Here is a 57,671-nt window from a genome sequence, read left to right as displayed (position 1 = left end):
AGATCGCGGACGACGGCGCACAGCACGTCACCGTGACCGGCCCGACCGGACAGTCATACGAGATGACTGTCCCGATGCCGGGCCGCTACAACGTGGCGAATGCGCTGACCGCCGTTGCCCTCGCGGCCGGTGCGGGGGTGCCGGTCGAGACGGCGATCGCCTCGGTCGGTGATGTTGCGGTACCGGGGCGGGTGGAGCGGGTCGTTCGCGGTCAGTCCTTCCTCGCCGTGGTCGACTACGCCCACAAACCCGCCGCGCTCGAGGCCGTCATCGCCACGCTTCGCGGCCAGACACAGGGCCGGATCGCGGTGGTTGTCGGCGCCGGTGGTGATCGAGACACCGGCAAACGTCCCGTGATGGGCGATGCCGCCGCACGCGGCGCCGAGTTCGTTGTTGTCACAGACGACAATCCACGTACCGAGGTACCGGCCGACATCCGGGCGCAGGTGGTTGCCGGCGCGAGCGCGGTCCCGCTCGCCGAACGGCCTGCCGGAGCCGAGACAGTTCAGGAGATCGGCGACCGAGCCGAGGCCATCGCCGCCGCCGTCCGCTGGGCGCGGGCCGGTGATGTGGTGCTGGTGGCCGGCAAAGGGCATGAGGCCGGGCAAGAGATCCACGGCATCAAGCATCCGTTCGACGATCGGGTGGTCTTGGCGCAGGCGATCGATGAACTCGGGACGCAACAGCATTCAACCGACACGGAGTCATCGCAGTGAGCAATACCGATAGTGACAGGGTCGAGGGGGTCGACCTCGTCGACACCCGCGCGGTACGCGCCGCCTTGCGAGACCTCGCCGACGCGGTGCACGCCGCGCCGCCGCGCCGCAGTTGGGCGGTGCTGGGGGAGATGGACGTCCCGGCAGAGCTCGACGCCGAGGATCGGGCTGCGATGACGGGCTGGGTGGTGTCCCATGACGAGCTCGGAAGACTGGCCGTGCGCCTGGACATCGGGCAGGTCATCTGTGTGGGTACCTCGCGCGCCGTTCACGGACTGCACCAAGGTGCGGTGATGGAGGGCTCATGGGGGTCGGAGGCGGTCCTGGTGCCGACCCCGCAGGCGGCTGCAGAGATACTGGACGCGCAACTCGGCGAGCACGATGTGGTGCTGGTGATGGGTGGGCGCGAGCTCGGCTTGACCGACTTCTTGAACAGCAGGGTCGGTCGCCGGTCTCCGGGGGCCGAGTCTGCGTGAGCGCCATCGATCACTGCTTTGATACTCGACAGATAGGGATGTTCAGGTGAGGCAGATCCTGATTGCGGGCGTGCTCTCGCTGGCGGTGGCGATCCTGCTGACGCCGGTGCTGATCAAGGTCTTTTCGCGTCAAGGTTTCGGTCAGGAGATCAGGGTCGAGGGGCCGGCGAGCCATCAGACCAAGCGCGGCACCCCCTCGATGGGTGGCGTGGCGATCGTGGCCGCCCTGTGGGCCGGCTATTGGGGTTCACACCTGTTCGGTCTGATGACCGACGGCAGCGGACCGACCGCCTCGGGCATCCTGGTGCTGTCGCTGGCGACCACACTGGCCCTGGTCGGTTTCCTCGATGACTTCATCAAGATCCGCAAGCAGCGCAACCTCGGTCTGAACAAGACCGCGAAATCGGTGGGCCAGCTGATCGCGGCGCTGTTGTTCGGCTTCCTGGTCCTGCAATTCCGCAATGAGGCCGGCTACCGGCCCGCCAGCTCGCAGTTGTCCTATGTCCGCGAGATCGACGCCATCGCGATGGGTTCGGTGGTGTTCATCATCTTCGTCTGGCTCGTTGTGTCGGCCTGGTCCAACGCGGTCAACTTCACCGACGGACTCGACGGACTGGCCGCCGGATCGATGGCGATGGTGCTCGGTTCGTATGTGCTGATCACCTTTTGGCAATACCGCAACGCCTGCGTCGGCGGACCCAAGGCCGCCGAGCCCGGCTGCTACACCGTCCGGGATCCACTCGACCTGGCGCTGATCGCCGTCGCCGGTGGCGGTGCCTGCCTGGGATTCCTGTGGTGGAATGCCGCGCCGGCGAAGATATTCATGGGCGACACCGGATCGCTGGCCCTCGGCGGACTGCTCGCCGGGCTGTCGATCACCACCAGCACCGAGTTGCTCGCCGTGGTGGTCGGTGCGCTGTTCGTCGCGGAGATCATCTCGGTGGTCATCCAGATCGCGGTCTTCCGGACCACGGGCCGACGGGTGTTCCGGATGGCGCCGTTCCATCACCACTTCGAACTGTCCGGGTGGGCGGAGACAACGGTGATCATCAGGTTCTGGCTGCTCACCGCCATTGCCTGTGCGCTGGGATTGTCGCTGTTCTACAGCGAGTTCCTCAGCGCCAGTGGGGGATAGGCCAGTGGAGGATAGGCCAGTGGGGAATTGGCGAGTGGACAGCCGATGACGGATCGGGCATGGCCGTGGGGTGAGCGGGTTCTGGTGGCCGGTGCCGGTGTGGCCGGTGCCTCGGCGGCCCGATTCCTGCTGGATCACGGTGTCGCGGTCACGGTCTGCGACAACCGCGCCCAGGCGCTCGAACCGCTTGTCGCCGCCGGTGCATCGGCGGTGTCACCCGAGACGCTGATGGCCACACCCGCGTGGACCGCAGCCTACGACCTCGTGGTCGCATCACCGGGTTTCCGGCCCGACAACGCACTGATGGTCGCGGCCGCTGACGCCGGCCTGCCGGTGTGGGGCGAGGTCGAACTGGCCTGGCAGGTGGATCGCTCCGGCGTGACCGGCGCTCCCCGCCAATGGTTGGTGGTCACCGGAACCAACGGCAAGACCACCACCACCGGGATGGTCGAGTCGATCATGACCGCTGCCGGAGTATCGGTTCTGGCCTGCGGCAACATCGGTCTGCCGGTGCTCGACGCCCTGATCGCCGAGCCTCGCATCGACGTCCTGGCCGTGGAATTGTCGTCATTCCAACTCTTCTGGGCACCGTCGGTACGTCCCACGGCGGGCGTGGTGCTCAACATCGCCGAAGATCACCTCGACTGGCACGGCTCGATGGATGCCTATGTCGAGGCGAAGGCGATCGCACTGTCCGGGGCGGTTGCCGTGATCGGCCTCGACGATCCCGTGGCCGCGAGCCTGCGCGGATCCGACCCCGACGGCCGAACCATCGGCTTTCGGCTCGACGCGCCCGGGCCGGATGAGCTCGGTGTGGTCGACGGTCGGCTGGTCGATGGGGTCGACTGGGACGCCCCTGATGAATCGCCGGGCCCCGTTCCCCTGTTCGAGGCAGACCGGGTGCGGCCGCAGGGGCCTGCCGGTGTGCTCGATGCGCTGGCTGCCGCCGCCCTGTGCCGGGCGGTGGGCGCGAGCCCGCAGGCCGTGGCCGAGGGCCTCGAGACGTTCACCGTCGGTGGGCATCGCAATGCTCCGGTTGCGGTTGTCGGGACCACCACCTTCATCAACGACTCGAAGGCGACCAACCCCCATGCCGCACAGGCCTCGATCCTGGGACACCGCCGGGTCGTCTGGGTGGCGGGCGGATTGCTGAAGGGCGCCTCGGTCGACGAACTCATCATCGCCATCCGCGATCGGCTCGCCGGGGTGGTGATCATCGGAGCCGATCGCGACATCATCAGAGATGCAATGGCACGACACGCCCCTTTGGTCCCAACAGTCACACGAGTAACAGGGGAAGATGGGTCGGTGAACATCGCTTCGGCTTCTGCAGATCCGGCTTCGGCCGACGCGGTCATGGACAGCGCGGTGCGGGCCGCCTGGGATCTGTGCGCTGCCGACCCAGACACCCCTGACGCAGTCGTGTTGGCGCCGGCCGCCGCGTCACTGGACATGTTCTCCGGTTACGGAGCCCGCGGCGACAGCTTCGCCGCAAGCGCCCGCGCCCTTCCGGGCGCGCGGGTGCCGGGGGCGTCCTGATGGGCAGGAAACAGACCGACGACGCCGCCGACGCTGTATCCGATATCGACCTCGAGGACGACGCCGACCTTGCGGGCGTTGACATCGACGATGACTCCGAGGCCACCGCCGATGCCGACGATTCCGACCCGGTGGGCTCCCGCGCCCGCGGTAAGACCAAACCAGTCCCCGAACGTCGGGTCATCACGCTCGGGGAGGGGATCGGATCGATACTCGCCCGGATCGCGGGTGTCCTGAGCCGTCCGCTGGCGTCGTTCCACCTGATCGCGACCCTCGCCGTCATGCTCACCGCGTTCGGACTGGTGATGGTGCTCTCGGCCTCGTCGGTCGAGGGATATTCGAAGACCGGCTCGTCGTACGGCATGTTCACCACACAGTTGGTGTTCGCCGCACTCGGCGTGGTGCTGTTCTATTTCGCCGTACGGATGCCGGTGCGGATCATGCGCCGGCTCGCCGCACCGGCGATCATCGTGACCACGATCATGCTCATGCTGGTCCTCGTACCCGGGATCGGCACGATGGCCCAGGGTGCCCGGCGTTGGTTCACCGTTGCCGGCTTCTCGGTGCAGCCCTCGGAGCTGACGAAGGTGGCTCTCTGCGTCTGGGGCGCCCACCTGCTCGCCTCCCGCCGCCGCGACAACGCACAACTGCGTGAACTGCTCATCCCACTGATTCCGGTGAGCTTCCTGATCTGTCTGCTCATCGTGCTCGAACCGAACCTGAGTACCACCGTCACGATCGCGATCATCGTCGGGGCGTTGCTCTGGTTCGCGGGTCTGCCGATGAAGGTGTTCGGATTCTTCACCCTCACCGGCGTGGCGCTGGCAGCCGTGCTCGCGATGACGGCCGGATACCGAAGCCAGCGTGTGCTCAGCTTCTTCGGCCAGGTCGATGATCCCCAGGGTGCCGGCTACCAGGCCCGGCAGGCCCGATACGCGCTCGCCAACGGCGGTCCGTTCGGCGAGGGCCTCGGGCAGAGCCGTGCCAAGTGGAACTACCTGCCCAACGCCCACAACGACTTCATCTTCGCCATCATCGGCGAAGAACTCGGACTGGTCGGCGGCATCATCGTGCTCCTGCTGTTCGGCCTGTTCGCCTACGTCGGACTGCGGATTGCGGCCCGATCGGTGGACCCCTTCCTGCGGCTTCTCACCGCGACGATCACCATCCTGGTGACCGCGCAGGCACTGATCAACATCAGCTACGTGGTCGGACTGCTGCCGGTGACCGGTATCCAGCTGCCGTTGCTGTCGGCCGGTGGCACCTCGACGCTGACCACACTGGTCATGTTCGGGCTGTTGGCCAACGCCGCGCGCCACGAACCGGAAGCGGTGGCGGCACTGGCCTCCGGCGGCGACGGACGCTTCGGTCGGCTGCTCCGGCTCCCTCACCCGGTCCCGTATTCACAGACACGTGCCGAGGTCCTGCGCGATCGCCTGGACCGGAGGCGGGTACATCGCGCTCCGAGTCCGGTGGGCCGGGCGCGGCGTGCGGCCGCCACCGAACCGGCGCGCGCACCGGCACAGAAACGGCAGCCACCCCGCAGTTACGCACCGCGCGAGGACATCCGCCGGGTTCGGGCGGCGCGGCCCCAGGATTGGGGATATGGCGGCACCGCGAGCCCACCGCAGCGGCGATCGCAGCCACTGCGTAACAATGACAGCTATGCCCACGATCGTCAGCCGCGAGATATCCGTCGCGGCAGCAACCCCTCTGCCCGGCCGGTCCACGGCGAGGACAACCGATACCGCGATCAGCGGCCGCGTCGGTGACCGTCCCGCCCGATGGGAATCCGGACGGGGCGCACACGGACGGGGTACGGAGCAATGAGTGATGCGACGCGACCGCTGTCGATCGTGGTGGCCGGCGGCGGCACTGCCGGACACATCGAGCCGGCGATGGCCGTTGCGGATGCATTGACCGAGATCGATCCGACGATCGAGGTGACCGCGTTGGGCACGGCCCGCGGCCTCGAAACCACGCTGGTGCCCGAACGCGGTTATCGGCTGGAACTGATCCCACCGGTGCCGTTGCCCCGTAAACCCAATGCCGACCTCGCGAAACTTCCTCTGCGGCTGCGTAAGTCGGTGGCGGCCACCCGCCGGGTCCTCGACGAGGTCGACGCCGACGTCGTCATCGGATTCGGCGGCTACGTGGCGCTGCCCGCCTATCTGGCGGCGCGCCTGCGTCGGCGTTCCAGTATCCGAATCCCGGTGGTCATCCACGAGGCCAACGCCCGTGCCGGCGTGGCCAACAAGGTCGGCGCCCGGTTGGCGCAGCGTGTGCTCGCCGCGGTTCCCGGCTCCGGACTCGACGCCGAGGTTGTCGGAATCCCGGTGCGCGCGGCCATCTCCGATCTCGATCGCGGCGCGTTGCGCGCCGAGGCCCGCGAGTTCTTCGGACTCGATCCCGACGCACCGACGTTGTTGGTCTTTGGCGGATCGCAGGGTGCGCAGAGCCTGAACACCGCCGTCCGTGGTGCAGCACAAGCGTTGTCGGACAGCGGAATCGGTGTCCTGCACGCCTACGGCAAGAAGAACTCCCTGGAGCCGTTCGATGCGACCCCGGCGTACGTCGGTGTGCCATACGTCTCGCGGATGGATCTGGCGTATGCGGCCGCCGATCTGGCCATCTGCCGCTCGGGTGCGATGACGGTGGCCGAGGTCTCGGCCACCGGCCTGCCCGCGGTCTACGTCCCGCTTCCACACGGCAACGGCGAGCAGCGCCTCAACGCCGCACCGCTGGTCGACGCCGGGGGCGGGTTGATGGTCGACGACGCAGAACTGACGCCGGGCTATGTGGCACAGACCATCCCACCTCTGCTGACCGATCCGGAAAGGCTGGCGACGATGGCGAAGGCCGCCGCCGGATCCGGGGCCAGGGGAGCAGCGCAGGCTGTGGCCACAGCGGGAATCGAACTCGCGCGGGCTCGTCGAAAGGCGGCGGGCCGATGAGCGAGCAGAGTGCAAGTGGCATGAAACAGCAATTGCCGCAGCAACTCTCACGCGTACACATGGTCGGGATCGGCGGCGCCGGTATGTCCGGCCTCGCCCGAATCCTCTTGGCGCGGGGAGGCCAGGTCTCCGGAAGCGATGCGAAGGAGTCGCGCGGCGTTGTCGACCTGCGCACCCGCGGTGCCCAGATCCACATCGGACACGACAGTGCTGCGCTCGACCTGCTCGACGGCGGCCCGACGGTCGTTGTCACCACCCTGGCCGCCATCCCGAAGACCAACCCCGAACTGGTCGCCGCCCGCGAGCGCGGCATCCCGATCCTGCTGCGCCCGGGCGTCCTGGCGACGCTGATGCAGGGCCATCGCAATGTCCTGATCGCGGGGACCCACGGCAAGACGTCCACCACCTCGATGACCGTTGTCGCGCTGCAGCACTGCGGTCTGAACCCGTCGTTTGCCGTCGGTGGGCAGTTGAACGAATCCGGCACCAACGCACACCACGGCTCGGGTGAACTGTTTGTGGCCGAGGCCGACGAGAGCGACGGATCGCTCCTGGAATACACGCCGGACGTGGCCGTGGTGACCAACGTCGAATCCGATCACCTCGATTTCTTCGGAACCGAAGCGGCCTACGTGCGGGTCTTCGACCACTTCGCCGACCGCATCGTCGACGGTGGATCCCTGGTGGTCTGCCTTGATGATCCGGGTTCGGCGGCGTTCGCCGGCCGGGTGGCCGACCGGCTGACCGCGCGGGGGATCTCGGTTCTGGGCTACGGCGAGGGCCTGCACCGCGACCTGGCGCAGGGCCTCGCACCGGCCGCCGAGCTGGTGTCCTGGCAGAGCCGGGCCGGCGGCGGGCTGGCCCAGGTGCGGTTCACCGATCGCGGCGGTGTCGTCACCGATCGCGAGATGAAGTTGCCCGTCCCCGGAAAACACATGGCGCTCAACGCGATGGCGGCGGTGCTCGCGGGTGTGGCCGCCGGGGCGGAGATCTCCGGCCTGATCGCAGGGGTCGAGGGTTTTGCGGGCGTGCACCGCAGATTCCAGCTGCGCGGCAATGTCGGTGGCATCCGGGTGTTCGACGACTACGCCCACCATCCCACCGAGGTCCGGGCCGTGCTGACGGCGGCGCGCGACATGGTCACCGCCGACGGCGGCCGCGTCGTGGCGATCTTCCAACCTCATCTGTACTCACGCACCGAGACCTTTGCGACCGAGTTCGCCGGCGCGCTCGATCTCGCCGATCAGGTCATCGTCCTCGATGTCTACGGCGCCCGAGAGGAACCGATACCGGGGATCAGCGGCGTGACGATCGCCGAACAGATCACCAAACCCGTTGCCTTCCAGCCTGATGTCTCGGCGCTGCCACGCCAGGTGATCGAGATGGCCCGGCCACAGGACGTGATCCTGACCATCGGTGCCGGCGATGTCACCATGCAGGCCGGAGAAATCGTCGACGCACTGCGTGAACTCGGTCGGGTGAGTCAGGTCGATCGCACCCCACGGGGCGAGAAGTGAGCGACAACCGCGACTCACCCGGGGACGACCGCGAGGTCGACGACCGTCACTTCGACCAGGGCGAATACGACGACGGCGAGCTGGATACCCCTGAGTTCGACGACCCAGAGTTCGACGACCCAGAGTCCGACAACCCTGAGTTCGGCGAGAATGAGCGAGACGCCGGCGGCTCCGACGCCGGGAAGGCCAAAGGCGAGAGCCGAGGAAAAAGGTTCGCCCGGCGGCGCGGTCGTCGAAAGCCGGCCCGTCCGGCGATCAGCGGAATGCGCGTCCTGATCGGGACTGTCGTGACCATCGTTGTCGTCGTGGCGCTGTTCGGTGTCGCCTACTTCACGCCACTGATGTCGGTCCGCACGGTGGATGTGACGGGGAACGGGGCGGTGACGGCGGAGGAGATCACCTCCGCGGCAGCGATTCCCAAGGGTGAGCCTCTCCTTCAGGTTGATGCTGCGGCAGCGGCACAGCGGGTGTCGCTGATCCCGCGTGTGGCATCGGCGCGGGTCAAGCGCGAGTACCCGTCGACCATCAGTATCGCCGTGGAGGAGCGGATCGCGGTCGTGTTCACCGAACGTGACGGGCAGAAGTATCTGATGGACAAGCTGGGATTCGAGTTCGCGCAACAGGATCCACCTCCCGGACTGGCCCAGTTGCGGACACCGAACCCGGGTTCGGGTGACCCGTCGACGCGGGCCGCGCTGACCGTGATGGCCGACGTGCCGCCGTATGTGCGAGATCAGATCGCCGTGATCGAGGTCAGTTCTCCGGTCAATATCGTGTTGGTGCTCAAGGACAACCGCACTGTCGTGTGGGGCGACGACAGTCGAAACGCGGAGAAATCGGAAACCCTGCGCCATGTGCTGACGCAGGAGGGGACTGAATACAATGTGTCCAGTCCGTCGAATCCGACGTTCAAATAGCCGTTCTGGTGCCAATTCACAGAGTTCTTTCCGACACGCCGCACCGCTTGCTGGCTCCGGTGTCCGAAGGTGCTTAGCGTTTCCATCAGCACACAGCTACTTGACATAACTCTAAGCCTATGGTTTAGGTTGAGGGTTTTCGCGACGGTGGCCGTGCACTAGAACCAACCTGGTTCGAAACAGACCAAAAGGAAGGCGAGCGCTATGACGCCCCCGCACAACTACCTTGCCGTGATCAAGGTCGTCGGTATTGGCGGCGGCGGAGTAAATGCCGTCAACCGCATGATCGAACAAGGCCTCAAAGGCGTCGAGTTCATCGCCATCAACACCGATGCCCAGGCATTGCTGATGAGCGATGCCGACGTCAAGCTCGACGTCGGACGCGATTCGACCCGCGGTCTCGGCGCCGGTGCCGACCCCGAGGTCGGCCGTCGCGCCGCCGAAGACGCCAAGGACGAGATCGAAGAGCTCATCAAGGGCGCCGACATGGTCTTCGTCACCGCGGGCGAGGGCGGCGGCACGGGCACCGGTGGTGCCCCCGTCGTCGCGAGCATCGCGCGCAAGCTCGGTGCGTTGACCGTCGGTGTGGTCACCCGTCCGTTCTCGTTCGAGGGCAAGCGTCGCGGCGGTCAGGCCGAAACCGGCATCACCGCGCTTCGCGAGTCGTGCGACACCCTGATCGTCATACCCAACGACCGGTTGCTGCAGATGGGCGATGCCGCGGTCAGCCTGATGGATGCGTTCCGCAGTGCAGATGAGGTCCTGCTCAACGGTGTCCAGGGCATCACCGACCTGATCACCACCCCAGGCCTGATCAACGTCGACTTCGCCGACGTCAAAGGCGTGATGAGCAACGCCGGCAGTGCGCTGATGGGCATCGGATCCTCGCGCGGTGAGAACCGGGCGACAAAGGCAGCCGAGTCGGCGATCAACTCGCCGCTCCTCGAGGCCTCGATGGAGGGCGCCCACGGCGTACTCATCTCGATCGCCGGTGGCAGCGACCTCGGGCTGTTCGAGATCAACGAAGCGGCCACACTCGTGCAGGAAGCCGCTCACATCGATGCCAACATCATCTTCGGCACCGTCATCGACGACAACCTCGGTGACGAGGTCCGTGTCACGGTGATCGCGGCCGGCTTCGACAGCGGGTCTCCGGCACGCAAGCCGGTCGAGTCCGCCGCCACGGTCGCGGCTCGCAGCGCCACTGTTGGAGCAGGGCGGGCGGGTGCGGTGTCGAACGGCGCCGCCACCGAACGTCGCGACCCGCTGTTCGCGCAGACGCCCGCCGGCGACCCGTTCGCCGATGACCGTCAGGCACGGCCGTCGTCGCGTCCCGCACACGGTATGGATGAGGCCGACGACGACGAGGTGGACGTTCCGCCGTTCATGAAGCGCTGAGCGTCGCGGTGGGTTTTCGCGTCCGGCGGGTCACCACGTCCCGCGCCGGTGGGTTCTCGACCGGCCCTTACAGCTCCTTCAATCTCGGTGACCATGTCGGCGACGATCCGGAGGCGGTGTCGCGCAATCGGATCCGGCTCGGTGACGAGATCGGTGTCGGCGCATCGCGGGTGGTGTGGATGGAACAGATCCACAGTCGCAACGTGGTCACCGTCGACGGTCCGGTGTCCGCGCCGGTTCCGGCCACCGACGCGCTCGTCACCACCACACCCGATCTTGCGCTCGCGGTGTTGTCGGCCGATTGTGTTCCGTTGCTGCTCAGTGATGAGACCGCCGGTGTGATCGCCGCAGTCCACGCCGGCCGGGTGGGGGCGCGGATCGGGATCGTGCCCCGCGTGCTGGCCGAGATGGAGAAGGCCGGTGCGGTGGTGAGCCGTATCGGTGCGTTCATGGGTCCGGCGGCCAGCGGTCGTCAGTACGAGGTCCCGGCTCACATGCAGGCCGATGTGGAGGCGCACCTTCCCGGAAGCGCCACCAAGACGCTCACGGGCACCCCTGGACTCGATCTGCGAGCCGGTATCCGGCGTCAGCTGCTCGAGGCGGGGGTCAGCGCGGTCGCCGAGGATCCTCGCTGCACGATCGAGGACCAGACCCTGTTCAGCCATCGACGCGGCGCGCCGACGGGACGGATCGCGTCGGTCATCTGGATGGACAGCGGCGGTGCGTGACGTCTCGGACCGGTCATCCGATCGCGGCGAAGAGCTCGCCGCGAATCTCGCCCGTGTTCGAGGTCGTGTCGACGCGGCCTGCCTCGCGGCGAATCGCTCGCCGGCCGATGTGCAGTTGCTACCCGTCACCAAGTTCTTTCCCGCCTCCGACGTCCGGTTGCTCATCGATGCCGGTGCCACCGAGTTCGGGGAGTCCCGCGAGCCGGAGGCCGGAAACAAGGCGGCCGAGGTTCGTGAGACGACCGGTCGCGGCGATCTCCGGTTCCACATGATCGGGCAATTGCAACGCAACAAGGCCAAGACGGTCGCCCGCTGGGCGGACCGGGTTCATTCCGTGGACAGTCACAAGCTCGCCCAGGCTCTCGATCGGGCTGTCGGTACCGCACGTGACGAGGATGCCCGCGCCGGAGCGCTGGAGATACTCATCCAGATCGGTCTGGACGACGACGAAGCCAAGGGTCGCGGTGGTGTGCCCGCCGACGAACTGCCGGCCCTGGCCGACAGCATCGCCGCATCGGACAATCTCGAATTGTGTGGGCTGATGGTGATCGCCCCGCTCGGTGGTTCGCCGGAGCAGTGGCTCGACCAGGCCGCCCGCATCCACCAGGGATTTGTTGCGCGGTACCCATCGGCAACCGAATTGTCGGCGGGGATGTCAGACGATCTGGAGGTCGCTGTCAAGTACGGATCGACGTGCGTGCGTGTCGGTACCGCGATCATGGGGCCGCGGCCAGTAATCTCGCCCTAACGGTTAGTCACACGAGTAACACAAGCACCACGGCTAACAGGTTGTCGAGTACAGGCTGAGACTGAAAGAGGAACTGCGATGAGCACAATCCACAAGTTCAAGGCGTACTTCGGCATGGTTCCGCCCGGAGACTACGAGGACGACTACCTCGAGGATCCGGCGCCGTCTCGCGCCCGCCGGTACGAACGCAACTACCGTGACGGCGAGCAGTTCTACGGCGATGAGGAGCCGGCCCGGCCGTTTTACGCCGAAGAAGCTCGTCCGTACCGCGATGAGGTCGACGACCGCGACTACCGCGAGGCCGAATACGCCGCCGAGTACGAGCGGGCTCCGGAGTACGCCTACGCCGGAGGGCGGCGCCCCCAGTTCGAATCCGCAGAGCGCTACCCCGCGCCGGTGGCCCGCGTCCCCAGCCGTCTCGAGCCCCTGAGCAGCGCCCGGCCCGCAGCTTCGCGTCCACCCACCGTCGGTGGCGGCGCGAGCACCCGTGGCGCCTTGGCCCTCGATTCCCGGGCCGAAATGGATCGGGTTTTCGAAGAGGGCAATCCGCTCGGCAAGATCACCACCTTGCGGCCCAGCAGCTACGCCGAGGCGCGCACGATCGGTGAGCGGTTCCGCGATGGGAGCCCGGTCATCATGGACCTCGTCGACATGAGCAACGCCGACGCCAAGCGCCTCGTCGATTTCGCGGCCGGCCTCGCCTTCGCGCTGCACGGATCGTTCGACAAGGTCGCGACCAAAGTCTTCCTGTTGGCCCCCGCGGACATCGACGTGTCGCCCGAGGATCGCAAGAAGATCGCCGAGACCGGCTTCTACAACCACCAATAGGGTTCGCAACAGGCCGTTCGACCTGCGGTTTTCCCAAACCGTGGTGAATTCGGGCAGAGTTATGGCGTGACGATTGCGCGCGAGATAATTTACTACTTCCTCTTCATCTACTGGTTGCTGCTCCTGGGCCGACTGGTGATCGAGTTGGTCCGAACATTTGCCCGGGAGTGGCGCCCGACCGGCGCCTCGGTGGTGGTCATCGAAGGTGTCTTCACCTCCACCGATCCGCCGATCAAGACGTTGCGGCGCATCCTCCCGCCGATTCCACTCGGTCCGGTCCGCCTGGACCTGTCTCTGATGATCACCATGATCCTGGTGCTGATCCTCATGACCGTGGTCGCCGGATAGTTCTGGCGCTGCCCGATGCCTGCCCGATCACGCGTGCCACCACTGCGGATCCGATTAGATCTGCGCCGGATGGCCTCGGAGACACTCCGCGTGAGCAGGACGATGACCCTCCGGATCACATCGCCTGAAGATGGCCCACTAGTATCGAGTAGGTTGATAACAAACGGGTCACGGATTCACGGCGCGCCGTTTCAAATGGTTCGTTTTGACCGCTGTTTGATTTCGACATAGCAACCATGGGGTGCAACGAACGGTTCTAGTGTGACAGGATGGACGCCAGTTACAGTCTGTATGTCTATCGTGAATAATATGAACACCACTCACTCTGTGGTGCACACATCAGGACCTGCACCTGCCCTGTAAGTAGACCGAAGCTCGACACACGTATAAGGGGACCGACCAATGCGGCTGACACCAGCTGATGTGCACAACGTCGCGTTCAGCAAACCGCCGATCGGCAAGCGCGGCTACAACGAGGACGAGGTCGATCAGTTCCTCGACTTCGTCGAAGCCGAGTTGGCGCGTTTGATCGAAGAGAACACCGACCTGAAACAACGGGTTGAAGAGCTCGAGGGCGAGGTCACTTCGGCCAAGAACGCGCCGGCATCGACTCCAGAACCTGCGACGCAGGCGTTCGCGGCGCAACCGGCGGCTCCCGCTCCGGAGCCCGCACCCGCGGCACCGCAGAGCGACGATCACAGCGTCCGGGCCGCCCGCGTGCTGGGTCTGGCGCAGGAGACTGCCGATCGACTCACCAACAATGCTCGCAGCGAGTCCGAGTCGATGGTGGCCGACGCCCGCGCCCGCGCTGATGCGCTGGTCGGCGACGCCCGCTCGAAGTCGGAGGCGATGCTCAGCGACGCACGTCAGCGATCCGAGGCCATCCTCGCCGATTCGCAGACCCGCGCCGAGACGCAGACGCGCCAGGCTCAGGAAAAGGCAACTGCCCTGCAGGCAGATGCCGAGCGTAAGCACACCGAGATCATGGGCACGATCAACCAGCAGCGCTCGGTGCTGGAAGGCCGGATCGAGCAGCTCAAGACCTTCGAGCGCGAGTACCGGACCCGGCTCAAGACCTACCTGGAGTCGCAGCTCGAAGAGTTGCAGCAGCGGGGTAGTGCGGCACCGGTGGACAACGCACGCGGTGGTGATGCCTTCTCGTCCGATCCGGGCAACGGTGGCTTCACCAACACGGGCGGATTCTCCAAGCCGAGCAACTGACGCGGCCGGGTAACTAGGGCGCATTCGTGTTGGTTTTGGCTCTGGCGGCCACCCTGGTGGGATTCGTCCTGCTGGTGGCGGCCCTGCTGAGTGGTGTTCTCTGGTTGGCCATCGCGTGTGTGGTCGTCTGTGTCGTGGGGGTCGGATTCTTGATCGCCGACCTACTCGGATTGGGGCGGAGGTCTTCTGCCGCAACCGAATCCGATACGAGCAGCGATGACGCGACCGGTGGTGGACCCGGTGATGACGAGGTCGGGACCTCGGATCAGGAGCAGGATCGGGATTGGTCCGCTGCGGCGGAACACGAGGAAGATCCCGTATCCGGTGACTCGTCCGAGGACCACTCGCATACCGGGGAAGCCCGGTACGACGCGGGAGCGGACGCCGAGACCGGCGAGATCCCGCGAATCTCGGAACATGATCGGCGGGACGATCCGCCGACCGAGGAAATGTTCCTGAACAAGCCACGTTAGACTTGTAAGTGCGTCGATCCGGCCATCACCGGGGAGCACCCGGAAGAACGGGACCGCGAGGTCCTCAGTAGAACCGGGCGGATGAGGTCCGTCAAAGCCTCGGCGATTGCCAACGCACAGTGGTTGGTCAATCGATGGAGTGGCGCCGATCGTGGCGCAAGCGGGGTGGTACCGCGGCCGATGACACCATCGGTTCGTCCCCGTGCCGGCTGTTACGCCAGAGCACGAGGAGACGGTAGTGAGTTCACAGGAATCGGCAGCGCAGGAACCGACGGGGCAGCAGGTGGACGGACGGGTATACCCGCTCGTTGATCTGCCCGGCGGCATCCGGAGCGGTGCGCCCTCGTTCCCGGACGTCGAGCAGCGCGTGCTCGATTACTGGAAGTCCGATGACACCTTCAAGGCGTCGATCGCGAACCGCGCCGACGCACCGGAGTTCGTCTTCTACGACGGTCCTCCGTTTGCCAATGGCCTGCCGCACTACGGTCACCTGCTGACCGGTTACGTCAAAGACCTCGTCCCGCGCTTCCAGACCATGCGCGGCAAGAAGGTCGACCGCCGCTTCGGTTGGGATACACACGGTTTGCCCGCCGAGCTGGAGGCAGAGCGACAGCTCGGCATCACCGACAAAGCCCAGATCGAGACGATGGGCGTCGCCAAGTTCAACGACTACTGCCACTCGTCTGTGCTCCGGTACACCGATGAATGGCGTGAATACGTCACCCGCCAGGCGCGCTGGGTCGACTTCGACAACGACTACAAGACCCTCGACATCGACTTCATGGAGTCGGTCATGTGGGCATTCAAGACGCTTTTCGACAAGGGCCTGGTGTACCAGGGTTACCGCGTGCTGCCGTACTCCTGGTACGAGCAGACGCCGTTGTCGAACCAGGAGAGCAAGCTCGACGACGCCTATCGGATGCGTCAGGATCCAGCCCTCACGGTGCGGATGACACTCAACACCAAGGACGCCGGTCCGGCCGAGCTCGACGGCACCCATGCGCTGATCTGGACCACCACGCCGTGGACGCTGCCGTCGAACCTGGCGATCGCGGTTCATCCCGACACCGAATACAGCCACGTTCGCGGTGAGGACGGGCAGCAGTACCTGCTGGCGACCGCTCTGCTGGGAAGCTATACCCGCGAATTGGGTGAGGACGCAGAGGTTCTCGGCACCTACACCGGTTCGCAGCTGGAGAACCTGAACTACACACCGCCTTTCGACTTCTTCGTGGGCCACGAAGGTGCACACCGGATCTTGCTGGGTACCTACGTCACCACCGAGAGCGGAACCGGAATCGTGCACCTGGCACCGGCATTCGGTGAAGAGGACATGGAGCTCGCGACCGCTTACGGCATCGAGGTGGTCCAGCCGCTCGATCCGGGTGGCCGTTTCACGTCGATGGTTCCGCCCTACGAGGGGCAGATGGTCTTCGACGCCAACCCGGTGATCATCAAGGACCTCAAGGCAGCGGGCAAGATCGTGCGTCACGACACGATCGAACACTCCTACCCGCATTCGTGGCGGTCCGGAAAGCCGTTGATCTACATGGCAGTTCCGTCGTGGTTTGTTGCCGTGACCACCTTCCGGGATCGGATGGTGGAGCTCAACAAGCAGATCGAGTGGTCACCGGAACACATCCGGGACGGCCAGTTCGGCAAGTGGCTCGAAGGTGCGCGGGACTGGAACATCAGCCGCAACCGTTACTGGGGCGCGCCGATCCCGGTGTGGATCTCCGACGACCCCGACCATCCACGCGTGGACGTCTACGGCAGCCTCGACGAACTCGAGCGCGACTTCGGCGTGCGCCCGGACAACCTGCATCGGCCGTTCATCGACGACCTCACGCGCGCCAATCCCGACGACCCGACCGGGAAGTCGACGATGCGTCGCGTGCCCGAGGTCCTCGACTGCTGGTTCGAATCCGGTTCCATGCCGTTCGCCCAGGTGCACTACCCGTTCGAGAACACCGACTGGTTCGAGGGCACGGACACCGAACCCGGCCACAGCCCAGGCGATTTCATCGTCGAGTACAACGGACAGTCACGTGGCTGGTTCTACAACCTGCATGTCCTGTCGACGGCACTCTTCGATCGTCCGGCGTTCCGGACGGTGGCCGCCCACGGCATCGTGCTGGGCGACGACGGCCAGAAGATGTCGAAGTCCAAGCGCAACTACCCGGATGTGAACGAGGTCTTCGACCGTGATGGCAGTGACGCCATGCGGTGGTTCCTGATGGCCTCTCCGATCCTGCGGGGCGGCAACCTGGTGGTCACCGAGCGCGGTATCCGCGAAGGTGTCCGGCAGGCGCTGTTGCCGTTGTGGAATGCCTACAGCTTCTTGCAGCTGTACGCGGAGCGGCCGGCGCAGTGGAGTACCGAGTCCACAAACGTCCTGGACCGGTACATCCTGGCGAAGGCCGCGGCCACCCGCGATGCGATGACCGAGCAGATGGAGACCTACGACGTCGCCGGTGCTTGCGACGAGTTCCGGAATTTCTGTGAAGCCCTGACCAATTGGTATGTGCGCCGGTCGCGTTCGCGGTTCTGGGCGGGTCAGGACGAAGCTCCCGAGGCTTTCAACACGCTGTACACCGCGCTGGAGGTGGCCTGTCGACTGGCCGCGCCGCTCCTGCCGCTGACGACCGAGGCGATCTGGCGGGGACTGACCGGCGAGCGGTCGGTGCACTTGACCGATTGGCCCGCCGACGGCGAATTGCCGGCCGATTCCGAGTTGGTTGCCGCGATGGATGACGTGCAGGCGGTCTGTTCGGTGGCATCGAGTCTGCGCAAGGCGAACAAGCTGCGCGTGCGACTGCCCTTGCCGGCGTTGACGATCGCGTCGCCCGACGCCAGTCGACTGGCTCCGTACTCCGACCTCATCGCTGATGAGATGAACGTCAAGTCGGTGAACCTGACCGAGGACGCGGATCAGTACGGACGAGTTGAACTGTCGGTGAATGCCCGTGTGGCCGGGCCCCGTTTGGGCAAGGATGTCCAGCGGGTCATCAAGGCGGTCAAGTCGGGGAACGTGACCATCACCGAGCGTGACGGTGCGGAGGTCGTCAGTGCTGACGGCATCGAACTGCTCGAGGGTGAGTTCAACCGCAAACTTGTTGCGGTGAAGCCGGAATCGACTGCGGAACTGCCGTCGGGCGCCGGACTTGTGGTGCTCGACACCGCGGTCACCGAAGAACTCGAAGCCGAGGGCTGGGCCAAGGACCGGATCCGCGAACTGCAGGAAGCGCGCCGAAGCGCCGGACTGGACGTCTCGGACCGGATCGTGGTGGTCCTGGCCGTACCGGCCGAATACCTCGAGTGGGCTCAGCGGCATGCCGACCTCATCGCCGGCGAGATCCTGGCTGTGGACCTGACAGTGACCGACGCCCGGGCCGAACCCGCATCGGGTGAGTGGGTCGAACTCGGCGACGGTGTGCAGGCGACCGTCACCAAGACTCTCCACCCCTAAATTGGTGGGTTTTGGTGAGCATTTCCGCAGGTCAGGCTCACCAAAACCCACCATTTTTGGAGCCAGGTCCGATCCGGTCGAGGAGGCCGTCTATCTGCAGGGTGAATAGTGTCTGTAGATCGAGACCCGGTTCCGCACCGAATTGGCCGAAAACCTCCAGGCTTGTCAGACCGACCACGGTCGCCCACAGGGAGATGGCGAAGTGGAAGTGCTGATCGTCGATGTCGAGGTCGAATTCGGTTCTGATGGAATCGAAGTCGAGGCCGTCGATCGTGTCGGGGACTGCACTCTCCGAGGCCGGCCGGCCGACCGAAGCGGCGTCGGCAATGGTGCGCATCAGCAGTGCGACAACCCGCGTGCCGGGTTCGGTGGTCTGCTCGGCCGGTGCCTGGTATCCGGGCACGGGGCTGCCGTACAACAGCGCATAGCGTGACGGCTCGGATACTGCCCAGTCGTGAAAGGCATTGCAGCTGCGGCGAATTTGTTCCCGGTGGTCGTTCGCGGGCGCGGAATCGTGGGCGGCGGTCACCTCATCGGCGAGCTCGGTGTATGCGTCGACCACCAGCATGGTCAGTAGTTCATCGCGGCTGGCGACATATCGGTACACCGCCGACGACACCAGGTCGAGATCGCGGGCGATCGCTCGCAGTGACAGGGCCGCCGCGCCGTATTTCGCGAGGTGGTCGCGTCCCACCGCGAGAATGCGCTGATTGGTCCTGATCCGGGCCTGCGCGCGCGGTGACAGTTGTTCGGTCATGTCCCCATCCTGCCACAAACGAGAGCAGTGCTCTTGATTTTGGTGCGGCGATGGTGCACACTCGAATCAAGCGAGAGCAGTGCTCTCTAAATCGAAGAGGAGCAGGTCATGACCGCAACCGTCCACTACAACCGGCCCGGCAAGGGCACGCACGTCTTCAACGGCATCGTCGCCTGGCTGGCGGACCGTGGAATCACACTGGCCGGGGCGCGCACACTCGAAGTGCGCGGCCGGGTCTCGGGAAACATCCAGCGGATTCCGGTGAATCCCTTGAAGATCGACGGCCGCACCTACCTGGTCGGCGCGCGCGGCCAGACGCAGTGGTCACGCAATGTGCGCGCGGCCGGCAGTTGCGTCCTGCGTGGTGGGCGGACCTCGATCACATACGCGGTGTCGGAGGTCGCGGTTGCTGACAAGCCCGCGGTCCTGCGACCGTATCTGAAGCGCTGGGGCTGGGAAGTCGCGTCGTTGATGCCTGTGGAGATCAGTGCGGACTCCACCGACGCCGAACTCCTGGCAGCGGGCGAGATCATCCCGGTCTTCGAGCTGACGCCAGAGCCGGGGCGCTGACGAATGGTCTGCGCCCGCCGCCGGGGCATACGATTGCCGATGTGCAACAACGTGGCGGGAGCAGTAGTTCCCGGTGGGTGATGCATCTCGACATGGACGCGTTTTTCGCTTCGGTGGAACAGCTCACCAGGCCGACATTGCGTGGCCGACCGGTGATGGTCGGCGGTCTCGGGGGCCGCGGGGTGGTGGCCGGCGCGAGCTACGAGGCAAGGGTGTTCGGGGCGCGGTCGGCGATGCCGATGCACCAGGCCCGCCGTCTGGTCGGCGCCGGCGGGGTGGTGTTGCCTCCGCGTGGATCGGTGTACGGCGCGGTGAGCCGGCGGGTGTTCGGCCTGATCCGCGAGATGATCCCGGTGATCGAGATGCTCTCGTTCGACGAGGCATTCGGGGAACCCGCCGAACTGGCGGGCGCCACGGCCGATGACGCCGAGGAGTTCGCTCAGCGGCTCCGGAAGCGGATCAGCGACGAGGTGGGTCTGGCGGCATCCGTCGGTTTCGGCGCCGGTAAGCAGATCGCGAAGATCGCGTCCGGGATGGCGAAGCCGGACGGTGTGGTGGTGGTGAAGCCCGACGAGCAGCAGGAATTCCTGGCCCGGCTACCCGTGCGCAAACTGTGGGGGATCGGTCCGGTTGCCGGAGAACGGTTGCAGCGCTTGGGTGTCGACACCATCGGTGATCTGGCGAGCATGTCGCCGTTGGAGGTTTCGTCGGTGCTCGGTGCCACCGTGGGTCCGGGCTTGCATCTGCTGGCGCAGGGTGTCGACGACCGGCCCGTCGCCGAGCGGGCGTCGGCAAAACAGATCAGTGCCGAATCGACGTTTGCCGAGGACATCACCGATCTGATCACGCTACGTGGGGCGGTGGAACGGGCTGCGGCGTCAGCGCATCGCCGGTTGATGGCCGATGGGCGGGGATCGCGCACGGTGGTGGTCAAGCTGAAGAAATCCGACATGTCGGTGCTCACCCGGTCGAGCACCTTGCCGGCGGCCACCACCGAGTTGCCTGTCCTGGCTGCGGCGGCCCAACGTCTGGTGCTCGACCCGCAGGAGATCGGCCCGATCCGTCTGGTCGGTGTCGGGTATTCGGGTCTGAGTGCGGTGCAACAGTTTTCGATGTTCCCCGAACTGGACGAGTTCTCCGGGCCCGAGCCTGCCGAAGACGGTGAGACCGCGGCCGAGGAGTTCTATCCCGGCGGACGCACCCCCGAAGTCGGCCGGCTGCGCTGGACCACCGGCGACGACGTCCGTCATTCCGAACACGGCTACGGATGGGTACAGGGCAGCGGCCACGGCCGGGTGTCGATCCGATTCGAAACCCGCGGCAGCGGTCCGGGTTTTGCCCGGACCTTCTCGCTCGACGATCCAGATCTGGACAGTGCTGATCCGCTTCTCAGTCTGGACTGGCCGGAAGAGTACCTCCGCCCGGCAGCCGACGAAGATTAGCCCACCCACCCATCCGCCGAGCGTGCCGAAAGAACCGCCGAGCGGGCCGAAATCGCAACTGAGCGTGCCGAAGTCGTCGAGACACCGACGGCGCGCGTGCAACGTCGGCACGGTCGACGGTTCTTTCGGCACGCTCGGCGGAGGGGGTGGGGGGCTCGGGGTGGGGCGTGCTCGGGAGGGAGGGTGGTGCGCGTCTATTCGGGGGCGAAGAAGGCGGTGATGTCGGTGGGGCCGCCACCGCCGGCGAGTATCGCCTGGACCGCGATGCGGGCCTGCGACGCGCGAAGCCACGGCGAGATGATGGCGCCGCGTTTGATGAGATCGATCGCGCCTCCGCCGCCGCCGTAGAGCGGCACCACTTCGCCGTGTGCCACCCGCGAACACACGACAACCGGTAGACCGCGGTCGACAACTCGGCCGACCGCCGCGACGACATCGGGATGGGTGTTTCCGGAACCACTCGCCGACAACACGATTGCGGCGGCACCGGCATCTGCCACCCAGTCGATGATGTGGGCATCGACGCCCGGGTACAGCGCCACCAGATCAACCCGGACATGTGCGATCGGCGCCGGTGGCACCAGGCGCTGGGGCAGGTCAGGGTGAACCAGGCGAAATGGCATCGCCGTACTCGTGTCGGATTTGCAGGCTCCGCGGGCCGGGATCAGCTCACCGCCCATCGCGATGAAGACACCGCGCCCGCGCATGGCCGGATCGGCGGCCAGGGCGATGGCCGCGTCGAGATTCGCGGGTCCGTCGGCGTCGGGGGAGTCGGCGGGCAGGCGCGCCCCGGTCATCACCACCGGCCTGGGATCGTGGTACATGAGGTCGAGCAGCATCGCCGTCTCTTCCATCGTGTCGGTGCCGTGTGTCACAACAACACCGGACACAGCCGGATCGGCGAGCTCGGAGGCCACTGCCAACCGGATCGCATCCTGATCGGCGGGGAGCAGTGCCCCGGAATCGACCTGCAGAACTTCGCGGACCCGTAGCTGCACCCCGTCGGCCGCGGCGGCCGCGGTGAGTTCGGCCCCACCGACATCGGGCCGTGCCCCGTCGGCGAACCGGCGGCTCGCAATGGTCCCGCCGGTGGTGAGAATCGACACCAGTGCCTGCTGTTTCACCATGCCGGTCAGCTTCGACTGCCTGAGCTTGCGGGTCAAGTTCTGAGGTTTTTGGCATAGTGGGTCGGGACCCAGGCCGATATGGCCCCACCGATCAGATTCACCTGTCACTTCCGGTGACCGGTTGTGAAATGAGAAGGACGGATTTTGAAGCTTCGTAAGTTCGTGACCGCCGGAGTCGCAGTATGCGCCTTCCTGTCCATCGCTGCCTGCTCTGACGACGGCGACAGCCCCTCGACCACCACGGCGGCCAGTTCTGCGGCCACCAGTTCGGCCACGAGCGGTGGCGGGGGTGGGCTCACCGATTCCAGCAAGCCGCCGACCGCCGCTCAGCTCAACACCATGCTGCAGACCGCGCTGGACCCGAACGTCCCGGCCTCGGAGAAGACCGAGCTGGTGCAGAACTCGGAAAAGGACCCGGTGATCTTTGACAAGCTGGTCGAGGCAGCAGCTGCCAACCCCGATCTCGAGTACGAGATCGTCGCCCCGGTCCGGCCTGCCGGCACCGATCAGGCCAAGGCCAACGTCAAGGTCAAGTTCCCGGACACCCCGGAGCAGCAGGTCGAGGCGTTGATCGTCTTCGACAACGGCACGTGGAAGCTGTCGTCGACCACGGTCTGCCTGCTCTTGTCGGCCGCCAACGAGACCAGCCCGATGTGCCCGGCCACCAGCTAGGCACCGGCCCGGTCTGACCCCAGAGGTCGATCAGAGCCAGAACCTGAATCGGCGCCGACCGCGAACTGTTCGCGATCGGCGCCGATTTGTCGTATCTGGGGATCAGATCCTCTCAGGCCCAATTCGATTCGAAGCCGAGGAGCTGCTGGAACTGGGTGCCGTCGCCGCCGACGAGCGTGCGCCCGCCGGAGATCTTCATCTGGCCGGCGACGGGTACCCCACGGGTCAGGTCGACGACAACCGAGCCGCTGCCGGTCATCGAGTAGCTGTCGATGGTCAGGGTGCCGCCGTCGGGGAGCCGGAACACCGAGTTGATCGGTGACTCGTCGATGGTGAAATCGATTGTCAGTTGGTCGCCCTCCCGTGCGGTCAGGGTGGCGTTGATCGTCTGACGGACGTTGGCGCCCGCATTGACCGTGCGGACGGCGTCCCAGGTGGCCCCGACGCCGATCGGTTCGGTGGGCAGGGTGACCGACCGCTGGAAGGTGGACACCAGCGACTCCTCGACGGCCTGGCGTGCGTTGTCGTCCGCATCTTCGCCCGGCAGGATTCGCAGGGAGATGGGCGCCACACCTGGACCGATGCTCATTCCGGCCCGCGACCCGTTCTGGGCCTTGAGGGCTTCGTTCAGCGCGGTGTCCGGGGATCCGGCGGTGCCGATCTGCAGATCGATGTCGGTGGCGTCGGTGCAGTTGACGCGGGCGGTCATCGGCAGGTCAACAGTTGTTGCCGACTGTGTGGCGCCCTCGCCGTCCGGAGAGGCGAAGGTTGACGTCGTCACCAGCTTGGCGCTCTGGGCGCTGGCCCGGTCGAATGCACTCAAGGCCACGGCACCTGGCTCGGCGCCGGCGGTCAGCAGTGTCACCTTCGCCGGCGGCACGGGCAGAAGAGCCGCTTTGGTGTCCCCGGCAGTGGTGTCGGTGGCACATCCGGTCGGCGTCGGTGGCGGTGTGTTGTCGTCGTCGGATCCACATGCGGCCAGGCCGAGGATCAGGACCATCGCAGCGGCGAGGGCGCCGACGGGTCGCGCCAGGCGCGGGAGTCGGGCTGTCGGCAGAATTCGGACGCGGGTCGATGACCGCAGGGGAGCAGGAGAGGACACGGCCGCCAGCGTATCGAGTCACTCATGGATGATGGACAGGTGACAAGTGAGCCCACCCCCCACTCAGCCGGCGATTCCACCGCTGACGTAGCTCAGCAACCGGCCCGGCCCAAGGTCTGGGTGACCCTGGTTGCGGTCGCCGCTGCGATCATCATCGCCGACCTGGTCACCAAGATCATCGCGGTCGCTGTGATCAAGCCGGGCGAACCGATCGAGATCATCGGCGACACGATCACCTTCAAACTGGTCCGCAACAGCGGCGCGGCATTCTCCATGGCCACCGGGTACACCTGGGTCCTGACGATCGTCGCCCTCGCGGTGGTGGTCGGGATCGTCCGGTACAGCAGCCGGCTCGGCTCGATCTGGTGGGCGATCGGTCTCGGGCTCGTCCTCGGCGGCGCCGTCGGCAACCTGATCGACCGGCTCTTCCGCTCGCCCGGCGTGCTGCGTGGACACGTGGTCGACTTCGTGTCGGTCGGATGGTGGCCGGTGTTCAACATCGCCGACTCGGCAGTGGTCTGCGGCGCGATCCTCCTCGTGGGCCTGACCCTGTTCGGGTTCGAGTTCGACGGCACCCGTGCCGGCGATCACCGCGACGCAGCGGACGACGTGACCCCTGACAAGTCCGTCACACCCGACGGCACCGGGACCGCTGACGCCCCCGCGGACACCCCGACAACAACAAAGGCAGTGACAGAGAACGTGACCAAAGACGACTCGACAGACAACGGCCGCGACGCATGACCCGCGAATCACGGTCGATGCCGATCCCGGACGGCCTCGACGGCATGCGGGTGGATGCCGGGGTCGCCAGGATGCTCGGTCTGTCCCGGACGGTGGCGGCCACACTCGCCGACGATGGTGACATCAGCGTCGATGGCGCACCGGTCGGAAAATCCCACAAGCTCGTCGGCGGTCAGTGGCTCGAAGTGATCCTGCCGGAGCCGCCGCGGGTCCTGACGATCGAGGCCAAGCCGGTCGAGGGCATGGAGATCATCTACTCCGACGACGACATCGTGGTGGTCGACAAGCCGGTGGGTGTCGCCGCGCACGCATCGGTGGGCTGGACCGGCCCGACGGTCATCGGTGGTCTGGCGGCGGCCGGGTTCCGCATCTCGACCTCGGGCGCGCATGAACGCCAGGGCATCGTGCACCGGCTGGACGTGGGTACCTCCGGCGTGATGGTGGTCGCCACATCCGAACGCGCGTACACGTTGCTCAAGCGGGCGTTCAAACAGCGGACCGTCGACAAGCGCTATCACGCCGTGGTCCAGGGACATCCGGATCCTCGCAGCGGGACGATCGACGCCCCGATCGGTCGCAGCCGTGGGAACGACTGGAAGTTCACGGTCTCGGCGTCGGGCAAACACAGCATCACCCACTACGACACCGTCGAGATGTTCCGGGCGGCAAGTCTTCTCGATGTGCACCTGGAGACCGGGCGCACACACCAGATCCGCGTCCACTTCTCGGCCCTGCACCATCCCTGCTGCGGCGACCTCACCTACGGCGCCGATCCGGTGCTCGCCGGGAAACTGGGGCTGGAGCGGCAGTGGCTGCACGCCCGGGCGTTGTCGTTCGCTCATCCGGCTGACGGTCGACAGGTGGAGTTCACCAGTCCGTACCCGCCGGATCTGCAGCATGCGCTGGACGTACTCCGGGCCGGTTAGCCCATGAGTTCTGCCGTCCGGTTCGCCCTCACGCTGTTGGCAGCGGTGGTGGTGCTGGTGGGCGGGCTGTACGTGGTCGGTGTGGTCAATCCGGTTCCGGCACCGCCGGTGGGCGGGGATGTCCTCGGGCCCGACAACGGTGAACCCGTCGACGACTACCTCGCGCGCGCCGAACAGTCGTTGTCCGGGCCCGACACCGTCCGGTGGGCGCTGATCTCGCTGACGCAGGTACAATCGCTCGGCCGCGGTTGGGAGCTGACCACCACGCAACCGTCGATGTTGCTGTCGCAGAACATCTTCAACGTGCCGATCGAACGGGTACAGACGCCCACGGTCCGCCCGGCGACGGGCAATACCGAGGAGTCGTTCCACTGGTCGCAGCAGATCGCCGCGCAGCAGGTGATCAGCCGTTCGGACGGAACCGAGCGGGCACAGAGGGTCGGTGAGGTGGCCGCCGCGCGACTGCGGGCGGGGTGCGATTGCCTGATCGGACTGGTGGTCCGGGATCGGCTGTCGGTCTTGCGTCAGGTCGCGGCCGAGCCCGGGGTCCGGGCGGTCGAAGCGTTGCCCGACGATGCCGAAGCGGGGCTGTTCACGGTGGTCCCGTTGCAGCCGTCGATGGTCACGATTGTCGAACCGCTGCCCGATGACGGACCCGTTCCGGCGGTCTAGGGCGTTATATGGTGTGCGCTAGACATTCGTGAGTTGCGGAGGGGGTCAGCATGTTGCAGCCGGGGTCCTGGATTGCCGGGTACCGGGTGGAGCGTGCCCTCGGTAGCGGCGGTATGGGCGCGGTCTACCTGGCCAAGCATCCCGAACTGCCCCGCAGCGACGCCATCAAGGTGCTCGGCGAGCAGGTCGGTGAGGACGAGCAGTTCCGCAAGCGCTTCCTGCGGGAAGCGGAGGTCGCCGCCGGTCTCGACCACCCCAACATCGTGACCATCTACAACCGGGGCAGCAGCGACGGCATGCTCTGGATCTCGATGCAGTACGTCGCCGGTACCGACTGCGCACAGGAACTGCAGCGTGCGCAGGAGAAAGCCGGCGCGCAGGCCGGGTTGCCGCCGGAACGGGTGGTCCGGATCTCGGGGGAGATCGCCCGCGGCCTCGACTACGCGCACCGGCGAGGTCTCCTGCACCGCGACATCAAACCGGCGAACATCCTGTTGTCCGACTACGAGTCGAGTGAGTTCGGCGACGGGATCGACCGTGGATACTCCACCGATGCCGACGAGCAACGGGTGTTGCTGACCGACTTCGGTGTGGCGAAGGCAGCCAACGAGACGGAGTCGCTGACGGTGGTCGGGACGGTGCTGGCAACGCTGTCGTATGCCTCACCCGAGCAGCTCAAAGGCCAGCCGGTCGATGCTCGGACAGATCAGTACTCCTTGGCGGCCACCACTTTTCACCTGCTGGCCGGGCGGGTTCCGTTCAAGGGCGACGGCACGGCCGACGTGATCGCGGGACATCTGAGCAAGCCGGTGCCGCGGTTGTCGGAGATGGTGCCCACGGTGCCGCCCGCCGTCGACTCGGTGATCGCCAAGGCCATGGCCAAAGAGGCCGACGACAGGTTTGCGAACTGCCGGCAATTCACCGATGCACTGCGATCGGCGCTGCACCAGGGCGGCATGACCGCCTACACGCCTCCGGTCGCCGCCAGGCCCCAGATGAATCCCCGTTCGGCCGGACCGGCGACCCCGCAGCCGGGCCGCCACATCTCGGCACCCACCCAGCACGGCGGTCCGCAGTCCTTCGGGCACCAGCCGATGGGACAGCCACCGGCCGGGCAGACTCCGAATCCGCAGCGGTATCAGCAGTCGACACCGCCGCCGGCGCATCTCGCCTCGGCGCAGTACTCGCAGTCGCGGCCGCCGGCGCAGAACACGCCCGCGGGCCCGTCGGGTTCCAACGCGGTGATGCTCGCCGTGCTGATCGGGTTGATCGTGGTGGCGATCGCGATCGTGGTGGCGATCTTCCTGGTGGCGTGACGGCGACGTGCGAAGTCGCGTCGCGTCACTCGAGGCACATGCGTCACCACATCCGGAGGCGGTCGCCGCGCCTGCCAGAGCTCGTCGGTACTCCCGCCTAGACTGAAGACCTTGCGCCCGCGGCCCGCTCTCGGCGGTGGTGTCCGGGAGCGTTCGAGAGTTCGAATTGAGAGGTAGCGCGTGTCGGATTCGTTTGTCCATCTGCACAACCACACTGAGTACTCGATGCTCGACGGGGCGGCCAAGGTCAAACCGATGATCAGTGAGGCCGCCCGGTTGGAGATGTCCGCGATCGGCATGACCGACCACGGAAACATGTTCGGCGGCAGCGAGTTCTACAACGTTGCCACCGACATGGGCGTCAAGCCCATCATCGGTATCGAGGCGTACATCGCACCCGAGTCGCGCTTCAACACCAAGCGTGTCCTGTGGGGCAACCGGGACCAGAAGGGCGACGACGTCTCGGGCAGCGGTGCCTACACGCACATGACGATGGTTGCCGAGAACGCGACCGGCCTGCGCAACCTCTTCAAGCTCTCGTCGCTGGCTTCCATCGAAGGTCAGCTGGGCAAGTGGTCCCGCATGGACGCCGAGGTCATCGCGGCTCACGCCGAAGGCATCATCGCCACCACCGGGTGTCCGTCCGGAGAGGTCCAGACCCGTCTGCGGCTCGGTCACGAGCGCGAAGCACTCGAGGCCGCCGCCAAGTGGCAGGACATCTTCGGCAAAGAGAACTTCTTCCTGGAGTTGATGGAGCACGGCCTGGAGATCGAGGGCCGGGTGCGCGAGGGGCTTCTCGAGGTGGGCCGCAAACTGGGGATTCCGCCCCTGGTCACCAACGACTGCCACTACGTCACCAAGGGTCATGCCGCCAGCCACGAGGCCCTGCTCTGTGTGCAGACCGGCAAGACCCTGTCCGACCCGACGCGATTCAAGTTCGACGGCGACGGCTACTACCTCAAATCGGCCGCGGAGATGCGCGAACTCTGGGACAAAGAGGTTCCCGGCGGCTGCGACAACACACTGCTCATCGGCGAGCGCGTCCAGAGCTACGCCGAGGTCTTCGAACATCGCGACCGGATGCCGATCTTCCCGGTGCCCGAGGGTGAGACGCAGCCGAGCTTTCTGCGCAAAGAGGTCGAGAACGGGCTGAAGACCCGCCGGTTCCCGAACCGTGAGGTACCCCAGGAATACCTCGATCGCGCGAGCTACGAACTCGACGTGATCATCCAGATGGGTTTCCCCGCTTACTTTCTGGTGGTCGGCGACCTCATCCGGCACGCCAACGAGGTCGGGATTCGCGTTGGCCCGGGCCGTGGTTCGGCGGCCGGATCACTGGTGGCCTGGGCGCTGGGCATCACCAACATCGACCCGATCCCGTACGGCCTGCTGTTCGAGCGATTCCTCAATCCCGAGCGTGTGTCGATGCCCGATATCGACATCGACTTCGACGACCGCCGCCGCGGTGACATGGTGCGGTATGCCACCGAGCGGTGGGGCAGCGACAAGGTCGCACAGGTCATCACGTTCGGAACCATCAAGACGAAGGCCGCGATCAAGGATTCGGCCCGCGTCCAGTTCGGCCAGCCCGGCTACGCCATCGCCGACCGCATCACCAAGGCGCTGCCGCCGCCGATCATGGCCAAGGACATCACGATTGCCGGTATCACCGATACCAGCCATGAGCGGTACAAGGAGGCCAGCGAGGTCCGCGCGCTCATCGAGACCGATCCGGATGTCAAGAAGATCTACGACACCGCACTCGGACTCGAGGGCCTGATCCGCAACGCCGGCGTCCACGCCTGCGCGGTGATCATGTCGTCCGAGCCGCTGACCGAGGCGATCCCGGTGTGGAAGCGCGCACAGGACGGCGCCATCATCACCGGCTGGGACTATCCGTCGTGTGAGGCGATCGGCCTGCTGAAGATGGACTTCCTGGGGTTGCGCAACCTCACGGTCATCGGCGACACGATCGACAACATCAAGCTCAATCGCGGCATCGACCTCGACCTCGATTCGTTGCCGCTCGATGACCCGGCCACCTACGAGCTGGTGGCCCGCGGCGACACGCTCGGCGTCTTCCAGCTCGACGGCGGGCCCATGCGCGAGCTCCTCAAACGTATGCAGCCCACCGGCTTCGGTGACATCGTCGCTGTCCTGGCGCTCTACCGCCCGGGTCCGATGGGCATGAACGCCCACAACGACTACGCCGACCGTAAGAACAATCGGCAGCCGGTCAGCCCGATCCACCCCGAACTCGAAGAGCCGCTCAAGGAGATCCTGGCCGACACCTACGGTCTGATCGTCTACCAAGAGCAGATCATGCAGATCGCGCAGAAGGTCGCCGGATATTCGCTCGGTCAGGCCGATATCCTGCGTCGCGCCATGGGTAAGAAGAAGTTGTCGGTGCTGGAGGAGGCCTACGCCGGCTTCCGTCAGGGCATGTTGGACAACGACTTCTCAGACGCCGCGATCAAGGCACTGTGGGACACGATTCTTCCGTTCGCCGGATACGCGTTCAACAAGTCGCATGCCGCCGGCTACGGCCTGGTCTCGTTCTGGACCGCGTACCTCAAGGCCAACTACCCGGCCGAGTACATGGCCGGGCTGCTCACCTCGGTGGCCGACGACAAGGACAAAGCTGCGATCTATCTGGCCGACTGCCGTCGTCTCGGGATCACGGTGCTGCCGCCCGACGTGAACGAGTCGCAGCAGAACTTCGCCGCCGTCGGTGAGGACATCCGCTTCGGCCTGGCCGCGGTGCGTAACGTCGGAACCGGCGTTGTCGCCTCGATTCTCGATGCGCGCGAAGAGAAGTCGAAGTTCACGAGTTTCTCTGACTACTTGGCGAAGATCAATGTGACGGCGTGCAACAAGAAGGTCACCGAATCGCTGATCAAGGCCGGTGCCTTCGACTCGCTCGACCATCCGCGCAAGGGTCTGTTCCTGGTGCATGCCGATGCGGTCGACGCCGTGCTCGGTACCAAGAAGGCCGAGGCGCTCGGACAGTTCGACCTCTTCGGCGACGCGGGCGGAGACGGCGGCGGCGGCGTTGCCGACGACGCATTCGCGGTGAAGGTGCCCGACGAGGAGTGGGATTCCAAACACAAACTGGCGCTCGAACGAGAGATGTTGGGACTCTACGTGTCCGGGCATCCGCTCAACGGTGTCGAGCACGTCATCTCGGCCCAGACGGACACGTCGATCTCGTCGCTGCTCGAAGGCAACGCCAAAGACGGTGCTCAGATCGTGATCGGTGGCATCATCTCGGCGGTCACCCGGCGGGTGAACAAGAAGGGCGAGTCGTACGCCGTCGTCCAGATCGAGGACATGGTCGGTGGTGTCGAGGTCTACTTCTTCCCGAGGGCCTACCAGGCATTCGGCATGGACATCGCGGCCGACGCGGTGGTGCTGGTGAAGGCGCGGGTCAACCTGCGGGACGACAGCATGATGATCTCCGCGAATGATCTTGCCGTGCCCGACCTTTCGCACGTCGGCGTCGCCAAGCCGGTGTCGCTGATCATGCCGACGAGGTTGTGCACCGCCGACCGGGTCAGCGCGCTCAAGCAGGTGCTCGTCCGCCATCCCGGAACGTCCGACGTCCATGTCCGGTTGACCAGCGGGTCCAAGGAGACCACGCTGAAACTCGACGATCAGCTCCGTGTCAATCCGACGTCGGCGCTGATGGGCGACCTGAAGGCGCTGTTGGGACCCTCGTGTCTGAGTGTCTGAGGTGTGTCTGAGGGGAATAGTGCGGGGTACCCGCGGAGTTGAATCCGCGCGTATGACCAACCAGGAAAGAGGATCAGTCGATGCCATTGCAGGGTGAATACGAACCGAGTCCCACCGACTGGGCACGCAAGCAGGCGGACCAGATCGTCGAGACTGGCGGCACCAAGGGAACCGAGCTGAACGGCATGCCGGTCGTGGTGCTCACCACGCTGGGCAACAAGTCCGGCAAGCTCCGCAAGTCCCCGCTGATGCGTGTGGAACACGAAGGCAACTACGCGGTTGTCGCGTCGCTGGGCGGCGCCCCGAAGAATCCGGTCTGGTACTACAACGTAGTGGCACATCCGCAGGTCGAACTCCAGGACGGCCCGAAGGTGCAGGACATGGTCGCCCGCGAGGTGTTCGGCGACGAAAAGGCGACCTGGTGGGAGCGTGCGGTGGCGGCGTATCCGCCGTACGCCGACTACCAGCAGAAAACCGATCGTCAGATCCCATTGTTTGTGCTCGAACCCGCACGATAGCGGGCAGGTGTGGCGGCGGCACCGGGGTTTGGGTGAAGTGAGACGATTGCTCCCGTGACTAGTGGAGCTTCGACCGACAACAGCATCGCTCAACCCCTGGATGCGGCCGCCATCGACGCAGCGGCGTCGCGCATCAGTGATGTGGTCGTCGCCACGCCGCTGCAGCTCTGCGAGCGGTTGTCGGGGCGCACCGGCGCAACGGTCTACCTCAAGCGGGAAGACCTGCAGTTGGTGCGCTCGTACAAGATTCGTGGTGCCTACAACGTGATGGCGCAGCTCACCGACGCCGAACGCGCCGCCGGTGTGGTCGCGGCCAGTGCCGGCAATCACGCCCAGGGTGTGGCGTACGCGGCCCGCACCATGGAAATCCGGGCCCGGATCTATGTCCCGACCAACACCCCCAAGCAGAAGCGTGACCGGATTCGCTGGCACGGTGGCAAATTCGTCGAACTGATCGCGATCGGCGACACCTACGATGCGGCGGCCGCCGCGGCGCTGACCGATGTCGCGGCAACCGGGGCCACCTGGATTCATGCGTTCGACGACGCCCGTACCGCTGCCGGCCAGGGCACCATCGCCAAGGAGATCATCGCCCAGCTCGGTGTGGTGCCGGATCTGGTGGTCGTACCGGTGGGCGGCGGAGGTGCCTTGGCCGGGATCACCACCTATCTGAGGGCGCACAGCAGCAAGGTGCGCATCGTCGGCGTGGAACCGACCGGTGCGATCTCGCTCGGCGCGGCTCTGGTCGACGGCGGGCCGGTGACCTTGGACCAGATCGATTCGTTTGTCGATGGTGCCGCCGTCAGGCGCATCGGCAAGATCGGCTACGACGTGATGGTGGCCGCCGGCGCGACCGTGGCCCCACATCCGGATCTGCCGCCGTCGAGCACGGTCCACCATGACATCGACAGGTTGCCGGTCGGAGGCTCGCACATCACACACGTCGACGAGGGCGCGATCTGTTCGGCGATGTTGGAGCTCTATCAGAACGAGGGCATCATCGCCGAGCCCGCCGGTGCGCTGGCGGCGACGTCCCTCGATGACTTGCCGATCGAGCCGGGCTGGAACGTGGTCTGTCTGCTCTCCGGCGGCAACAACGACGTCTCGCGGTACGGCGAGGTCATCGAGCGGTCCCTGGTGCACCGTGGGCTCAAGCACTACTTCCTCGTGGATTTCCCGCAGGAACCCGGTGCGCTGCGTCGATTCCTCGACGACGTTTTGGGCCCCGACGACGACATCACACTGTTCGAGTACATGAAGCGCAACAACCGGGAGACCGGCGCGGCGCTGGTGGGCATCGAACTCGGATCGCCGGACGGTCTCGGGCCGCTGCTCGACCGCATCGACAAATCGCGGCTGACCTGCGAGCGCCTCAAACCGGGTTCGCCGGCGTACCGCTACCTCACCTGACCACCCGACCCCAAACGCTCCAGATTTACGAAGACGCTCCACAAATAGGTGGAGCGTCTTCGTAAATCTGGAGCGTTTGCGGCTGCGGGGTGGCGGTCAGTCGCGGCGGATGATGACGGTGTTGTGCCCGGACATCGTGTTGTCTGGGGCCGGGGGCTGCCATGCCAGCAGGACGGTGCCGGTGAACGGAAGCGCTATCGGTGTCTCGGTCAGCGTCACAACAGTGGTGATCGTGCCGCGGTGCATCGCAAACCACGTCCCGTCGGCGGCCCAGTCGGTGCCCACCGAATCGAAGGTGTCCGCGGTGAGCTCGGGTTCGCGTGCCCGCAGGGCGATCAGCTCCCGGTAGAAGTCGAGGACCTGGGCGTGCTCGCCCATGTCGATCTCCTCCCACCGCAGCTTGGACCTCTCGAAGGTCTCCGGATCCTGGGGATCGGGGACCTCGGCGGCATCCCAGCCGTGTTCGGCGAACTCCGCTTTGCGACCCCTGGCGGTGGCCTCACCGAGTTCGGGCTCGGGATGGGAGGTGAAGAACTGGAAAGGCGAACTTGCCGCCCACTCCTCACCCATGAACAGCATGGGGGTGAACGCCGAGGTGAAGACCAGCGCCGCCTTCACCGCCAGCTGCCCTGAACTCAGGTACTCGCCGGGCCGGTCACCGATCGCGCGGTTGCCGATCTGATCGTGGTTGCAGGTATAGGCGACCAGCGAGGTGGTCGCGATCTTCGCCGGATCGATCGCCGCGCCGTGTCGCCGGCGCCGGAACGACGAGTACGTACCGGCGTGGAAGAAGCCTTCCCGCAGCACCTTTGACAGACTCTCGAGGCTTCCGAAGTCGGCGTAGTAGCCCTGGCGCTCACCGGAGACCGCCGTGTGGATCGCGTGATGGACGTCGTCACTCCATTGCGCCGCCAGTCCGTATCCGCCGAACTCACGCGGGGCGATCAGCGTGGGGTCGTTGAGGTCGCTCTCGGCGATCAGGGACAGCGGCCGGCCCACCCGGGCCGAGAGTTCGTCGGTGCGGATCTGCATTTCGTCGAGCAGATGCAGGGCGGTCCGGTCGACGAGGGCATGCACGGCGTCCAGGCGCAGACCGTCGACTCCGAAGACGTCCAACCAACGCAGCGCAGAGCCGATGATGAACTCCCGGACCTCGTCGGAGTCGGCTTCGTCCAGATTCACCGACTGCCCCCAGGAGTTGGCGCCGGAGGTCAGGTACGGGCCGAAGTTCGGCAGGTAGTTCCCCGACGGGCCCAGGTGGTTGTAGACGGCGTCGACGATGACGCCGAGTCCACGCAGGTGCGCGGCGTTGACGAACCGCGCCAACGCGTCCGGACCGCCGTAGGGTTCGTGGACCGCGTACCAGCCGACGCCGTCGTAGCCCCAGTTGTGGATGCCGTTGACCGCGTTGACCGGCATGAGTTCGACGAACTCCACTCCGAGACGCACGAGGTGGTCGAGTTTGTCGATCGCCGAATCGAGGGTCCCGCCAGGGGTGAACGTGCCGACATGCAGTTCGTAGATCACCGACCCGGCAACGCGCCGGCCGGCCCAGTCTGTGTCGGTCCAGATCTCGGGCGCGACCTCGTGGACCTGGCTGAGTCCGTGGACGCCGTCTGGCTGCCTCGGCGACCTCGGATCGGGGAGCGGTTCGGTGGCGTCGTCGATCAGGTAGCCGTACCGGGCACCGGAGGCCGCATCGACGGGTGATACCCACCATCCGCCTGGCCGCGGCGTCATCTGATGTCTGGTGCCGTCGATCAGCACGTGCATCTGCTGTGCGGCGGGGGCCCACACCGGGAGAAGTGTCACTCCCAAACCGTATGTCCTCGAAGCGCAGATCGCTGTTCGGCCGATTGCTGGCTTCGGATTGGGCCGATGCGCTAAGTTAACGGGGAATCGCACCAACTGACGATCCGGTCGAAGGTTTGGACTAGTGTGACTACGCGCACTTGCAATTTTCGGGGAGGTCGCCGGAGGCGCGTATTGCATAACTTGCATTACGCGTGCGGCTTTCCTGAGAGGAAAGCGTGTTCGTTGGTTGGTTTGATATCGATGTGGCAGTATGAGCGAACTCACATGATGCGGGTACGTGTGGCGGGGACAACGAAGGCAGGGTGTGACTACACAAATCGTGACGGCAAGCTCAGGGGGCGCTGCCGCGACGCGCAATAGAACGGCACCGCTGAGTCGGTGGTTTCGCGAGCACATCGTTGCCTCGTTCGAAACCTTCGGCCGGCAGATGACGCTGTTCCTCGAAGTCTTCAAGGTGCTCTTCGTCGACATCGTCAAGCGGCGGTTCCCGTTCGGCGAGTTCATCCGCCAATGTGCGTTCATGGCGAACACTTCCGTGATCCCCACCTTGCTGGTGGCGATCCCGGTCGGTGTGATCGTCTCGATCCAGGTCGGCAACATCGCCAATCAGATTGGTGCCACATCGTTTTCGGGTGCGGCCACCGGTCTCGGCGTGATCCGGCAGGGTGCTCCGCTGGTGACCTCGTTGTTGCTGGCCGGCGCAGTCGGCTCTGCCATCGCCGCCGACCTCGGCTCCCGGACCATCCGGGACGAGATCGACGCCATGAGGGTGATGGGTGTCAACCCGACGCAGCGGCTCATCTCTCCGAGGCTGCTGGCAACGATGGTGGTCAGTTTCCTTCTCTGCGGCTTCGTCTGCTTCATCGGCTTCGTCACCGGGTACGTGTTCAACGTCTATGCGCAGGGTGGTACGCCGGGTAGCTATACCGGCACATTTGCGTCATTCGCCAGTCCGGCGGACCTCGCATTCGCAATTCTCAAAGCGGTGATATTCGGGGCCATCGTCGCCGTTGTTTCGTGCGATCGCGGCCTCAACACGAAAGGCGGGCCCTCCGGTGTGGCGAACTCGGTGAACGCCGCGGTGGTCAATTCGGTCATCCTGTTGTTCACCGTCAACGTCATCCTGACCCAGATCTTCGCCGTGATCGTCCCGACGAGGGTGGTCTGATGGTTGCGTCCAAGTACACGCCCCCGATCCTCAAGCCGATCGAAATGGGCAAGAAGGTCTACTCCGGACCCCGTGACGTCCTGGTTCTGATGGGCCACCAGGTCACGTTCCTGGTTCGCTCTGTCGGGGCGGTCCCGATCGCGTTCAAGCACTACAGCAAAGAGATCTGGCGTCTGCTGTCCGATGTCACCTGGGGCAACGGCGCGATCGTGGTCGGCGGAGGCACGATTGGTGTGATCATCCTGCTCGGCATCATGGGTGGCGCGACGGTCGGTATCGAGGGCTACACGGCGCTGAACCTGCTCGGTATGTCGCCGGTGACCGGTGCCGTGTCGGCGTTCGCCACCACCCGCGAACTCGGACCGCTGCTCGCTGCGGTGGCATTCACCGCGCAATCCGGTTGCCGGTTCACCGCACAGTTGGGATCCATGCGCATCAGCGAGGAGATCGACGCACTCGAATCGATCGCGATCCGTCCGATGCCGTACCTCGTCACCACCCGGATGATTGCCGCCGTCATCTGCATCATCCCGCTGTACTCGGTCTCGCTCGCCGCGAATTACATTGCCTGCCAAGTGATGTTCCAGGTGCAGAGCGGCCAGGGCAGCGGTGTGTATCTGTCGTACTTCTCGCAGTTCATCCTGTCCCGCGACATGGTCTATTCGGTCATCAAGGTCGTCATCTTCGTCATGTTGACCACCTTCATCCAGTGCTACTACGGCTTCTTCGCCTCGGGAGGTCCCGAGGGTGTCGGGGTTGCCGCCGGACACGCGATCCGATTGTCGATCATCGTCCTGGTCTTCGCGAATCTTCTCTTGACGCTGGTCTTCTGGGGTCTGTCGCCCGGTATCAGGATCTCGGGGTGACGACATGCAGGTAGACACAACCGGGCGTAATCCATCGGCGACGCAGTACCTTCTGCGCGGCGTCGCCTTCGTCATCGTTCTGGTGCTGATACTGGCGGTACTGGCATTGCGATACCAGGGTGCGTTCGACGAGAAGGTCGAGGTGACCGCAAGTCTCGAGGACATCGGGGACGGTCTGGTCAGTCAGGCCGATGTGCGTTACAACGGGCTCATCGTCGGCGTGGTCACGTCGATCGACGCCACCGAGACCACGGCGTCGGACGTGAACATCAATATCATCCCGGAGCAGGCGCCGGGCATCCCCGCCAACGTGACCGCCCGCACGGTTCCGAGCAACCTGTTCGGTGTGAATTCGGTGGAGCTGATCCAACCTACCGAACCCACCGGTCACCTCTCGACCGGGAGCAAGATCGCCGCGGATGAGTCCAAGGAGACGATCGCCCTGCAGTCGGTGCAGAACGAACTCCGCGAACTGTTCACCGCGGTGCCACCGGAACAGATCGGTCGCGTCCTGGCGACCATCGCCGAGGCGCTACGTGGCGGCGGCAATGTGTTCAGCGCATTCGTCGGGACACTCGACCAGTACTGGGACCAGATCAACGCACAGTTCCCAGACGGCGCGCCGCCGGGATTCGACAACTTCAACTCCTCGATGCGCGGTATCGAGCAGTCCACACCGGAACTGCTCGACGCGATGGGACGAGCGGTCGTGCCCTCCCTGACGATCATCGAGCGTCAGCGTGAACTCGTGAGCACCCTGACCGCCGCGCAGGGCATGATCGACGGGCTCCAGACGCTGTTCGCCCGCAACGGTGACGGTGGAATCCGCATCGTCAACGACCTCAACATCATGACCGGAGCGATCGCCGTGGACGCCGACGCACTGCCCCAGGGGCTGCGCGCGCTCAACGTACTCGCCGGCAAGGTCTTGACGGTGTTCACCGGAACCAACGGAAAGCCCCTGCTCAACATCGGTGTCAGCTTCAGCCCGTTCCAGATGTACAAGCATCAGAACTGCCCGGTGTACAACGGCGGTGAATACGGCATCACCCGCGGGCCGGGTTGCACCGGACCCGGCACCGGCACCGGCCCCACCAACTCGGGACCGCTGGCGATCACCCCGGCCAGTGCGACCACCGACACGAACGGTGGATCCACAGGTCAGCCCGGTGTGGTCACCACCGCCAGCGACAACAAGACCTTGGAGGCTGCGCTCGAACGCGAGCCGTCCGCTGCCGACACGCTGATGCTCGGTCCACTGGTGCAGTCCGTCCAGGTTCAGCGAGGTGAGGGATGAGCTACCGCAAGCCGTTGATCGGATTCTGCCTCTTTGCCGTTCTCGCGCTCGTGCTGACCTGGACCATCTGGTCGACGCTCGAGCGATCGGTCCCGGGTGAGACGGCCAAGTACACCGCCTACTTCAACGACGTGTCCGGTCTGCACGAAGGTGACGACGTCCGGATGGCCGGAGTCCGCGTGGGTCGGGTGGCGTCGATCGAGCTCGACCGCAACCGCGCCGAGGTGAAGTTCGAGGTCCAGGACGATCAATCGATCTTCACCAACACCCGGGCATCGGTGAAGTATCAGAACCTCATCGGGCAGCGCTATCTCGGACTCGAACTCGTCGAGGATGCCGCCGAGCAGCAGCCGATGGAGGCGGGATCGACTCTGCAGGAACCGTCGCAGGACTCCTTCGATGTGTCAGCGCTGCTGGCCGGGTTCCAGCCGGTGTTCGACACCCTCGAGCCCGAGCAGGTCAATCAGCTCTCCGAGAGTCTGGTCCAGACCTTCCAGGGCAATCAAGTGTCCCTGAGCTACACGATCGCGCAGGTCGGCGAGGTCGCGGCCGACTTCGCCAACCGCGACCAGGTGATCGCGGCCGTCATCACGAACCTCAGTGCGGTGATGGGGGATCTGAGCAAGCAGGGCGAACAGATGCAGGAGCTCGTGAACAATCTGGCAGGACTGATCGAGGGCCTCAATTCCAACTCACCCGCGCTGGGCGCGGCGGTGGACAGCATCGGCAGCGCTACCGACCGTCTAGGCGGACTCATCGGTCAGATCCGTCCGGATGTCGAAACCATCGGAACCGATCTGAGAACCACCACCAGCGAATTGATCGGAGTCGGCTCCAAGCTCGATCAGATGGCCATCGACCTCCCACTGTTCCTCGTGCACTTCCCGATGGCGTTGGGGCAGGGCACGTACCTGAACATCTATGCCTGCGACCTGGACGTGTCCATCGGCGGGGTTCTGTTCCCGCCGGGGTTGATCAGTCAGATCGGTGGCAGCGAACACTCGGCGGTGTGCCGATGAGCGCATTGAATTCAGATCGCGCACGCGCGAGCTGGCACAAGAACCGGTACACCTGGCTCGGTGTGATCGGCGCGGTGGTGTTGCTGGTCATCGTTTTTGCGACTTTCATGCTGTCGGACGCGGGCATCGGCAAACGTGAGTACACCGGTGACTTCGCCCAGGCCGGCGGCATCCGGGCGGGGGACAAGGTCCGGGTCGCGGGTATCGATGTCGGTGAGGTCTCGTCCACCGAGCTGGCCGGCGATCACGTCAAGATCGACATGGAGGTCAACAACGACGTCGAGGTGATGGTCGACGGTTCGGCGGAGATCAAACTATCCACGTTGCTCGGCCAGCGGTTCATCGACCTCAAGGTTGGTGACTCGACCGAGGAACTCGGGGGCCCCCGAATCCCCAACACCCAGGTGCCGTACGACCTGCAGAAGACCATCGAGCGTGGCACGCCGATCCTGGCCGACATCAACGCCGGCGACCTCGCCGACAGCGTCGACGCGCTGAACAAGCAGCTGGCCGATGCGCCAGGTGTCACCCGGCAGACACTGGATGCGCTGACCCAGATGTCGCAGGTGATCACCGACCGCACCGATCAGATCAACCTGCTGGTCCAGGACACAGAGACCGTGACCGACGTGATCAACAGCAGTCAGTACCAGCTGTCGGTGATCGTCGGGCAGGGACAGTTGCTGGCCCAGAAGATCGCCACCCGGCAGGAGATGGTGGTCCGTCTGCTCGACGGCGTCGCCCAGCTGTCCAATGAGATGGAGGCGCTGGCGGTCGAGAACAACAACGAGTTCGCCCCGCTGGTCATGAACCTCAACACGATCTCGGAGGGCATGGAGAAGAACAGGGACAACCTGCGTCACCTCCTCGAGGTGCTGCCGCTGACGGTCCGTACGATCGCGAACACCACCGGCTCGGGTCCCTACGCGATGGGCTATCTCCCATGGGGCCTGTTCCCGGACAACTGGCTCTGCGCAGCAAATGTGGTGCCCGGATGCTGAACCGAACGAAGTCAGAACTGCGCCGGACGATCATCGTTGTTGCGGTCCTCCTCACCACCGCTCTGGTGGGTTCGGGCTGCTCGCTGATCCCCGAGGGCTGGAAACACGCTGCGGGACAATCGATCAAACTGACGGCCTACTTCGACAGCGTCGCCGGCCTGTACGTCGACAACGACGTGTCGGTGCTCGGGATGCCGGTGGGCCGGGTCTTGTCCATCACCCCGCAGGGTGAACACGTCAAGGTCGAGTTCACCGTCGACACGGACGTCCCGATTCCCGCCGATGCCACCGCAGCGATCATCAACACCTCGCTGGTGACCACCCGGCACATCGAGTTGTCGCCCACGTACGCCGAGGGGGCGAAGCTCAAAGACGGTGACACCGTGGCGAAGGCGAAGGCGCCGGTCGAGATCGGCACGCTGTTCGACTCGGTCGACAACCTGGTCCAGGAGTTCCAATCCGATCCGGACGGCAACGGGCCGCTGGGCGACATGCTGACGATTTCGGCCGGCATCTTCGGCGACAACGGTCAGCGGATGAAAACTGCGATCGAGGAGCTGAGCAAGTTCGCGCAGGTCGGTGTCGACAACGGAGACGCCCTGGTCGAGGTGATCAAGAACATGTCAGCATTGACCACCGAGCTTGTGGACAACTATCCGAAGATGACCGCGTTCTCCGCGTCGCTCACCGAGGTGTCGCAGATGTTGGGGGAGCAGTCACCCGGTCTGCAGGCAACACTCGAGGCACTCAACCAGACCCTCAACAACACCGCCACATTCCTGGAGACGAACACCTCGACGCTCAGTGGCGCGATGGGCCGGCTGGCCGGGCTGATCAGCAACCTGAGCGACTACTCGCGGCAGTTGGTGGACACGATCGATGTCGCACCGCTGGCGTTCGACAACCTGGCCAATTCCGTGTCGACCGAGCAAGGGGCTTGGCGCGCACAGCTTCTGGTGGACAAGTCGCTGCTCGACAACGAGTTGCTCTCGACCTTCTGTGAAGCGATCAACCTGCATGCCGACGGTTGTCGCACGGGCAAGTTGAAGGACTTCGGACCGGACCTCGGTGTGTTCTCGGCGCTGGTGGAGCTGAACAAATGAGGAACGTGAAGCGGACCGGACAGAGGCGAACCGGACAGCGGCGGACCGGACAGAAGTGGACGGCAGCGCGACTGCGGGCGACCTTGATCGCCGCGCTCGCGGCAACGATGTTGTTGTCGGGGTGTGGCGCGATTCCCGGATTGACCATCGAGCAGCTACCGATGCCCGCACCGGGGGGTGTGGGCGACGGCTACGAGATCAAGGGTTCGTTCGGCAATGCCCTCAACCTGCCCTCGCGCGCGAAGGTGAAACTGAACGGCAACGACGTCGGCCTGGTCGAGTCGATCAGCGCCAACAACTACAAGGCAGATGTCACCATGCTCGTGCGCAAGGACATCGAGCTGCCGGTCGGCACCGGCGCACAGCTCCGTCAGGCAACTCCGCTCGGCGATGTGTTTGTTGCGTTGCTGCCACCGGACGAGGCCACCTCGGCGGCGGTGATGCAGTCGGGCGACACGCTGACCGGTGACATGTCCGAGGCCGCGACGGTGGAGGACCTGCTGGTGACCGCAACCGCGTTCGTCGACGGCGGGGCGATCAAGAACCTGACCGAGATCATCAACGAGCTCTCCGATGCGATCGGAGGCAAGTCGCCGGAATTGACCGGTGTGATCGAGGGCCTGACCACCGGTGTCAGCCGCCTGGCGATGAACACCGAGGAGATCGACACCGCGCTGGAGTCGCTGAACGGGGTGACCACCGATCTGGCCAACGGCCGTACCGAGCTGGTGGCGTCGATCGACACGGTGGGTCCGGCGCTGGCAGTGGTCAATGGTCAGATTCCGTCGATCGTCACCACGATGAACAAGACCAAGGCGGTCACCGACGCGCTGAACGATTTCCTGGACAGTCAGAGCGGGAACACGGTGCAGTTGGCCAACAACCTCGCGGTGGATGTCGAGGCGTTCGGTCGCGCGGCCGGCGAGCTCGGTCCGTTGGCCGACCAGCTCAAGGTCCTGACCCCGAAGTGGGTCGATGCGACCCCGGGCAGTGCCGCGACCGTGTCGGCGCGGGTCTGGTATCTGTCACCCGGATTCGGATTCGATTCCCGCAGCAGGCTTCCCGAGATGGAGGATCTCACCAATGGTGTCAACAGCCTGGAACAGACCCTGACCAGGGTGCTGGCTCGTCTGACCGGCACTCGCGGATGTTGTGGGTGAGGGGACGCGATGACAGCCTGGTTGCTCAAACACAAGATCTTGCTCTCGAACCTCGCCCTGGTGCTCGTGATGTTCGTCGGCGTCGGCTATCTCAGTCTCGGTGTGCTGGGATGGCGGCCGCTCGACGACCACTACAAACTGACCATCGAGTTCGCGAATTCCGGTGGTGTGCAAGACACATCGGATGTCACCTTGCGTGGCGCCCCGATCGGTACGGTCGAGCAGATCCGCACCACCCCGACCGCGGTCGAGGTGACCGTCGTGATCGACTCCGAGTACAAGATCAGCAAGGATTCGCACATAGCGGCGCTCGGGTTGTCCGCGGTGGGTGAGCAGTACGTCGACTTTCAGCCGAGCACCGGTGAGGGCCCGTACTTCTCGAACGGCGACACGGTGTCGATGACGCAGACGTCGTCGACGGTGGCGTTTCCGAAGTTGCTCGAGTCGTCTCTCGACGTGGTTCGGCAGATCGATCCGGAGAAACTCGGCATCACCATCGACGAGCTCGACATCGCGCTCGACAGCAGTGGCAAGAATCAGTTGCGCGCGTTGTTCAATGCCGGCGGCGTGATCTTCACCGACCTCTACCGGGTGCTCCCGGAGACGGTCAAGTTGATCCAGAACACCGGCACGATCCTGGAGACGACAGCTGACGTCCAGCCTGATCTGGGAACCCTCACCGGTGGCGTGTCCGGCTTGATCGATGCGCTTGTCGCCTCTGATCAGGAGCTGCGCACGTTCCTCGGTCAGGCGCCGGCACAGCTGACAACCCTGAGTGGATCGCTGAATCAGCTGACCGATCCGCTGACCGGTGTGCTGACCCAGTTCCTCGACATCGCGGAACAGGGAGCGCTGCGGGCGCCGGCACTGGTGAATTTGTTCCCGGCGATCCGCGACGGTTCGATCACGGCGCAGTCGATGTTCCATGACGGTGCCTGGTGGGCCTACGGTTCGATCTATCCACGTCCGTATTGCGAGTATCCGGTGTTGCCGGAACCGCCGACCGAGATCCTGGAGTCCTCGGTTCCGGTCAACCTGTACTGCGTGACGGAGGACGAGACACAGCAGATTCGCGGGGCTGCCAACGCCCCACGTCCGCCCGGCGATGACACCGCCGGGCCACCCCCGAACTTCGATCCGAATGCACGTACCGCCCCGCTGGGCTGAGGTGCGAGAGCAGCACGCTCCGCCGTCCGATGATTGTGATGAGGTAGAAACGCCGTATGGCCGAGAACGACAATCCCGAATCCGAAGGTGTGCCCGCCGAGTGCGTTTCGACGGCAAAGAAGCCGAGCGGTAAGGCGCGACGCAAATCGGCTGCGCCAGTCATCGATGCGTCGGCCGCCGACGCATCGGCCGCGGCAGCTCCGGTTCCGGGACGGGTCGAGAGTGACTCGAACACGAGGAGCGGCAAGCAGATCATCATCAGCGTCGCCGGCGTCGGCAAGGCGCTCGCGGGCGTGGTGGTCATCGCACTGATCGGCGCCGTGATCTTCTTCGGCGTGAACTGGAAGTCGGATCGGGCCGAACTCGACGCGGCCGCGGATGCGAAGGCCGCCTCCGACTACTTCGTCACCCAATTGCTCGATTCGATGAACACCACGACGGCCGGTGAGTACGTCAACCGGATGTCGCCGCTGACCACCGGTGCCTTCCGGGACAACCTGCTCAACGAGCGGGAGAAGACGCAGACCGACATCGCGTCGATGCAACTCCAGATCACACCGGAGATCTGGTCGTCGGGTGTGGTGTCCAATACCAAGGACTCGGCCACCACCCTGGTGGTCGCGGAGATCACCGGAACCAGCAGTGTTGCGACCAGCCCGGTGACCAACTTGGGGATGTTCGAGCTGACCCTGGAGAAGCACGACGGCAAATGGCTGGTCTCCCAGATGGATCCGGGTCCGTCGAGCTCCGGTGCAGATCCGGCCGCTCCCGCTCCCGCCCCCACCACAGAGCCTGCACCCGCACCCGCACCCGGCGGCTGACAGGGAGTCGGTGTCGAGCCCGCTGCCTCCGTCGACCGGTCAGTCGCGGATGCGTTCGAGTATCGCCACCGACTCACCGAATCGTGCCGCTGCCACGGTACCGGTCATATCGCTTCCGGTCAGCAGGTCTCGCCAGGTGCCGGGCGGGAGCTCCAATGTTGTTTGTTCCCATCGGTCCTGATCCAGACGCGCGGTCAGTCGGCACCCGGTCACGATCACCGAGATACCGGCTCCGGGTTGTCCGCGTCCGAAGGCGATGACATGGTCGGCCGCGGGGCCGTCGGCCGAGAGCGGGTGGTAGTCGCCGGTGACGAACACCTCTGGACGTCGGCGGCGGAGCGCCGCAGCGGTTCGCACGATCGCGACCTTGCGATGATCGACGGACCGGGTGTAGTCGATCTGGCGGCGATTGTCCGGGTCGACCAGTGAATCGTCGAACCATTCGGTGCCCTGATAGACGTCTGGGAAACCCGGGACGAGCATGCCGAGCGCCTTCTGCAGCAGCGCGTCGGACTCGACATGGGACCGCACCTCGCGGAGCAGGTCGGTCAGGTCCTCTGAGCAGGGTCCGTCGAAGACGTTGTCGATCCACGTATGGACTGCCGCTTCGAAGGCGGTGTCGACGTCGGTCCAGGTGGTGCCGACCGCCCCTTCCCGGATCGCTTTCGTGGCGTAGTCGTGGAACCGGCCCCGCAGGTCGCCGGTGATGACGCCATCCGCCGGCCAGACGCCGAACAGGTTCTGCCGCAGGAACAATCCGGTGACACCGCCGGGCGCGGGGTTGCGGGCCTGTGATCGATCCACCAGCCGGGCCCAACGCTCGGGGACCTGGGACAGGACACCGATGCGGGCTCGCACATCTTCGCTGCGTTTGGTGTCGTGGGTGGACAGGGTCGTCATGGCCCGGGGCCAGGCGCCGGCTCGTTCGATGTTGATGCGGTGGAAGTCGTCGAGAGAGTCGGTGAACGTACCCGGATCTCCGCCGACCTCCTGCAGACTCACCAGCCGGGCAGTTCGGTAGAAGAGGCAGTCTTCGACACTTTTCGCGGTCACCGCGCCGCAGACCTGCGCCAGGCGGGCCCGGGCCTCGGCATCGCCGGCGACGGCCTCGGCGATGAGGTCGAAGGCCGGACTCAGCGCGGGCAAGCGCTGCTTCTCCGCGGCCAGCACCGACTCCAGCGTGCCGGCGAGCACCGGATAGTCGCTGCGATACACGCCGAGGGAAGCGATGACCGCACCGATCGCGGAGTCCAGGTCGGCAGCCGATGGTGCGGCGCCATCGGTGGCGGACGCCAGCAGAGTGCGCCGCAGACGTGACCGTTCGGCGGGGAACGTGTCGGACAGGATCGACAATTTCAGGTGACGTTCGGTGGCCTCGAGCCACCGGTGATCGCCGCGGTCGCCGGCGTACCGCTGATGTAGATCACCCAGTGGCTCTTCGCCGTTCGGGTCGACGAGGAGGGCGCCGATGACACGCGCCATCTCGTATCCGGTTGTGCCGTCCACGGGGAGTGACGGATCGAGTGGCTCACCCCTGGCGAGGATCTTCTCGACGAGCAGGATGCGGTCCGGACCGATGTCCTCACGCAGGTTGCGTAGATACCCTTGCGGATCGGCCAGGCCATCGGGATGATCGACCCGGATACCGTCGATCAGGTCCTCGTCGACCAGCTGCCGGACCAGGGTGTGCGTCGCCGCGTAGACCGCCGGATCTTCCTGCCGCAGACCGGCGAGACCGTTCACCGAGAAGAACCGGCGGTACCCGATGACGCCGATGTTCCAGGGCGCCAGACGATACGACTGCCGTTTGTGCACCGCCGCAGCCGTGTCGCCCGGGGTGTGGGTGCCGGGCGCGAGGGGAAAACGGTGGTCGTAGAAGGCGAGTTCGGGCTGCGCTCCGGACGTGTCGATCTCCAGCGCGTCCAGGTCGTCGGGCGAACCCAGCACGGGCAGAGCGATTTTGCCGTCGGCGCCGTTTTCCGGTGACCAGTCGATGTCGAAGTAGCTCGCGTGGTCCGACGCCGCGCCCAACCGCAACACGTCCCACCACCAGGGATTCTGTCGCGGGTCTTCCACTCCGGTGTGGTTCGGCACGATGTCGATGATCAGTCCGATGCCACGGTCGGCAGCGGCGGCTCGTAGCGTCCGCAGTCCGTCGATGCCACCGAGGATGGGGGACACCGCCGGCGGCGGCACCCAGTCGTACCCGTGCTCGGAGCCCTCCTGGGCGGTCTGAATCGGCGACAGGTACAGGTGGCTGATACCCAGGGCGGCATAGTGATCGAGGTTGTCGACCGCGTCCGCGAACGTGAAACCGCTGTTCAGCTGGAGTCGGTACGTGGCACTGAGCGGCAAGATCATCGGCGACCTCCGGTGCGTTGTTGTGGGGTGATCAGCTCACCTTGCGCAGGATCAGCAGCGACCTGCCCGTGACCAACACCGGGGTTCCGGCCTTGGCGACGACGGCACTGTCACCGAGGGGATGTGCGGTGTCGAGTTCACCCGCCCATTCCTCGGCATAGAAGGTGGTCGGCAGGTGGAACGCGATCGGCTCGTAGTGCGCGTTGAAGCACAGCAAGAAGTCGTTGTCCTGGACCACCCGCCCGCGAATGTCCTTCTCGCCGATGGCCGATCCGTTCAGGAACACCGCCAGCGACTTGCCGAATCCGCTGTCCCAGTCCTCACCCGTCATCTCCTGACCCGACGGCGTCAGCCAGGCGATGTCGCGGGGTTCGTCGCCGGAGCGAACCGGCCTGCCGGCGAAGAACCGACGCCGCCGGAACACCGGGTGCGACTTGCGGAGGTTGATGACCCGGCTGGTGAACTCCAGGAGTTCGGAATTCTCCTCTGCCAGAGTCCAATCCATCCACGCGATCGGACTGTCCTGGCAGTAGACGTTGTTGTTGCCGTGTTGCGTCCTGCCGATCTCGTCACCGTGGGCGATCATCGGTGTGCCCTGGCTGAACATCAGGGTGGCCAGGACGTTGCGTTGCTGACGGGCCCGCAGGGTCTCGATCACGGGATCATCGGTGGGGCCTTCGACCCCACAGTTCCACGACCGGTTGTGACTCTCGCCGTCGCGATTGCCCTCGCCGTTTGCCTCGTTGTGTTTGTCGTTGTACGACACCAGATCCCGCAACGTGAATCCGTCGTGTGCGGTGACGAAGTTGATGCTCGCACTGGGCCGGCGGCCGGTGGCCTCGTAGAGGTCGGATGAACCGGTGAGCCGGGACGCGAACTCGCCCAGAGTGGCCGGTTCGCCCCGCCAGTAGTCGCGCACGGTGTCGCGGTATTTGCCGTTCCATTCGGTCCACAGGCCGGGGAAATTGCCCACCTGATAGCCGCCTTCGCCGACATCCCACGGCTCGGCGATCAATTTGACCTGGCTGACCACCGGATCCTGTTGCACGAGATCGAAAAACGCAGACAGACGATCCACGTCGTGCAGTTCCCGGGCCAGGGTGGAGGCGAGGTCGAAGCGGAATCCGTCGACATGCATTTCAAGGACCCAGTACCGCAGCGAATCCATGATCAGCTGCAGGGTGTGCGGGTGCCGGACGTTGAGACTGTTGCCGGTTCCGGTGTAATCCATGTAGGCCCAGGGTTCGTCGTCGACGATCCGGTAGTAGGCGGCGTTGTCGATGCCGCGGAAGGCGATGGTCGGTCCCATGTGATTGCCTTCTGCGGTGTGGTTGTAGACCACGTCGAGGATGACCTCGATACCGGCGTCGTGAAATGCCCGGACCATGGCCTTGAACTCGGGGACCGCGGCACCGGCCCGCTTGTTCGACGCGTAGTCGGCGTGGGGTGCCAGGAATCCGAAGCTGTTGTAACCCCAGTAGTTTCGCAGTCCCTGATCGAGCAGGGTCTGGTCCTGCAGGAACTGGTGCACCGGCATCAGTTCGATGGCGGTCACACCCAGGTTGGTCAGGTGGTCGATGATCGCCGGATGCGCCAGACCCGCATAGGTGCCGCGGAGCTGTTCCGGGACCTCGGGGTGGGTGGCCGTCATGCCTTTGACATGGGCCTCGTAGATCACCGTTTCGTAGTACGGGCGGTTGGGTGCCCGGTCGTGCTGCCAGTCGAAGAACGGGTTGATCACAACCGACGTCATGGTGTGCCCCAACGAATCCAGGCGTGGCGGTTCACCGAACAGCGGGTCCACCGGGTCGGATTCCGGCTTGTCCTCGGGTTCCGGTTCATCCGCGGAGTCGGCGTCGCTCTCGTCGTCGGGGGCGGCCGTCACCTCGACCTCGGCCTCGTCGTCGGTCAGCAGTTCGGCCACGGTGCCGGCGACGGGGACGTCGGTATCGGCTGCGGACTCGATGACGAATTCATCTGTTGCCGAGGCGGTTTCGACCGAGATCTGTTCCTCGTCCTCGGATTGGTCTGTATCCGGCTCGGGCGCTGGGGGATCGAGGGCGATCGGATACGAGTACAGGGAGGCGTCGCCGTCGAAGTCACCGTGAAACGATTTGCCGTAGGGATCGACCAGCAGTTTCGACGGATCACACCGCAGGCCCTGGCGGGGGTCGTAGGGACCGTGGATACGGTAGCCGTACCGCTGCCCTGGGGAGATCGTGGGCAGATAGGCGTGCCAGACGTAGCCATCGACCTCTTCGAGTTCAATGCGTGTTTCTGTGCCGTCTTTGCTGATCAGGCAGAGCTCGACCTTGGTCGCGACTTCGGAGAACAGCGAGAAATTGGTCCCCGTGCCGTCGAACGTGGCACCGAGCGGGTAGGCCATACCCGGCCAGACCATCAGGTCTTCGATCTCCTCGTGCAAGGCCGCACCACCGTTGACCGGTGCGGCGGCTGCCGGTGTGTCCGATTGCGGTGTACTCGCGTCGGTGGGCACCGCGCTGCGGCTGTCATCCGTGAGCGCACCACCGTCAGGCGTCGTCATCTGCACCCTCGATTGTTCATGTCCACGACCCTACTGGGACGGGGGCCGGTGGGCATTCGGAGCGGAGTCCATCACAGGAGTCGCAATGTGCTGGTTACGTCCAGGGGAGCGCGGCCTGCATCTGACGCTGCAGTTCCGGGATCAGACTGCGGATGAATGTCGCGCTGAGATGGTGCCAGTCCTTGTAGACGATGATGTTTCCCACAACGGCCGGGCACATCGTCGGGTCGCAGATCCCGTCGGAGACGTCGATCGGATGTACGTTCGGGAACTCTTGCACGATGCCGAGCGTCGGATCGGTGGGTTCCAGCGCCCACTCGCGCGTGGTGCTGCATTCCTCATTGGAGCTCTTCGACAGGCAGTCCGGGGTGTTGATGGCACCCGAGCCGTTGTGCGGCCACGGGCTGTCGCGCATCCCGAGCACGGGGATACCGGCCTGCGCGAACTGGGCGAAGATCGGCAGGTAGTCGTCGGGGACCCAGTCGCCCGGTTCGTTGTCGCGGGGCCGGGTCGTGTTGGTGAACACCGCATCGGGTTTGTCGGCGATGATCATGGGCATCACCATGTCCACCCACTCGCGGCACTGCGGGTAGGGAACTCCGGACTGTTTGGGTTCTGCTTCGGCGGTCAGCGGGCAGCCCATCTTCAGATAGGTCCGCACCTTGAAGTGGTTCTGCTTGCCGAGGATGTCGAGTGCGGTGATCCACATCTCCGCGTGGGAGCCGCCGGCCAACGCAATCGTCTTGGTGGCCAACAGATCGCCGTACTCGCCGATGTGGACGTCGCCGTCCTCGAAGTCGCTGATGTGGCCGTTGAACGAGGTGGCAGGCAAATCCATGACGACGGCCAGCGGTGTGGGCTGCGGGTCCACATGCGGCACCGGGACACCGTCGAGGAACGCCCGGGCGCCGGGGTAGACGCGGGGATCGAGATTGGTGGTGTCGACCCTCATATGCGTGGCGTGGTACTCCCAGGCCTTGAAACCACCCGTCATCACGATGGCACCGACGAGCAGGAGGCTGCCGACCACCGTCGAGTAGTTGAGGAGGCGGGCTCGCCACGGGCTGACGGCCGCGGCGTGGGTCGGCGCGTGGTGCCTGGTCGGGGTGCCCTTGTGCGGTGGATTGTCCTTGTGGATGGACACCGAACGCGGTGCCCGCAGCGGTTCTTCGATGTACCGCTTCGTCAGCCACGCCAACGCGATCGAGACCGTGATCAGGACGGTGCCCTCGACGATGGACGTGTGGTTCTTGTCGGCCCAGGTCAAGTAGAAGATGAGCAGCGGCCAGTGCCACAGGTACAGGGCGTAGGAGATCGATCCCAGCCAGACCATCTGACGACTGGCGAGGGCATTGTTGACGGCCGGCCGCTCCACGGTGGACCCGACCTGGTGCGCGGTACCACCGGCCCAGATGATCGCCACGGTGGAGAGCACCGGGACCAGGGCCCACGGCCCCGGGTACTCCTCGACACCGACGATCCACCAGCCGCAGGTGATGATCAGGGTGAGTGCGGCGACGGCCACCAGGTTGCGAATCGCGTTGGGCACGCGCCACTTCGGCATCCACACGGCCAACAGCCCGCCGGCCAGCGGCTCCCACGCCCGCGAGATGGTGTCGTAGTAGTTGAACTGCTGGTTCACGCCCATCCGCATGTGCGCCCAGTAGAACGACACCGCGGCGACACCGAGGATCGCCCCACCCACGAGGATCCGGATCACCGTCGGGTCGGCCAGCTTCTTGAATCCGGCCTGCACGAGCAGCTTGATGGCTCCGGCGAAGGCGAGCGCCGTGAGCATGGTGACCACGAAGAACTGACCCTGCACCGACATCGACCACAGGTGCTGCAACGGGCTGTTGGCCGAACTCGCGGCGGTGTAGTCCTGAGAATTGAAGGCCAGGAACCAGTTCTGGTAGTAGAACAGGCTGGCGATGACCTCGCGTCCGGTGGCCAGCCACCGGGTTTGCGGGAAGATCAGCAGGGTCCCGAGGCTGATGACGATCAGGATCGCCACAAGCGCGGGCAGCAGCCGCCGGGCCAGGCGCGTCAGACGCTTGACCGGGTTGACGGTCGTCCACAGGGTGGCGCGGTCGCCCTGACTGACGATCGTGTGCCGGAGCAATGACCCCACAAAGAAATAGCCCGACAGCGTCAAGAAGACATCGACGCCACCGGAGACCCGGCCGAACCAGATGTGAAAGCAGGCCACCAGGACGATCGCAAGTCCGCGGAGTCCGTCGAGGTCGGTGCGATAGGTGGGCACCGAGTCGGCAGGAACAGACGCGTTCCGCTTGTCAACAGTGGGCGTGGCAGTCAATGTTCTGGTGTCTCGTTTGCTCGGAGGGTCTGCTGCGCAATCGTCTCATCGCAGCAATCGGTGGGCAGTCCAGCCACGTAATGTACCTGCCTCGGCTGGGAATCCCCGGGTCTGATCCGCTGTGAGCCGCCACTAGTGTGGATCCGTGCCCATGTTTTCCGACACATCGAATCGACCGGCCGCGCGCTCCGCAGCGGAGATCAGCAAGCTCGATTCCGAGTTGATCTGGCACCCGTACGGCACGATGCCGCATCCCGATCCGGTCCCTCGCGTGGTGCGCTCCGCCGAGGGGGTCCGGCTGACGTTTGCCGACGGCACCACCGTCGTCGATGGGATGAGCTCGTGGTGGGCGGCCATCCACGGTTACCGCAATCCGGTGCTCGACGACGCGGCGCGGACGCAACTCGACTCGATGGCCCACGTCATGTTCGGTGGGCTGACCCACGAGCCCGCGGTCCGATTGGCCGAATTGCTGGTCGACATCACGCCGGCGCCACTGCGCACCGTGTTCTTCTCCGATTCGGGGTCGGTATCGGTCGAGGTCGCGGTGAAGATGGCGCTGCAGTACTGGCGGGCGCTCGGTGAGACCGGCCGAAACCGGCTCCTGACCTGGCGCGGCGGATATCACGGCGACACGTTCACCCCCATGAGTGTCTGCGATCCCGAAGGGGGCATGCATTCGCTGTGGACTGATGTCATGACCCGGCAGGTCTTTGCGCCGGCCCCGCCCGTCGACTTCGAATTCGACTATGTCGGCGAGTTCGAAGAGCTGGTCAGCGCACATCGGGATGAACTGGCCGCGGTGATCGTGGAGCCCGTGGTGCAGGGTGCCGGGGGAATGCGGTTCCACGATTCCCGCTACCTGACCGAGCTACGCCGAATCTGCGATGAGCAGGGTGTCCTGCTGATCTTCGACGAGATCGCCACCGGGTTCGGTCGCACCGGCGAGCTGTTCGCGGCCGATCACGCGGGTGTCTCGCCCGACATCATGTGCGTCGGGAAAGCGCTGACCGGCGGCTACCTGTCGATGGCGGCAACGCTGTGCACCCGCGAGATCGCCGACACCATCTCCGGCTCGGCCGTCGGCGTTCTCGCGCACGGCCCCACGTTCATGGCGAATCCACTGGCGTCGGCGGTGGCGGTCGCATCGACCGAGCTGTTGCTCGAGTCGCCGTGGCGGCAGCGGGTCACACGCATCTCGGAGTCGCTGACCAAAGGACTGGCACCGCTGGCCGCCCTCCCGGGGGTGCGCGAGGTGCGGGTGCGCGGCGCCATCGGCGTGGTTCAACTCGACAATCCGGTCGACATGGCCGCGTCCACGGACGCGGCGGTGGACGCCGGCGTCTGGCTACGGCCGTTCCGCGACCTCGTCTATACGATGCCTCCCTATATCTGTTCCGAAACGGACATCGACATCCTGGTCGGTGGGGTGAGCGCGGCCGTTCGCGCCTCGGTGGCGGATGGCGCCACGCCTACCGGACTATGAGAGGCTTCTCACAATGAAACCGTTGCCGCCGAACACTGCCGCAGATGCTGACACCGATACCGCGCTCGACTGGCTCCAAGAGGCCGCCGAGGTCCGTGCTGCCGAGGGGCTGCATCGCACGCTGGTTCCGCGCACCGCCGATGACCGATTGCTGATCCTGGCCTCCAACGACTACCTCGGGTTGTCGCGCCATCCCGACGTTCTCGCGGCCGCACACGAAGCACTGGACCTGTGGGGCGCCGGATCGACATCGTCCCGGCTGGTCACCGGAACGACACAGATCCACGAATCCCTCGAGAACGACCTCGCCGAATTCCTCGGCTATGAATCCGCGCTGGTGTTCTCCTCGGGGTATGTCGGCAACATCGCTGCCGTGTCGGCGCTGATGGGCCGCGGCGATCTGATCGTCTCCGACGGCGGCTCGCACGCATCGTTGATCGACGGCTGCCGGCTGTCGCGGGCCCGCGTCGTGGTCGTGGACCGCGGTGACCATGCCGCCGTGCGTCGGGAGCTGGAGACCCGAAGCGAACAACGGGCGATGGTGGTGACCGACTCGGTGTACTCGATCGACGGCGCGATCGCCCCGGTTGCCGAGCTGTACGCCGCTGCCCGCGCCACCGGTGCCGTGCTGTTGGTTGACGAGGCCCATGCGTTCGGTGTCCGCGGCACCGGTGGGCGCGGCGTTCTGAACGAAGTGGGTCTGTCCGGGGCGCCGGATCTCGTCACCACGGCTGTGCTCTCGAAATCGCTTGGCTCACAAGGCGGTGTGGTCCTCGGGTCGGCAATGGTCCGGGACCACCTGATCGATCGCGCCCGCACCTTCATCTTCGACACCGGTCTCGCGCCCGCCGCGGCCGGTGCCGCCCAGGCCGCGCTGCGAGTGCTCAGGGCGCAGCCAGAGCTCGCAACCCGGGTGCGCGCCAATGCCTCCCGGCTCGCGACGTTGTGCGGCGGTACGGAGTCGGAGGCGGCGGTCGTCTCGATCATCATCGGTGATCCGGGTCAGGCGTTCGCCGCAGCGCAGCGTTGCCGCGAACGCGGAGTGCTGGTCGGGTGTTTCCGCCCACCGTCGGTTCCGCCGGGCACATCGCGGCTGCGTCTGACCGTCCGCGCCGATCTCACCGACAACGACATCACGCAGGTGGCCGACGTCGTCACCGCGGTTCTCGCCGAGATCTGAGGTCGCACAGTGAGACTCGTGATCACGGGCACCTCCACCGAGGTCGGCAAGACCGTGGTCACCGCGGCGATCGCGGCCGCTGCGATGGCTTCCGGGGCGACAGTCGCCGTGTGCAAACCGGCGCAGACCGGGGTCGGACCGGACGACAGCGGTGACGTCGATGAGGTGATCCGGCTCTCGGGTGTCACCACGACATCCGAGCTGTATCGCTTCCGGGACCCGCTCGCACCGGCCCGGGCGGCCGTGCGTGAGGGTGCGGCGCCGGTGGATCTGCAGACGGTCCTCAACGGAGTCCGTGCCCTCGACGATCACGAGCTGACGTTGGTGGAAGGTGCCGGAGGCGTGCTGGTCCGGCTGGCGCCCGACATCACCATGCTCGACGTCGCGGCCGGACTCGGGGCGCCGTTGCTGGTTGTCGCGGGGGCCGGGCTCGGCACGCTCAACCACACCGAACTCACCACCTCGGCGATCAAGGCCGCCGGATTGGAATGCGCGGGCATCGTCATCGGTTCCTGGCCGTCGGAGCCGGGGCTGGCCGAAGAATGTAATCTCGACGACCTGCCGGAGCTCACCGGGGTCCCGGTGATCGGCCGTATCCCGGCAGAGGCCGGGAGCCTACTCCGGAGTAGTTTTACTTCGCAGGCGTCCGGATGGTTTGATCCGGATTGGCTGGCGGGACTGTGACCCTCTGCCACATGCCCGATGTGCGTGATGATGCACACTGAGGGCTCAAACGTTCATGACGAAAGGGATGCCACGTGACCCAGGCGCCAGTACGCACCGACATACTCGACGTCGCACGTGAGCAGGTGTTGGAACGCGGGGAGGGGCTCAACCAGGAGCAGACGCTGCAGGTCCTGCAGCTGTCCGACGATCGGTTGACCGACCTGCTGCAACTCGCTCATGAGGTGCGGATGAAGCATTGTGGTCCTGAGGTCGAGGTGGAAGGCATCATCTCCCTCAAGACCGGCGGCTGTCCTGAGGATTGCCATTTCTGTTCGCAGTCGGGTTTGTTCGCCTCTCCGGTGCGTTCGGCCTGGATCGACATCCCCGCGCTGGTGGAGGCGGCCAAGCAGACCGCGAAGTCGGGTGCGACCGAGTTCTGCATCGTCGCCGCGGTCCGCGGACCGGACAAGCGTCTGATGGCTCAGGTGGCTGCGGGTATCGAGGCCATTCGTGCCGAGGTCGACATCCAGATCGCGTGCAGCCTGGGCATGTTGTCGCAGGAGCAGGTCGACGAGCTCAAGGCGATGGGTGTGCACCGCTACAACCACAACCTGGAGACCGCGCGGTCGCATTTCCCGAACGTGGTGACCACGCACAGCTGGGAAGAGCGCTGGGGCACGCTGAAGATGATCCGCGAGGCCGGGATGGAGGTGTGCTGCGGCGGCATCCTGGGTATGGGTGAGTCGCTCGAGCAGCGCGCCGAGTTCGCTGCCGATCTGGCCTCGCTCGATCCTGATGAGGTGCCGTTGAACTTCTTGAATCCGCGTCCGGGTACCCCGTTCGGTGATCTGGAGGTGCTTCCGGCGTCGGAGGCGTTGAAGTCGATTGCGGCGTTCCGGTTGGCATTGCCGCGCACGATTTTGCGGTTTGCCGGTGGGCGTGAGATCACCCTGGGTGATCTGGGTGCCAAGCAGGGCATCCTGGGTGGGATCAATGCGGTGATCGTGGGCAACTACCTGACCACGCTGGGCCGTCCGGCCGAAACCGATCTGGATCTGCTCAACGAGCTGCAGATGCCGATCAAGGCACTCAACGACTCGATTTGATCACCGATCAGACGATGAATGACATCCCGACGCCGCTGGCACTCCCGATGGTCTACGGCGTCTACACCGGGGTGAAGCTGGATGTGCAGGACCCGGATTCGATTCCCCGGGCGGCGCAGCTCGGGCTCGAACCGCCGCGCTACTGCGGACAGTGTGGTCGACGGATGGTTGTGCAGGTTCGTCCTGACGGCTGGTCGGCCCGCTGCTCGCGGCACGGTACCGTCGACTCCGTGGAGCTGTACCAACGTTGACCGGGCGCGGCCGGTCCTTGATTTTTGTGTCGGCAGGTGTGGTCCTGGTCGGTGCGCTGTGGGGACTGATCTGGGGTCTGCTGACCCCCGGTATCGAAGGTCGCATGGTCACCGCCGACAGTGCGGTCGCCACCGGCGACACATCCGACGCCTTCGTGGCGATCGGTGTCTACTTCACCGTGGCGCTGATCGCCGGGGTGATCCTGGCCGTGGTCTTCTGGATGCCGCCGCGATTGCGCGGTCCGGCCGGTGTCGCCGGGTTGGCGTTCGGTGCGATCGCCGCCGGGATCATCGCGGTCTGGGTCGGTGACGCGGTGGCACGCGTGCGTTTCCCCGGCCGAGACGGTGTCCCCATCGACGGGAACTTCACGCAGGCGCCGAGTTTGCGGATGCCGGATGCGTTCCTCGACATCGGGGGAGGGATCGGGTTCTCGTGGGCGCTGCTGGCCGTGGCGCCCCTGACCGCGTTGCTGACGTACGTGGTGCTGATCGTCATGAACCGGAGCGGCGATCTCGGGTATCCGTCCGAACCACCACCACCGCCGGTCTTGGCCGGCAGTGACGTGTCACACCACTGAGCCCCTTGCCATCGAACAGTTGTAGTTTCACAATTGTTTGATGAGCTCAGTACCTGACGTCCTCAGCCCCCACCGCAAGGCGGCGATCCTGGCGACGTGTTGCCTGAGCCTGCTGATCGTGTCGATGGACGCCACCATCGTGAACGTCGCCATCCCGTCCATCCGAGCGGATTTCGGCGCGTCGCCGTCGCAACTGCAATGGGTCATCGACGTCTACACCCTGGTCCTGGCCAGTCTGCTGATGCTGTCCGGGACGACCGCCGACCGCTTCGGGCGCCGCCGGGTCTTCCAGATCGGACTGGCCACCTT

At 65.4% G+C, this 57,671-nt stretch carries 49 protein-coding genes (2 of these 49 cut by a window edge); 42 read left to right on the top strand and 7 right to left on the bottom strand.

The genetic code is table 11. The features are described 5' to 3' along the window. From VIQ49_RS18000 to ileS, 16 genes are all read left to right on the top strand, one after another. Positions 1-716, top strand: the 3' end of a protein-coding gene (locus VIQ49_RS18000) for a UDP-N-acetylmuramoyl-L-alanyl-D-glutamate--2,6-diaminopimelate ligase (protein WP_331887036.1). 898 nt of this gene lie to the left of the window's left edge; 716 of the gene's 1,614 nt are visible here — the last part of the coding sequence; its start codon lies off the left edge, out of view; its stop codon occupies positions 714-716. Further along, entirely contained in the window at positions 713-1,192 is a 480-nt protein-coding gene (locus VIQ49_RS17995; RefSeq protein ID WP_331887034.1) for a UDP-N-acetylmuramoyl-tripeptide--D-alanyl-D-alanine ligase, read from the top strand. The genes VIQ49_RS18000 and VIQ49_RS17995 overlap by 4 nt, the downstream gene beginning before the upstream one ends. Positions 1,193-1,238: 46 nt before the next feature. Beyond that, complete coding sequence (mraY, locus tag VIQ49_RS17990) at positions 1,239-2,327, top strand: phospho-N-acetylmuramoyl-pentapeptide-transferase (protein WP_331887032.1); 1,089 nt, start codon at positions 1,239-1,241, stop codon at positions 2,325-2,327. A gap of 45 nt (positions 2,328-2,372) precedes the next feature. Then, positions 2,373-3,866 (top strand): UDP-N-acetylmuramoyl-L-alanine--D-glutamate ligase, encoded by a 1,494-nt coding sequence (murD, locus tag VIQ49_RS17985; protein WP_331887030.1) that lies wholly within the window; start codon positions 2,373-2,375, stop codon positions 3,864-3,866. Further along, positions 3,866-5,638 (top strand): putative lipid II flippase FtsW, encoded by a 1,773-nt coding sequence (gene ftsW, locus VIQ49_RS17980; RefSeq protein WP_331887028.1) that lies wholly within the window; start codon positions 3,866-3,868, stop codon positions 5,636-5,638. The genes murD and ftsW overlap by 1 nt, the downstream gene beginning before the upstream one ends. Positions 5,639-5,692: 54 nt before the next feature. Then, positions 5,693-6,820 (top strand): undecaprenyldiphospho-muramoylpentapeptide beta-N-acetylglucosaminyltransferase, encoded by a 1,128-nt coding sequence (gene murG, locus VIQ49_RS17975; RefSeq protein ID WP_331887026.1) that lies wholly within the window; start codon positions 5,693-5,695, stop codon positions 6,818-6,820. Further along, a complete protein-coding gene (gene murC / locus VIQ49_RS17970; protein ID WP_331887024.1) occupies positions 6,817-8,337 on the top strand; it encodes a UDP-N-acetylmuramate--L-alanine ligase in 1,521 nt (506 codons plus the stop codon). Before murG ends, murC begins: the two co-directional genes overlap by 4 nt. Beyond that, positions 8,334-9,254: a cell division protein FtsQ/DivIB gene (locus VIQ49_RS17965; protein WP_331887022.1), complete on the top strand. Its 921-nt coding sequence runs from the start codon at positions 8,334-8,336 to the stop codon at positions 9,252-9,254. Before murC ends, VIQ49_RS17965 begins: the two co-directional genes overlap by 4 nt. A 204-nt stretch (positions 9,255-9,458) precedes the next feature. Continuing rightward, entirely contained in the window at positions 9,459-10,652 is a 1,194-nt protein-coding gene (gene ftsZ / locus VIQ49_RS17960) for a cell division protein FtsZ (RefSeq protein ID WP_331887020.1), read from the top strand. Between the two features lie 8 nt (positions 10,653-10,660). Next, positions 10,661-11,380, top strand: coding sequence for a peptidoglycan editing factor PgeF (pgeF, locus tag VIQ49_RS17955; RefSeq protein WP_331887018.1), 720 nt, complete (start codon positions 10,661-10,663; stop codon positions 11,378-11,380). Beyond that, positions 11,373-12,128 (top strand): YggS family pyridoxal phosphate-dependent enzyme, encoded by a 756-nt coding sequence (locus VIQ49_RS17950; protein WP_331887016.1) that lies wholly within the window; start codon positions 11,373-11,375, stop codon positions 12,126-12,128. The genes pgeF and VIQ49_RS17950 overlap by 8 nt, the downstream gene beginning before the upstream one ends. A gap of 78 nt (positions 12,129-12,206) precedes the next feature. Next, positions 12,207-12,956, top strand: a complete 750-nt coding sequence (locus VIQ49_RS17945) for a cell division protein SepF (RefSeq protein ID WP_331887014.1) — start codon at positions 12,207-12,209, stop codon at positions 12,954-12,956. Positions 12,957-13,022: 66 nt separating this feature from the next. Further along, positions 13,023-13,304 carry a YggT family protein gene (locus VIQ49_RS17940; protein ID WP_331887012.1) on the top strand — a complete coding sequence of 94 codons (282 nt, stop codon included), beginning with the start codon at positions 13,023-13,025 and terminating at the stop codon, positions 13,302-13,304. Positions 13,305-13,706: 402 nt separating this feature from the next. Continuing rightward, entirely contained in the window at positions 13,707-14,525 is an 819-nt protein-coding gene (locus VIQ49_RS17935; protein ID WP_331887010.1) for a DivIVA domain-containing protein, read from the top strand. Between the two features lie 26 nt (positions 14,526-14,551). Continuing rightward, complete coding sequence (locus VIQ49_RS17930; protein WP_331887008.1) at positions 14,552-14,998, top strand: hypothetical protein; 447 nt, start codon at positions 14,552-14,554, stop codon at positions 14,996-14,998. 238 nt (positions 14,999-15,236) lie between these two features. Beyond that, positions 15,237-18,467 (top strand): isoleucine--tRNA ligase, encoded by a 3,231-nt coding sequence (gene ileS / locus VIQ49_RS17925; RefSeq protein WP_331887006.1) that lies wholly within the window; start codon positions 15,237-15,239, stop codon positions 18,465-18,467. Between the two features lie 37 nt (positions 18,468-18,504). On the opposite strand, the gene VIQ49_RS17920 is transcribed toward ileS, so the two are convergent. Continuing rightward, on the bottom strand, positions 18,505-19,224 hold the full coding sequence (locus tag VIQ49_RS17920; protein WP_331887004.1) for a TetR/AcrR family transcriptional regulator: 720 nt from the start codon (positions 19,222-19,224) through the stop codon (positions 18,505-18,507). Positions 19,225-19,332: 108 nt separating this feature from the next. Here VIQ49_RS17920 and VIQ49_RS17915 point away from each other — a divergent pair, with 108 nt between their 5' ends. Both VIQ49_RS17915 and VIQ49_RS17910 read left to right on the top strand, forming a co-directional pair. Beyond that, positions 19,333-19,794: a nitroreductase family deazaflavin-dependent oxidoreductase gene (locus VIQ49_RS17915; protein ID WP_331887002.1), complete on the top strand. Its 462-nt coding sequence runs from the start codon at positions 19,333-19,335 to the stop codon at positions 19,792-19,794. Positions 19,795-19,886: 92 nt separating this feature from the next. Beyond that, complete coding sequence (locus VIQ49_RS17910; RefSeq protein ID WP_414731656.1) at positions 19,887-21,236, top strand: DNA polymerase IV; 1,350 nt, start codon at positions 19,887-19,889, stop codon at positions 21,234-21,236. A 194-nt stretch (positions 21,237-21,430) separates the two neighbouring features. Here the strand turns inward: VIQ49_RS17910 and VIQ49_RS17905 are convergent, their stop codons facing one another. Continuing rightward, positions 21,431-22,399: an asparaginase gene (locus tag VIQ49_RS17905; protein ID WP_331887000.1), complete on the bottom strand. Its 969-nt coding sequence runs from the start codon at positions 22,397-22,399 to the stop codon at positions 21,431-21,433. A 108-nt stretch (positions 22,400-22,507) separates the two neighbouring features. Here VIQ49_RS17905 and VIQ49_RS17900 point away from each other — a divergent pair, with 108 nt between their 5' ends. After that, positions 22,508-23,035 carry a hypothetical protein gene (locus VIQ49_RS17900; RefSeq protein ID WP_331886998.1) on the top strand — a complete coding sequence of 176 codons (528 nt, stop codon included), beginning with the start codon at positions 22,508-22,510 and terminating at the stop codon, positions 23,033-23,035. A 112-nt stretch (positions 23,036-23,147) separates the two neighbouring features. Here the strand turns inward: VIQ49_RS17900 and VIQ49_RS17895 are convergent, their stop codons facing one another. Then, the gene (locus VIQ49_RS17895) at positions 23,148-24,137 is read right to left on the bottom strand and encodes a hypothetical protein (RefSeq protein ID WP_331886996.1); all 990 of its coding nucleotides are present in this window, start codon (positions 24,135-24,137) and stop codon (positions 23,148-23,150) included. 24 nt (positions 24,138-24,161) lie between these two features. Between VIQ49_RS17895 and lspA the strand changes: the two genes are divergently transcribed. The 7 genes from lspA (at position 24,162) to ilvA (ending at position 33,455) form a co-directional block, all read left to right on the top strand. Beyond that, positions 24,162-24,881: a signal peptidase II gene (gene lspA / locus VIQ49_RS17890; protein WP_331886994.1), complete on the top strand. Its 720-nt coding sequence runs from the start codon at positions 24,162-24,164 to the stop codon at positions 24,879-24,881. After that, a complete protein-coding gene (locus tag VIQ49_RS17885; protein WP_331886992.1) occupies positions 24,878-25,807 on the top strand; it encodes an RluA family pseudouridine synthase in 930 nt (309 codons plus the stop codon). Before lspA ends, VIQ49_RS17885 begins: the two co-directional genes overlap by 4 nt. A gap of 3 nt (positions 25,808-25,810) precedes the next feature. Continuing rightward, positions 25,811-26,479 (top strand): hypothetical protein, encoded by a 669-nt coding sequence (locus VIQ49_RS17880; protein WP_331886990.1) that lies wholly within the window; start codon positions 25,811-25,813, stop codon positions 26,477-26,479. 50 nt (positions 26,480-26,529) lie between these two features. Beyond that, positions 26,530-27,795 carry a protein kinase domain-containing protein gene (locus VIQ49_RS17875; RefSeq protein WP_331886988.1) on the top strand — a complete coding sequence of 422 codons (1,266 nt, stop codon included), beginning with the start codon at positions 26,530-26,532 and terminating at the stop codon, positions 27,793-27,795. Positions 27,796-27,975: 180 nt separating this feature from the next. Further along, the gene (gene dnaE / locus VIQ49_RS17870; RefSeq protein WP_331886986.1) at positions 27,976-31,527 is read left to right on the top strand and encodes a DNA polymerase III subunit alpha; all 3,552 of its coding nucleotides are present in this window, start codon (positions 27,976-27,978) and stop codon (positions 31,525-31,527) included. A gap of 80 nt (positions 31,528-31,607) precedes the next feature. Next, positions 31,608-32,045, top strand: a complete 438-nt coding sequence (locus VIQ49_RS17865; protein WP_331886984.1) for a nitroreductase family deazaflavin-dependent oxidoreductase — start codon at positions 31,608-31,610, stop codon at positions 32,043-32,045. Between the two features lie 54 nt (positions 32,046-32,099). Further along, positions 32,100-33,455, top strand: coding sequence for a threonine ammonia-lyase IlvA (ilvA, locus tag VIQ49_RS17860; RefSeq protein ID WP_331886982.1), 1,356 nt, complete (start codon positions 32,100-32,102; stop codon positions 33,453-33,455). Between the two features lie 96 nt (positions 33,456-33,551). Here ilvA and treZ read toward each other — a convergent pair whose 3' ends face one another. Next, complete coding sequence (gene treZ, locus VIQ49_RS17855; protein WP_331886980.1) at positions 33,552-35,267, bottom strand: malto-oligosyltrehalose trehalohydrolase; 1,716 nt, start codon at positions 35,265-35,267, stop codon at positions 33,552-33,554. A 307-nt stretch (positions 35,268-35,574) separates the two neighbouring features. Between treZ and VIQ49_RS17850 the strand changes: the two genes are divergently transcribed. The 9 genes from VIQ49_RS17850 to VIQ49_RS17810 are packed head-to-tail and all read left to right on the top strand — an operon-like array spanning position 35,575 to position 44,872. After that, a complete protein-coding gene (locus VIQ49_RS17850) occupies positions 35,575-36,438 on the top strand; it encodes an MlaE family ABC transporter permease (RefSeq protein ID WP_414731655.1) in 864 nt (287 codons plus the stop codon). Then, complete coding sequence (locus VIQ49_RS17845) at positions 36,438-37,304, top strand: ABC transporter permease (RefSeq protein WP_331886978.1); 867 nt, start codon at positions 36,438-36,440, stop codon at positions 37,302-37,304. Before VIQ49_RS17850 ends, VIQ49_RS17845 begins: the two co-directional genes overlap by 1 nt. 4 nt (positions 37,305-37,308) lie before the next feature. After that, complete coding sequence (locus VIQ49_RS17840) at positions 37,309-38,601, top strand: MlaD family protein (RefSeq protein ID WP_331886976.1); 1,293 nt, start codon at positions 37,309-37,311, stop codon at positions 38,599-38,601. Next, entirely contained in the window at positions 38,598-39,620 is a 1,023-nt protein-coding gene (locus VIQ49_RS17835) for an MCE family protein (RefSeq protein WP_331886974.1), read from the top strand. Before VIQ49_RS17840 ends, VIQ49_RS17835 begins: the two co-directional genes overlap by 4 nt. Then, positions 39,617-40,621: an MlaD family protein gene (locus VIQ49_RS17830; protein ID WP_331886972.1), complete on the top strand. Its 1,005-nt coding sequence runs from the start codon at positions 39,617-39,619 to the stop codon at positions 40,619-40,621. Before VIQ49_RS17835 ends, VIQ49_RS17830 begins: the two co-directional genes overlap by 4 nt. After that, complete coding sequence (locus VIQ49_RS17825; protein WP_331886970.1) at positions 40,615-41,724, top strand: MCE family protein; 1,110 nt, start codon at positions 40,615-40,617, stop codon at positions 41,722-41,724. The genes VIQ49_RS17830 and VIQ49_RS17825 overlap by 7 nt, the downstream gene beginning before the upstream one ends. Continuing rightward, entirely contained in the window at positions 41,721-42,884 is a 1,164-nt protein-coding gene (locus VIQ49_RS17820; protein WP_331886968.1) for an MlaD family protein, read from the top strand. Before VIQ49_RS17825 ends, VIQ49_RS17820 begins: the two co-directional genes overlap by 4 nt. A 9-nt stretch (positions 42,885-42,893) precedes the next feature. Continuing rightward, positions 42,894-44,051, top strand: coding sequence for an MlaD family protein (locus VIQ49_RS17815; RefSeq protein WP_331886966.1), 1,158 nt, complete (start codon positions 42,894-42,896; stop codon positions 44,049-44,051). Between the two features lie 56 nt (positions 44,052-44,107). Continuing rightward, a complete protein-coding gene (locus VIQ49_RS17810; RefSeq protein ID WP_331886962.1) occupies positions 44,108-44,872 on the top strand; it encodes a hypothetical protein in 765 nt (254 codons plus the stop codon). Between the two features lie 39 nt (positions 44,873-44,911). Here the strand turns inward: VIQ49_RS17810 and treY are convergent, their stop codons facing one another. The 3 genes from treY to VIQ49_RS17795 all read right to left on the bottom strand — a co-directional run bounded on the left by treY (position 44,912) and on the right by VIQ49_RS17795 (position 52,095). Then, on the bottom strand, positions 44,912-47,233 hold the full coding sequence (gene treY / locus VIQ49_RS17805; RefSeq protein WP_331886960.1) for a malto-oligosyltrehalose synthase: 2,322 nt from the start codon (positions 47,231-47,233) through the stop codon (positions 44,912-44,914). Positions 47,234-47,264: 31 nt separating this feature from the next. Then, on the bottom strand, positions 47,265-49,634 hold the full coding sequence (gene glgX, locus VIQ49_RS17800; protein ID WP_331887076.1) for a glycogen debranching protein GlgX: 2,370 nt from the start codon (positions 49,632-49,634) through the stop codon (positions 47,265-47,267). 238 nt (positions 49,635-49,872) lie between these two features. After that, complete coding sequence (locus VIQ49_RS17795) at positions 49,873-52,095, bottom strand: acyltransferase family protein (protein WP_331886958.1); 2,223 nt, start codon at positions 52,093-52,095, stop codon at positions 49,873-49,875. 151 nt (positions 52,096-52,246) lie between these two features. On the opposite strand from VIQ49_RS17795, the gene VIQ49_RS17790 reads away from it, so the two are divergent. The 7 genes from VIQ49_RS17790 to VIQ49_RS17760 form a co-directional block, all read left to right on the top strand. Beyond that, positions 52,247-53,581, top strand: coding sequence for an adenosylmethionine--8-amino-7-oxononanoate transaminase (locus VIQ49_RS17790; RefSeq protein WP_331886956.1), 1,335 nt, complete (start codon positions 52,247-52,249; stop codon positions 53,579-53,581). A 13-nt stretch (positions 53,582-53,594) separates the two neighbouring features. Beyond that, a complete protein-coding gene (locus VIQ49_RS17785) occupies positions 53,595-54,761 on the top strand; it encodes an 8-amino-7-oxononanoate synthase (protein ID WP_331886954.1) in 1,167 nt (388 codons plus the stop codon). A gap of 18 nt (positions 54,762-54,779) precedes the next feature. Next, complete coding sequence (gene bioD / locus VIQ49_RS17780) at positions 54,780-55,445, top strand: dethiobiotin synthase (protein WP_331886952.1); 666 nt, start codon at positions 54,780-54,782, stop codon at positions 55,443-55,445. A gap of 74 nt (positions 55,446-55,519) precedes the next feature. Beyond that, positions 55,520-56,533: a biotin synthase BioB gene (gene bioB / locus VIQ49_RS17775; protein ID WP_331886950.1), complete on the top strand. Its 1,014-nt coding sequence runs from the start codon at positions 55,520-55,522 to the stop codon at positions 56,531-56,533. A 14-nt stretch (positions 56,534-56,547) separates the two neighbouring features. Next, positions 56,548-56,784 (top strand): hypothetical protein, encoded by a 237-nt coding sequence (locus VIQ49_RS17770; RefSeq protein ID WP_331886948.1) that lies wholly within the window; start codon positions 56,548-56,550, stop codon positions 56,782-56,784. Next, the gene (locus tag VIQ49_RS17765; RefSeq protein ID WP_331886946.1) at positions 56,781-57,362 is read left to right on the top strand and encodes a DUF2567 domain-containing protein; all 582 of its coding nucleotides are present in this window, start codon (positions 56,781-56,783) and stop codon (positions 57,360-57,362) included. The genes VIQ49_RS17770 and VIQ49_RS17765 overlap by 4 nt, the downstream gene beginning before the upstream one ends. A gap of 40 nt (positions 57,363-57,402) precedes the next feature. Then, positions 57,403-57,671 carry the beginning of an MFS transporter gene (locus tag VIQ49_RS17760; protein WP_331886944.1) on the top strand. Its footprint extends 1,234 nt past the window's final position, so 269 of the gene's 1,503 nt are visible here — the first part of the coding sequence; its start codon is at positions 57,403-57,405; its stop codon lies off the right edge, out of view.

It is taken from the genome of Williamsia sp., assembly GCF_036566845.1.
Lineage (GTDB): Bacteria > Actinomycetota > Actinomycetes > Mycobacteriales > Mycobacteriaceae > Williamsia.
The sequence above is the reverse complement of the archived record's forward strand: the minus strand, read 5'-3'. Positions and strand labels throughout refer to the sequence as shown.

Excerpts from the sequence above, each read along its gene's own strand:
- murD (WP_331887030.1), top strand. The coding sequence starts at position 2,373 with ATGACGGATCGGGCATGGCCGTGGGGTGAGCGGGTTCTGGTGGCCGGT.
- ftsW (WP_331887028.1), top strand. The coding sequence starts at position 3,866 with ATGGGCAGGAAACAGACCGACGACGCCGCCGACGCTGTATCCGATATC.
- murG (WP_331887026.1), top strand. The coding sequence starts at position 5,693 with ATGAGTGATGCGACGCGACCGCTGTCGATCGTGGTGGCCGGCGGCGGC.
- murC (WP_331887024.1), top strand. The coding sequence starts at position 6,817 with ATGAGCGAGCAGAGTGCAAGTGGCATGAAACAGCAATTGCCGCAGCAA.
- ftsZ (WP_331887020.1), top strand. The coding sequence starts at position 9,459 with ATGACGCCCCCGCACAACTACCTTGCCGTGATCAAGGTCGTCGGTATT.
- VIQ49_RS17945 (WP_331887014.1), top strand. The coding sequence starts at position 12,207 with ATGAGCACAATCCACAAGTTCAAGGCGTACTTCGGCATGGTTCCGCCC.
- VIQ49_RS17935 (WP_331887010.1), top strand. The coding sequence starts at position 13,707 with ATGCGGCTGACACCAGCTGATGTGCACAACGTCGCGTTCAGCAAACCG.
- VIQ49_RS17920 (WP_331887004.1), bottom strand. The coding sequence starts at position 19,224 with ATGACCGAACAACTGTCACCGCGCGCGCAGGCCCGGATCAGGACCAAT.
- VIQ49_RS17915 (WP_331887002.1), top strand. The coding sequence starts at position 19,333 with ATGACCGCAACCGTCCACTACAACCGGCCCGGCAAGGGCACGCACGTC.
- VIQ49_RS17910 (WP_414731656.1), top strand. The coding sequence starts at position 19,887 with ATGGACGCGTTTTTCGCTTCGGTGGAACAGCTCACCAGGCCGACATTG.
- lspA (WP_331886994.1), top strand. The coding sequence starts at position 24,162 with ATGGATGATGGACAGGTGACAAGTGAGCCCACCCCCCACTCAGCCGGC.
- VIQ49_RS17885 (WP_331886992.1), top strand. The coding sequence starts at position 24,878 with ATGACCCGCGAATCACGGTCGATGCCGATCCCGGACGGCCTCGACGGC.
- VIQ49_RS17880 (WP_331886990.1), top strand. The coding sequence starts at position 25,811 with ATGAGTTCTGCCGTCCGGTTCGCCCTCACGCTGTTGGCAGCGGTGGTG.
- VIQ49_RS17875 (WP_331886988.1), top strand. The coding sequence starts at position 26,530 with ATGTTGCAGCCGGGGTCCTGGATTGCCGGGTACCGGGTGGAGCGTGCC.
- VIQ49_RS17865 (WP_331886984.1), top strand. The coding sequence starts at position 31,608 with ATGCCATTGCAGGGTGAATACGAACCGAGTCCCACCGACTGGGCACGC.
- VIQ49_RS17845 (WP_331886978.1), top strand. The coding sequence starts at position 36,438 with ATGGTTGCGTCCAAGTACACGCCCCCGATCCTCAAGCCGATCGAAATG.
- VIQ49_RS17840 (WP_331886976.1), top strand. The coding sequence starts at position 37,309 with ATGCAGGTAGACACAACCGGGCGTAATCCATCGGCGACGCAGTACCTT.
- VIQ49_RS17835 (WP_331886974.1), top strand. The coding sequence starts at position 38,598 with ATGAGCTACCGCAAGCCGTTGATCGGATTCTGCCTCTTTGCCGTTCTC.
- VIQ49_RS17830 (WP_331886972.1), top strand. The coding sequence starts at position 39,617 with ATGAGCGCATTGAATTCAGATCGCGCACGCGCGAGCTGGCACAAGAAC.
- VIQ49_RS17825 (WP_331886970.1), top strand. The coding sequence starts at position 40,615 with ATGCTGAACCGAACGAAGTCAGAACTGCGCCGGACGATCATCGTTGTT.
- VIQ49_RS17820 (WP_331886968.1), top strand. The coding sequence starts at position 41,721 with ATGAGGAACGTGAAGCGGACCGGACAGAGGCGAACCGGACAGCGGCGG.
- VIQ49_RS17815 (WP_331886966.1), top strand. The coding sequence starts at position 42,894 with ATGACAGCCTGGTTGCTCAAACACAAGATCTTGCTCTCGAACCTCGCC.
- VIQ49_RS17810 (WP_331886962.1), top strand. The coding sequence starts at position 44,108 with ATGGCCGAGAACGACAATCCCGAATCCGAAGGTGTGCCCGCCGAGTGC.
- treY (WP_331886960.1), bottom strand. The coding sequence starts at position 47,233 with ATGATCTTGCCGCTCAGTGCCACGTACCGACTCCAGCTGAACAGCGGT.
- glgX (WP_331887076.1), bottom strand. The coding sequence starts at position 49,634 with ATGGTCTGGCCGGGTATGGCCTACCCGCTCGGTGCCACGTTCGACGGC.
- VIQ49_RS17790 (WP_331886956.1), top strand. The coding sequence starts at position 52,247 with ATGTTTTCCGACACATCGAATCGACCGGCCGCGCGCTCCGCAGCGGAG.
- VIQ49_RS17785 (WP_331886954.1), top strand. The coding sequence starts at position 53,595 with ATGAAACCGTTGCCGCCGAACACTGCCGCAGATGCTGACACCGATACC.
- VIQ49_RS17770 (WP_331886948.1), top strand. The coding sequence starts at position 56,548 with ATGAATGACATCCCGACGCCGCTGGCACTCCCGATGGTCTACGGCGTC.